The 55,764-nt window shown below is 42.1% G+C and carries 72 protein-coding genes and 2 other annotated features (1 of these 74 only partly in view); of the genes, 1 reads left to right on the top strand and 71 read right to left on the bottom strand.

All coding sequences use genetic code 11. The features are described 5' to 3' along the window. Positions 1 to 195, top strand: the 3' end of a protein-coding gene (locus tag BA79_RS16305) for a DUF4825 domain-containing protein (RefSeq protein ID WP_035703913.1). 378 nt of this gene lie to the left of the window's left edge; the window shows 195 of its 573 coding nt (coding positions 379-573); its start codon lies off the left edge, out of view; the stop codon is at positions 193 to 195. Positions 196 to 223: 28 nt separating this feature from the next. On the opposite strand, the gene BA79_RS16300 is transcribed toward BA79_RS16305, so the two are convergent. The 71 genes from BA79_RS16300 to BA79_RS15955 form a co-directional block, all read right to left on the bottom strand. Further along, a complete protein-coding gene (locus BA79_RS16300) occupies positions 224 to 697 on the bottom strand; it encodes a GNAT family N-acetyltransferase (RefSeq protein WP_081827010.1) in 474 nt (157 codons plus the stop codon). Positions 698 to 733: 36 nt separating this feature from the next. After that, entirely contained in the window at positions 734 to 1,480 is a 747-nt protein-coding gene (locus BA79_RS16295) for an amidohydrolase family protein (RefSeq protein WP_035703910.1), read from the bottom strand. Between the two features lie 97 nt (positions 1,481 to 1,577). Then, positions 1,578 to 2,093 carry a GNAT family N-acetyltransferase gene (locus BA79_RS16290; RefSeq protein ID WP_035703908.1) on the bottom strand — a complete coding sequence of 172 codons (516 nt, stop codon included), beginning with the start codon at positions 2,091 to 2,093 and terminating at the stop codon, positions 1,578 to 1,580. Between the two features lie 176 nt (positions 2,094 to 2,269). After that, positions 2,270 to 2,662 carry a 30S ribosomal protein S9 gene (gene rpsI / locus BA79_RS16285; protein ID WP_007496354.1) on the bottom strand — a complete coding sequence of 131 codons (393 nt, stop codon included), beginning with the start codon at positions 2,660 to 2,662 and terminating at the stop codon, positions 2,270 to 2,272. A 20-nt stretch (positions 2,663 to 2,682) separates the two neighbouring features. Then, the gene (gene rplM / locus BA79_RS16280) at positions 2,683 to 3,120 is read right to left on the bottom strand and encodes a 50S ribosomal protein L13 (protein WP_003217042.1); all 438 of its coding nucleotides are present in this window, start codon (positions 3,118 to 3,120) and stop codon (positions 2,683 to 2,685) included. A gap of 164 nt (positions 3,121 to 3,284) precedes the next feature. Next, positions 3,285 to 4,028 carry a tRNA pseudouridine(38-40) synthase TruA gene (gene truA, locus BA79_RS16275; RefSeq protein ID WP_035389137.1) on the bottom strand — a complete coding sequence of 248 codons (744 nt, stop codon included), beginning with the start codon at positions 4,026 to 4,028 and terminating at the stop codon, positions 3,285 to 3,287. Positions 4,029 to 4,039: 11 nt separating this feature from the next. After that, positions 4,040 to 4,837 (bottom strand): energy-coupling factor transporter transmembrane component T family protein, encoded by a 798-nt coding sequence (locus BA79_RS16270; protein ID WP_008345215.1) that lies wholly within the window; start codon positions 4,835 to 4,837, stop codon positions 4,040 to 4,042. Continuing rightward, positions 4,834 to 5,703, bottom strand: a complete 870-nt coding sequence (locus BA79_RS16265; protein WP_035703905.1) for an energy-coupling factor ABC transporter ATP-binding protein — start codon at positions 5,701 to 5,703, stop codon at positions 4,834 to 4,836. Before BA79_RS16265 ends, BA79_RS16270 begins: the two co-directional genes overlap by 4 nt. Continuing rightward, entirely contained in the window at positions 5,679 to 6,521 is an 843-nt protein-coding gene (locus tag BA79_RS16260; protein ID WP_008345218.1) for an energy-coupling factor ABC transporter ATP-binding protein, read from the bottom strand. The genes BA79_RS16265 and BA79_RS16260 overlap by 25 nt, the downstream gene beginning before the upstream one ends. A 124-nt stretch (positions 6,522 to 6,645) precedes the next feature. Next, a complete protein-coding gene (gene rplQ / locus BA79_RS16255) occupies positions 6,646 to 7,008 on the bottom strand; it encodes a 50S ribosomal protein L17 (protein ID WP_003216944.1) in 363 nt (120 codons plus the stop codon). A gap of 75 nt (positions 7,009 to 7,083) precedes the next feature. Then, on the bottom strand, positions 7,084 to 8,028 hold the full coding sequence (locus tag BA79_RS16250) for a DNA-directed RNA polymerase subunit alpha (RefSeq protein WP_003217009.1): 945 nt from the start codon (positions 8,026 to 8,028) through the stop codon (positions 7,084 to 7,086). A gap of 175 nt (positions 8,029 to 8,203) precedes the next feature. Next, positions 8,204 to 8,599 (bottom strand): 30S ribosomal protein S11, encoded by a 396-nt coding sequence (rpsK, locus tag BA79_RS16245; protein ID WP_003217231.1) that lies wholly within the window; start codon positions 8,597 to 8,599, stop codon positions 8,204 to 8,206. A 20-nt stretch (positions 8,600 to 8,619) separates the two neighbouring features. Beyond that, positions 8,620 to 8,985 carry a 30S ribosomal protein S13 gene (gene rpsM, locus BA79_RS16240; RefSeq protein WP_003217023.1) on the bottom strand — a complete coding sequence of 122 codons (366 nt, stop codon included), beginning with the start codon at positions 8,983 to 8,985 and terminating at the stop codon, positions 8,620 to 8,622. A gap of 21 nt (positions 8,986 to 9,006) precedes the next feature. Next, positions 9,007 to 9,120: a 50S ribosomal protein L36 gene (gene rpmJ / locus BA79_RS16235; RefSeq protein WP_003156543.1), complete on the bottom strand. Its 114-nt coding sequence runs from the start codon at positions 9,118 to 9,120 to the stop codon at positions 9,007 to 9,009. Positions 9,121 to 9,151: 31 nt separating this feature from the next. After that, a complete protein-coding gene (gene infA, locus BA79_RS16230) occupies positions 9,152 to 9,370 on the bottom strand; it encodes a translation initiation factor IF-1 (RefSeq protein ID WP_003217190.1) in 219 nt (72 codons plus the stop codon). A gap of 310 nt (positions 9,371 to 9,680) precedes the next feature. Next, the gene (map, locus tag BA79_RS16225; RefSeq protein WP_007496338.1) at positions 9,681 to 10,427 is read right to left on the bottom strand and encodes a type I methionyl aminopeptidase; all 747 of its coding nucleotides are present in this window, start codon (positions 10,425 to 10,427) and stop codon (positions 9,681 to 9,683) included. Next, complete coding sequence (locus BA79_RS16220; RefSeq protein ID WP_007496336.1) at positions 10,424 to 11,077, bottom strand: adenylate kinase; 654 nt, start codon at positions 11,075 to 11,077, stop codon at positions 10,424 to 10,426. The genes map and BA79_RS16220 overlap by 4 nt, the downstream gene beginning before the upstream one ends. A 55-nt stretch (positions 11,078 to 11,132) precedes the next feature. Next, entirely contained in the window at positions 11,133 to 12,425 is a 1,293-nt protein-coding gene (secY, locus tag BA79_RS16215) for a preprotein translocase subunit SecY (protein ID WP_007496334.1), read from the bottom strand. A 1-nt stretch (position 12,426) separates the two neighbouring features. Then, on the bottom strand, positions 12,427 to 12,867 hold the full coding sequence (rplO, locus tag BA79_RS16210) for a 50S ribosomal protein L15 (protein WP_003216888.1): 441 nt from the start codon (positions 12,865 to 12,867) through the stop codon (positions 12,427 to 12,429). 30 nt (positions 12,868 to 12,897) lie between these two features. Beyond that, positions 12,898 to 13,080, bottom strand: a complete 183-nt coding sequence (rpmD, locus tag BA79_RS16205; RefSeq protein WP_003217067.1) for a 50S ribosomal protein L30 — start codon at positions 13,078 to 13,080, stop codon at positions 12,898 to 12,900. A 13-nt stretch (positions 13,081 to 13,093) separates the two neighbouring features. Next, complete coding sequence (rpsE, locus tag BA79_RS16200) at positions 13,094 to 13,594, bottom strand: 30S ribosomal protein S5 (RefSeq protein WP_007496332.1); 501 nt, start codon at positions 13,592 to 13,594, stop codon at positions 13,094 to 13,096. 24 nt (positions 13,595 to 13,618) lie between these two features. Next, entirely contained in the window at positions 13,619 to 13,981 is a 363-nt protein-coding gene (gene rplR / locus BA79_RS16195) for a 50S ribosomal protein L18 (RefSeq protein WP_003216951.1), read from the bottom strand. Positions 13,982 to 14,013: 32 nt separating this feature from the next. Next, positions 14,014 to 14,550, bottom strand: coding sequence for a 50S ribosomal protein L6 (gene rplF / locus BA79_RS16190; RefSeq protein ID WP_008345395.1), 537 nt, complete (start codon positions 14,548 to 14,550; stop codon positions 14,014 to 14,016). 31 nt (positions 14,551 to 14,581) lie between these two features. After that, a complete protein-coding gene (rpsH, locus tag BA79_RS16185; RefSeq protein WP_007496327.1) occupies positions 14,582 to 14,980 on the bottom strand; it encodes a 30S ribosomal protein S8 in 399 nt (132 codons plus the stop codon). Between the two features lie 31 nt (positions 14,981 to 15,011). Further along, a complete protein-coding gene (rpsN, locus tag BA79_RS16180; protein WP_008356542.1) occupies positions 15,012 to 15,197 on the bottom strand; it encodes a 30S ribosomal protein S14 in 186 nt (61 codons plus the stop codon). Positions 15,198 to 15,219: 22 nt separating this feature from the next. Next, positions 15,220 to 15,759: a 50S ribosomal protein L5 gene (gene rplE, locus BA79_RS16175; protein WP_003217159.1), complete on the bottom strand. Its 540-nt coding sequence runs from the start codon at positions 15,757 to 15,759 to the stop codon at positions 15,220 to 15,222. A gap of 25 nt (positions 15,760 to 15,784) precedes the next feature. Then, a complete protein-coding gene (rplX, locus tag BA79_RS16170; protein WP_007496325.1) occupies positions 15,785 to 16,096 on the bottom strand; it encodes a 50S ribosomal protein L24 in 312 nt (103 codons plus the stop codon). A 35-nt stretch (positions 16,097 to 16,131) separates the two neighbouring features. Further along, positions 16,132 to 16,500, bottom strand: a complete 369-nt coding sequence (gene rplN, locus BA79_RS16165; protein WP_003216882.1) for a 50S ribosomal protein L14 — start codon at positions 16,498 to 16,500, stop codon at positions 16,132 to 16,134. Between the two features lie 39 nt (positions 16,501 to 16,539). Then, a complete protein-coding gene (gene rpsQ, locus BA79_RS16160) occupies positions 16,540 to 16,803 on the bottom strand; it encodes a 30S ribosomal protein S17 (protein ID WP_003216906.1) in 264 nt (87 codons plus the stop codon). Between the two features lie 25 nt (positions 16,804 to 16,828). Continuing rightward, on the bottom strand, positions 16,829 to 17,029 hold the full coding sequence (gene rpmC / locus BA79_RS16155; protein ID WP_003217155.1) for a 50S ribosomal protein L29: 201 nt from the start codon (positions 17,027 to 17,029) through the stop codon (positions 16,829 to 16,831). After that, complete coding sequence (gene rplP / locus BA79_RS16150) at positions 17,019 to 17,453, bottom strand: 50S ribosomal protein L16 (protein WP_003225801.1); 435 nt, start codon at positions 17,451 to 17,453, stop codon at positions 17,019 to 17,021. The genes rpmC and rplP overlap by 11 nt, the downstream gene beginning before the upstream one ends. A gap of 1 nt (position 17,454) precedes the next feature. Then, complete coding sequence (gene rpsC / locus BA79_RS16145; RefSeq protein ID WP_003217241.1) at positions 17,455 to 18,111, bottom strand: 30S ribosomal protein S3; 657 nt, start codon at positions 18,109 to 18,111, stop codon at positions 17,455 to 17,457. A gap of 3 nt (positions 18,112 to 18,114) precedes the next feature. After that, entirely contained in the window at positions 18,115 to 18,456 is a 342-nt protein-coding gene (gene rplV, locus BA79_RS16140) for a 50S ribosomal protein L22 (RefSeq protein ID WP_007496316.1), read from the bottom strand. A gap of 17 nt (positions 18,457 to 18,473) precedes the next feature. Next, positions 18,474 to 18,752 carry a 30S ribosomal protein S19 gene (gene rpsS / locus BA79_RS16135; protein WP_003216920.1) on the bottom strand — a complete coding sequence of 93 codons (279 nt, stop codon included), beginning with the start codon at positions 18,750 to 18,752 and terminating at the stop codon, positions 18,474 to 18,476. A 57-nt stretch (positions 18,753 to 18,809) separates the two neighbouring features. Beyond that, on the bottom strand, positions 18,810 to 19,643 hold the full coding sequence (rplB, locus tag BA79_RS16130; protein WP_007496314.1) for a 50S ribosomal protein L2: 834 nt from the start codon (positions 19,641 to 19,643) through the stop codon (positions 18,810 to 18,812). A gap of 28 nt (positions 19,644 to 19,671) precedes the next feature. Then, positions 19,672 to 19,959 carry a 50S ribosomal protein L23 gene (rplW, locus tag BA79_RS16125; RefSeq protein WP_003217016.1) on the bottom strand — a complete coding sequence of 96 codons (288 nt, stop codon included), beginning with the start codon at positions 19,957 to 19,959 and terminating at the stop codon, positions 19,672 to 19,674. Continuing rightward, the gene (gene rplD / locus BA79_RS16120; RefSeq protein ID WP_007496312.1) at positions 19,959 to 20,582 is read right to left on the bottom strand and encodes a 50S ribosomal protein L4; all 624 of its coding nucleotides are present in this window, start codon (positions 20,580 to 20,582) and stop codon (positions 19,959 to 19,961) included. Before rplD ends, rplW begins: the two co-directional genes overlap by 1 nt. Positions 20,583 to 20,609: 27 nt before the next feature. Further along, entirely contained in the window at positions 20,610 to 21,239 is a 630-nt protein-coding gene (gene rplC, locus BA79_RS16115) for a 50S ribosomal protein L3 (protein WP_007496311.1), read from the bottom strand. Between the two features lie 37 nt (positions 21,240 to 21,276). Further along, positions 21,277 to 21,585 (bottom strand): 30S ribosomal protein S10, encoded by a 309-nt coding sequence (rpsJ, locus tag BA79_RS16110; protein ID WP_003156464.1) that lies wholly within the window; start codon positions 21,583 to 21,585, stop codon positions 21,277 to 21,279. A 218-nt stretch (positions 21,586 to 21,803) separates the two neighbouring features. Next, on the bottom strand, positions 21,804 to 22,763 hold the full coding sequence (locus tag BA79_RS16105; RefSeq protein ID WP_035703899.1) for an alpha/beta fold hydrolase: 960 nt from the start codon (positions 22,761 to 22,763) through the stop codon (positions 21,804 to 21,806). Between the two features lie 108 nt (positions 22,764 to 22,871). Beyond that, a complete protein-coding gene (gene tuf / locus BA79_RS16100; protein ID WP_007496302.1) occupies positions 22,872 to 24,062 on the bottom strand; it encodes an elongation factor Tu in 1,191 nt (396 codons plus the stop codon). Positions 24,063 to 24,179: 117 nt separating this feature from the next. After that, complete coding sequence (fusA, locus tag BA79_RS16095) at positions 24,180 to 26,258, bottom strand: elongation factor G (protein WP_007496301.1); 2,079 nt, start codon at positions 26,256 to 26,258, stop codon at positions 24,180 to 24,182. Positions 26,259 to 26,312: 54 nt separating this feature from the next. After that, positions 26,313 to 26,783: a 30S ribosomal protein S7 gene (gene rpsG, locus BA79_RS16090; RefSeq protein ID WP_003216884.1), complete on the bottom strand. Its 471-nt coding sequence runs from the start codon at positions 26,781 to 26,783 to the stop codon at positions 26,313 to 26,315. Between the two features lie 121 nt (positions 26,784 to 26,904). Next, entirely contained in the window at positions 26,905 to 27,324 is a 420-nt protein-coding gene (gene rpsL / locus BA79_RS16085; protein WP_003216962.1) for a 30S ribosomal protein S12, read from the bottom strand. Between the two features lie 113 nt (positions 27,325 to 27,437). Continuing rightward, positions 27,438 to 27,686, bottom strand: coding sequence for a 50S ribosomal protein L7ae-like protein (locus BA79_RS16080; RefSeq protein ID WP_008345416.1), 249 nt, complete (start codon positions 27,684 to 27,686; stop codon positions 27,438 to 27,440). A gap of 146 nt (positions 27,687 to 27,832) precedes the next feature. Further along, a complete protein-coding gene (gene rpoC / locus BA79_RS16075; RefSeq protein ID WP_035703898.1) occupies positions 27,833 to 31,432 on the bottom strand; it encodes a DNA-directed RNA polymerase subunit beta' in 3,600 nt (1,199 codons plus the stop codon). A gap of 61 nt (positions 31,433 to 31,493) precedes the next feature. Further along, the gene (gene rpoB / locus BA79_RS16070) at positions 31,494 to 35,075 is read right to left on the bottom strand and encodes a DNA-directed RNA polymerase subunit beta (protein ID WP_007496297.1); all 3,582 of its coding nucleotides are present in this window, start codon (positions 35,073 to 35,075) and stop codon (positions 31,494 to 31,496) included. A gap of 255 nt (positions 35,076 to 35,330) precedes the next feature. Then, positions 35,331 to 35,936 carry a class I SAM-dependent methyltransferase gene (locus BA79_RS16065; protein ID WP_007496296.1) on the bottom strand — a complete coding sequence of 202 codons (606 nt, stop codon included), beginning with the start codon at positions 35,934 to 35,936 and terminating at the stop codon, positions 35,331 to 35,333. 96 nt (positions 35,937 to 36,032) lie between these two features. Next, the gene (gene rplL, locus BA79_RS16060) at positions 36,033 to 36,398 is read right to left on the bottom strand and encodes a 50S ribosomal protein L7/L12 (RefSeq protein WP_008345418.1); all 366 of its coding nucleotides are present in this window, start codon (positions 36,396 to 36,398) and stop codon (positions 36,033 to 36,035) included. Between the two features lie 42 nt (positions 36,399 to 36,440). Continuing rightward, positions 36,441 to 36,941 carry a 50S ribosomal protein L10 gene (gene rplJ / locus BA79_RS16055; RefSeq protein WP_007496293.1) on the bottom strand — a complete coding sequence of 167 codons (501 nt, stop codon included), beginning with the start codon at positions 36,939 to 36,941 and terminating at the stop codon, positions 36,441 to 36,443. Between the two features lie 69 nt (positions 36,942 to 37,010). After that, positions 37,011 to 37,151, bottom strand: a sequence feature (ribosomal protein L10 leader region). A 46-nt stretch (positions 37,152 to 37,197) separates the two neighbouring features. Next, entirely contained in the window at positions 37,198 to 37,896 is a 699-nt protein-coding gene (rplA, locus tag BA79_RS16050; protein ID WP_007496292.1) for a 50S ribosomal protein L1, read from the bottom strand. 99 nt (positions 37,897 to 37,995) lie between these two features. After that, positions 37,996 to 38,421, bottom strand: coding sequence for a 50S ribosomal protein L11 (rplK, locus tag BA79_RS16045; RefSeq protein ID WP_003216956.1), 426 nt, complete (start codon positions 38,419 to 38,421; stop codon positions 37,996 to 37,998). A gap of 171 nt (positions 38,422 to 38,592) precedes the next feature. Beyond that, positions 38,593 to 39,126: a transcription termination/antitermination protein NusG gene (nusG, locus tag BA79_RS16040; protein ID WP_003217197.1), complete on the bottom strand. Its 534-nt coding sequence runs from the start codon at positions 39,124 to 39,126 to the stop codon at positions 38,593 to 38,595. A gap of 171 nt (positions 39,127 to 39,297) precedes the next feature. Then, a complete protein-coding gene (gene secE / locus BA79_RS16035) occupies positions 39,298 to 39,474 on the bottom strand; it encodes a preprotein translocase subunit SecE (protein ID WP_008345422.1) in 177 nt (58 codons plus the stop codon). A 34-nt stretch (positions 39,475 to 39,508) separates the two neighbouring features. Further along, the gene (gene rpmG / locus BA79_RS19265; protein WP_008356502.1) at positions 39,509 to 39,658 is read right to left on the bottom strand and encodes a 50S ribosomal protein L33; all 150 of its coding nucleotides are present in this window, start codon (positions 39,656 to 39,658) and stop codon (positions 39,509 to 39,511) included. Positions 39,659 to 39,734: 76 nt separating this feature from the next. Continuing rightward, a complete protein-coding gene (sigH, locus tag BA79_RS16030; RefSeq protein ID WP_008345424.1) occupies positions 39,735 to 40,391 on the bottom strand; it encodes an RNA polymerase sporulation sigma factor SigH in 657 nt (218 codons plus the stop codon). A gap of 63 nt (positions 40,392 to 40,454) precedes the next feature. Continuing rightward, positions 40,455 to 40,967 (bottom strand): ribosome-dependent mRNA decay endonuclease Rae1/YacP, encoded by a 513-nt coding sequence (gene rae1, locus BA79_RS16025; RefSeq protein ID WP_007496285.1) that lies wholly within the window; start codon positions 40,965 to 40,967, stop codon positions 40,455 to 40,457. Positions 40,968 to 40,969: 2 nt separating this feature from the next. Next, positions 40,970 to 41,719, bottom strand: a complete 750-nt coding sequence (gene rlmB, locus BA79_RS16020; protein ID WP_008345427.1) for a 23S rRNA (guanosine(2251)-2'-O)-methyltransferase RlmB — start codon at positions 41,717 to 41,719, stop codon at positions 40,970 to 40,972. Beyond that, positions 41,703 to 42,134, bottom strand: coding sequence for a Mini-ribonuclease 3 (locus BA79_RS16015; RefSeq protein WP_008345428.1), 432 nt, complete (start codon positions 42,132 to 42,134; stop codon positions 41,703 to 41,705). Before BA79_RS16015 ends, rlmB begins: the two co-directional genes overlap by 17 nt. 3 nt (positions 42,135 to 42,137) lie before the next feature. Further along, on the bottom strand, positions 42,138 to 43,538 hold the full coding sequence (gene cysS / locus BA79_RS16010) for a cysteine--tRNA ligase (RefSeq protein WP_008345429.1): 1,401 nt from the start codon (positions 43,536 to 43,538) through the stop codon (positions 42,138 to 42,140). Continuing rightward, a complete protein-coding gene (cysE, locus tag BA79_RS16005; protein WP_017366453.1) occupies positions 43,535 to 44,188 on the bottom strand; it encodes a serine O-acetyltransferase in 654 nt (217 codons plus the stop codon). The genes cysS and cysE overlap by 4 nt, the downstream gene beginning before the upstream one ends. Positions 44,189 to 44,269: 81 nt before the next feature. Continuing rightward, positions 44,270 to 44,499, bottom strand: a binding site (T-box leader). Then, complete coding sequence (gene gltX, locus BA79_RS16000) at positions 44,500 to 45,951, bottom strand: glutamate--tRNA ligase (RefSeq protein ID WP_035391581.1); 1,452 nt, start codon at positions 45,949 to 45,951, stop codon at positions 44,500 to 44,502. A gap of 94 nt (positions 45,952 to 46,045) precedes the next feature. Next, complete coding sequence (gene ispF, locus BA79_RS15995) at positions 46,046 to 46,522, bottom strand: 2-C-methyl-D-erythritol 2,4-cyclodiphosphate synthase (protein ID WP_007496273.1); 477 nt, start codon at positions 46,520 to 46,522, stop codon at positions 46,046 to 46,048. Positions 46,523 to 46,525: 3 nt separating this feature from the next. Next, a complete protein-coding gene (ispD, locus tag BA79_RS15990; protein WP_008345432.1) occupies positions 46,526 to 47,215 on the bottom strand; it encodes a 2-C-methyl-D-erythritol 4-phosphate cytidylyltransferase in 690 nt (229 codons plus the stop codon). Positions 47,216 to 47,228: 13 nt separating this feature from the next. Beyond that, complete coding sequence (locus BA79_RS15985) at positions 47,229 to 48,329, bottom strand: PIN/TRAM domain-containing protein (protein ID WP_003217214.1); 1,101 nt, start codon at positions 48,327 to 48,329, stop codon at positions 47,229 to 47,231. Positions 48,330 to 48,482: 153 nt separating this feature from the next. Then, entirely contained in the window at positions 48,483 to 49,562 is a 1,080-nt protein-coding gene (disA, locus tag BA79_RS15980) for a DNA integrity scanning diadenylate cyclase DisA (protein ID WP_007496267.1), read from the bottom strand. A gap of 2 nt (positions 49,563 to 49,564) precedes the next feature. After that, positions 49,565 to 50,944, bottom strand: coding sequence for a DNA repair protein RadA (gene radA, locus BA79_RS15975; protein WP_017359160.1), 1,380 nt, complete (start codon positions 50,942 to 50,944; stop codon positions 49,565 to 49,567). Positions 50,945 to 51,037: 93 nt separating this feature from the next. Beyond that, the gene (clpC, locus tag BA79_RS15970) at positions 51,038 to 53,473 is read right to left on the bottom strand and encodes an ATP-dependent protease ATP-binding subunit ClpC (protein WP_007496263.1); all 2,436 of its coding nucleotides are present in this window, start codon (positions 53,471 to 53,473) and stop codon (positions 51,038 to 51,040) included. Next, positions 53,470 to 54,561, bottom strand: coding sequence for a protein-arginine kinase McsB (mcsB, locus tag BA79_RS15965; RefSeq protein ID WP_035703894.1), 1,092 nt, complete (start codon positions 54,559 to 54,561; stop codon positions 53,470 to 53,472). Before mcsB ends, clpC begins: the two co-directional genes overlap by 4 nt. Positions 54,562 to 54,565: 4 nt before the next feature. Beyond that, positions 54,566 to 55,123: a protein-arginine kinase activator protein McsA gene (mcsA, locus tag BA79_RS15960; RefSeq protein WP_007496258.1), complete on the bottom strand. Its 558-nt coding sequence runs from the start codon at positions 55,121 to 55,123 to the stop codon at positions 54,566 to 54,568. A 14-nt stretch (positions 55,124 to 55,137) separates the two neighbouring features. Beyond that, entirely contained in the window at positions 55,138 to 55,602 is a 465-nt protein-coding gene (locus tag BA79_RS15955; RefSeq protein WP_003217184.1) for a CtsR family transcriptional regulator, read from the bottom strand. Positions 55,603 to 55,764 lie beyond the last annotated feature (162 nt).

Here is a 55,764-nt window from a genome sequence, read left to right as displayed (position 1 = left end):
ACACTCAAGATGAACGCTAAAGACGAGCCATCCGTCACGTTTAAAAGAAAACAGCTAGAAAAAAAGCTGCCTCACTCTTTTAAAGTGTACAAAGACGATACAGCGCTTTGGCAAAAGGAACTGGTTGATGGAGTTGTGAAGTCAAAAGATAAACGTCAAGATGTATACAAAGCGTTTCCGGTGAAACAATCATAAAAAGCAGAGGGATGCCACCTTCTGCTTTTTATTTGAAATCAAGCTGCAGCTTCATCCCATCATGCGTGGCTTCAAACCCTAATTTTTCATAAAAACAGCGTGCTTCTGGCCTCTGTTTGTCAGTTGTCAACTGAATCATATGACACCCACGGTCATTTGCGCGTTGAATAGCCCATTTTATCAACAATGTGCCAATTCCTCTTCCTCTATGAGTCGAGGCTGTACGAACTCCTTCTATTGAAGCTCTCCATCCTCCTTGATACGTTAGAAATGGAGTCATTGTTAATTGGAGAACACCGACTACCTCTTCCCGATCACAAGCGACGATTAGTTCAATATTGGGATCCGCTTCGATCGAATGAAAGGCATTGAGGTAGCTTTCTCTTAATGGACGAGAGTAGCGTTCTCTCTTTTGGCCTAATTTGTCATCTGAAAGCATCAAAACGATGTTGTCGAGGTCTCCTTGGACGGCTTCTCTAAATGTCAATTGATTCATATTCAATGAACACACCTCCTATCACGGAATGGAAGCCTTTATTCATTTGCCAAAATACCAATTGATAGCGTTCTCATATAAAATTTTATCCGCCGCTTCCTCATCAAACATCTGTTGAATCAATTCAATATCACCGTATTCAAATGGCCGTTTCGCCCTTGTAGAGGGAAGATCTGTACCAAACATCAGTGCATCAGGATTCGTTTGATAAATAGACGTCAATGCCTGTTCGACCTTTAAATCAACACGCCCAAAGCCCGTTGCTTTCACACGAACCCCTTTATCAACCAGCTTGAGCAAATGCGGCAAGCCTTCTTCCGATAAGCCTAAATGATCAATCGAAACGGCCGGCAGCTGTTCAAGCGTAGAGGAGATGTCAGGGAGATGCTTGGCGTCTATGTAGAGCTCACTATGCCAGCCCACCAGCTCATACACCCTTCTCGCAAAATAGTCGAGCTTTGAAATATCCTCCGAACCGCCCCGCTTCACATTAAAACGTAAAGCCTTGACCCCATGTTGATTCAAATGAACAATCTCATCGTCAGTTGCTGTAAAAGGTAATTGTGTCACACCGCAAAAAGCCGGTCCCATTTCATCTAGTGCTTTCAACAAATAGCCTTGATCAAAACCCTGAAATGAGCCTGACACAATCGCTCCACCTACAATCCCTAAATCAGCCGTCTCTCTCCTATAATCATTCACCACATAACTCGGCGGTGTATACCCTTGGTTTTCTTGAATGGGAAAATCAAAATCAATGATATGAAAATGTGCATCAAAGATCCTCATGCCCGCGCCCCTCTTCTGCTTATTTGACCTGATTATATCAATAGAGAAAGCCAAGGGATATTTGGAATGACGAATTACTTCATATCATGAAAACTTATCAAGTTTTCCATTCCTCTCGTAAGATGGCATAATAAAACTCATCCCACCACTCATTTCCTTGTGGTATACATTTTTTAAAATATCCCTCTCTTCTCATCCCCATTTTCTCCATCACTCTCCATGACGGCACATTTTCAGGCTGACAAGTGGCAATGATTCGATGTAAATTCATTGTGTGAAAACCATGATGTAGGACAGCAAATGCAGCTTCTGATGCAAAGCCTTTGTTTTGATATGCAGAATTGAAGACCCAGCCAATTTCATATGTGTGCTCACCAAAGTAAGGATGAAACACGATATGCCCGATGCATGTATGATCTTCTTTTAATAGAACAGCAAAATTCTTGGCCGTCTTAAGACGATTATTTTTGACAAATTCCTGCGCCTCTTCTTTAGAAAAAACACCTTCTGGCATATACTTCATCACCGCTAGATCAGATGTATATGCATAGACATCCTGCCAATCATCCTCATTAAACGGTCGAATGAGACATCTTTCTGTTGTTAGATTCATAAATGCCATCCTCCTTTAACATCATTTTTTAAACAAAAACCTGACTATGATCATATTTTATATGTTTCCAGACAGAAAATAACACAAATAAAAAAGCACCAGCAGGATGCTGATGCTTTTCATATAGGGTTTGTCTGTACAAACCTTTGTAAAACGTCCATACAATATAAAATTGATTAACGTTTTGAGAACTGAGGTGCGCGACGTGCGCCTTTAAGACCGTATTTCTTACGCTCTTTCATACGAGAGTCACGAGTAAGAAGTCCAGCACGTTTAAGTGGTGTACGGTACTCAGGATCTACTTCTAGAAGAGCACGAGAGATACCGTGACGAATTGCTCCAGCTTGACCAGAGAATCCACCACCGTGAACATTTACAAGAACATCGTAGCTGTTAGCTGTTTCTGTGATGTTCAAAGGCTGTTTCACGTCTTCGATTAAAGCAGCGAATGGAATGTATTCAGTAATTTCACGATTATTAACGACGATACGGCCTTCACCTGGAACTAAGCGAACGCGCGCTACAGAACTTTTACGACGACCTGTACCGTAATATTGAACCTGTGCCAAATTGTTAACCTCCCTTATAATTAACCGCGAAGTTCGTAAACTTCAGGTTGTTGTGCTTGATGTGGATGCTCAGAACCACGGTACACATTTAATTTTTTGAACATTTGACGACCTAGTGGACCCTTTGGAAGCATACCTTTGATAGCAAGCTCCAACATTTTTTCAGGGTAGTTTGTACGCATCTCAAGAGCAGTTCTTTGTTTCAAACCACCTGGGTGCATCGTATGACGGTAGTAAATTTTGTCCGTCAATTTCTTACCAGTTAATTCGATTTTCTCAGCATTGATGATGATCACGTGATCACCTGTGTCAACGTGTGGTGTATAAGTTGGTTTGTGCTTACCGCGCAAAAGTGATGCTACTTCAGTAGAAAGACGACCTAGAGTCTTGCCTGCCGCATCAACCACTAGCCATTTGCGCTCAATTGTGCTTGCGTTCGCCATTGGTGTTGTACGCATGAGTTTCCCTCCTAAATAAATCAATGAATTTTCCTGAATCAAATGCTACGTTCTATTTCAAAACACAGATAAGTCTTCCGGGGCTTATTTGTGGGGTTGAAATACATACCATATGATATCTTATAACTTTCTGCTTCCTGTGTCAAGAACATGTTACACCTGGTTTAGTTGTCATAGAAAACTTCCCATAAATACAGTCCGTGACTGGGCGCAGTCTTGCCTGCCGCTTCGCGATTTCGGGCGGCAAGCATGGCTTTTATCTCCTCAGGGTGAAATTTACCAGAACCAATTTCAAGTAACGTGCCGGCTATAATTCGCACCATGTTGTATAAAAAGCCATTCCCTCTCACACGCATTTCAAGCCCGTCTGAGACGTTTTTCCACTCGAGGGCGTAAATCTCCCTCACCTTGTCCTGAACCTCTGTATTGGCCGCACAAAAGCTTGTGAAATCATGTGTGCCAATCAGGTGCCCAGCAGCTTCTCTCATTTTATCGACATCCAGCGGATAAGGATAGTGACAGGCATACTGTCTCGTAAACACATTTTGGTGCGTTTCCGTTGAGACCCTATAACGGTACTCCTTTGAAACGACACCAAATCTAGCATGAAATGACTCATCCACTTCCTCAGCCTTTAGAACACGAATGTCATCTGGCAGCAAACTGTTGAGGGCAAAAGGCCATCTTTCCATCGGGATGGCAAGCGGGGTGTCAAAATGGATGACCTGCCCCTTTGCGTGAACGCCACTGTCTGTCCGGCCGGAAGCCACAATCGGAATCAGTTCGTCTTGTTTATGCATTCTAGCAAGGGCAGATTCAATCTCCGTCTGAATGGTTCGCTGTCCTGGTTGCACTTGATACCCTTTAAAATGTGTCCCATCGTATGATACGGTACATTTTACTTTCATCTAGGCATCACCTAATTTCTAAGCAGCACAAGGAGTGCTGTTAACAGGATGAATAGAAGCAGCGTGAACGTGTCTTTCATTCCCCAGACAAGCTGACGGTATTTCGTACGACCTTCTCCCCCACGGTAGCCTCTCGCTTCCATAGCGGTCGCCAATTCCTCCGCACGCTTAAACGCACTGACGAAAAGCGGGACAAGCAATGGGACAATCGCTTTTAAACGATCTTTCACGGGTCCGCTTGTAAAATCAACACCTCTTGCCATTTGGGCTTTCATGATTTTGTCTGTTTCTTCGAGTAAAGTCGGAATAAATCGAAGAGAGATAGACATCATAAGAGCAAGCTCATGAACAGGCAGCTTGATTTTACGGAAAGGATGCAACAGCTTCTCCATACCGTCTGTCACTTCAATAGGTGTTGTGGTCAACGTCAGAAGTGTTGTCATCATGATGAGATAGACAAAACGGAGTGAAATGAAAATCCCCTGTTTTAGACCTTCTTCATAAATATTCAGAAAACCAAAGTGAAAGAGCAAAGCGCCATCCTTTGTCATGAAGATATGCAGAATAAAGGTAAACAGAACAATCCAAAGGATGGGTTTCATTCCTTTGAGAATAAAGTACAGCGGCACCTGAGACACCATCACCACAAGGATCGTAAAGACCCCTAAAAGCCCGTAAGTGATGTAGTTATTCGCAAAAAAGACAATAAAGACAAAAAAGAAAATTGATAACAGCTTTGTCCTTGGATCAAGACGATGGACAAAGGATGTACCTGGCACATATTTGCCGATAATCATACTATCCATCATGATGTCGTGTCCTCCTGATATAAAGCTGTTAAGGCTTCTGCCATTTCATCCATGGTCAGAAGCGGTCTTGGAAACGTCAGCCCCAGCTTTTCTTCGACAGCCTGCTGGAATTTGATCGTTTCCGGGAGGTCCAGTCCGAAAGAAGACATGTCGGTACGATTGGCAAATAGCTCCCTCGGCGTACCTGTCGCTTTTACTGTTCCTTTGTGCATCACAATCATTTGATCCGCATAATGAGCGGCATCTTCCATACTGTGTGTCACAAGGATCGTCGTCAGGTTGGCTTTTTGATGAAGCTCATAGAACATGTCCATGATTTCTTTACGTCCGCGTGGATCTAATCCCGCAGTCGGCTCATCAAGCACAAGCACTTCTGGCTCCATCGCTAGAACACCTGCAATCGCCACACGTCTCATTTGACCACCACTTAATTCAAAGGGGGATCGAGATAACAAGGATTCAGGAAGGCCTACAAGCTTCAGCATCTCTTTAGCCTTGGCTTCCGCCTTTTCCTTTGGAACACCGAAATTCATCGGACCAAAACAGATATCCTTTAGAATCGTCTCCTCAAAGAGCTGATGTTCAGGAAACTGAAACACGATGCCGACCTTTTTTCGAAGGGGTTTCAGTTCCTTCTGCTTCTTATTGGCTTGTAAGACCGTATCTCCAAGCGCAATGCTCCCTTTTGTTGGCTTGAGCAGTCCATTTAAGTGCTGCAGCAACGTCGACTTGCCGGAACCCGTATGACCAATGACAGCAACATAGCTGCCTTCTTTGATGGAAGCATTGACATCATACAAAGCGAGACGCTCAAACGGCGTTTTCATTTGATAACGATGCTCTAATTCTTTGATCGTAATGTCCATAGCTCTTTCACCAATCCTTCTTGTGTCAAATGGGCATTTGCAAGCGGCACACCTTGCTGCTTCAATTGCTTACTCAACCGGTAGGAAAATGGCAGATCAAGTCCAATCTGAACCAGCTGTTCATCTAGTTCAAATACTTCCTCTGGTGTTCCCTCGGCAAATTTCTTCCCGCCATTCATCACAATAACGCGGTCTGCCTTCGCAGCCTCGTCTAAATCATGTGTGATGGAAATGACCGTGACCGTTCCTTGTTCCTTCAGCAGTCTGACGGTTTCTAACACTTCTTCACGGCCAATCGGATCAAGCATTGATGTTGCTTCATCCAAGATCATGATGTCAGGGCTTGCGGCAAGTACACCAGCGATCGCTACTCTCTGCTTTTGCCCGCCTGATAGATGGTGCGGCTCTTGATCAAGAAACTCCTGCATATTGACCTGTTTGACAGCCCAATCTACACGCTCTATCATCAATTCCCGCTCAACCCCGTTATTTTCTAAACCAAAAGCCACATCATCACGAACCGTTGAGCCAACGAATTGGTTGTCTGGGTTTTGAAAGACCATGCCGACCTTTTTGCGAATATCCCAAACACTTTCTTCTTTCAGCTCAATCTCACCAACCTTGACCGTTCCTGCATCCGGTAAAATGAGCCCATTCAGTACACGGGCAAGTGTGGATTTACCTGAACCGTTGTGGCCAACAATGGCAAGCCATTCATTTTGATTCACATGCAATGACACTTGGTCTAAAGCGGGCTTGTCCGCATCTTTGTGATAACGAAATACAATGTCTTTTACGTCAATTAATGTCTTCTCCATCTCTACCGGACCTCCTCTCAGCTCAACCTCTACTTTGCCTATTGCTAAAAAGCCGTAGTATCTAAAAAAGGGCATAGATCCAGTTATGAACTGTCCCGCCCTTTCTTAGATACACGATATGTGATTAAACTAATTCAATGACAGCCATTGGTGCGCCATCGCCGCGACGAGGTCCAAGCTTCATGATACGAGTGTATCCACCTTGGCGATCTTCGTAGCGAGTTGCAACGTCAGCGAATAATTTTTGAAGTGCATCTTGGTTTGTTTCAGCGTTAGCTACTTCGTTACGAATGTAAGCTGCAGCTTGACGGCGAGCATGAAGATCTCCGCGTTTGCCAAGAGTGATCATTTTTTCAACTACAGAGCGAAGTTCTTTCGCACGTGTTTCAGTTGTTTCGATGCGTTCGTTGATGATCAAATCAGTCGTTAGGTCACGAAGCATTGCTTTACGTTGTGCACTAGTGCGTCCTAGCTTTCTGTATGCCATGTGATGTCCCCTCCTTAATTAGAGATGCTGTATGAATAAAAAACACACGAAAATCCTAGTTCACAATGAAACTAGTCAATCGTCTTTACGAAGACCCAGTCCAAGTTCTTCTAGTTTCGCTTTCACTTCTTCAAGAGATTTACGTCCAAGGTTACGAACTTTCATCATATCCTCTTCTGTCTTGTTAGCAAGCTCTTGAACAGTGTTAATACCCGCACGCTTCAAACAGTTGTAAGAACGAACAGAAAGATCAAGCTCTTCAATTGTCATTTCAAGCACTTTTTCTTTTTGGTCTTCTTCTTTTTCAACCATGATTTCTGCATGCTGAGCTTCGTCAGTTAACCCAACGAAAATATTTAGGTGTTCAGTTAAAATCTTAGAACCTAGAGCGATCGCTTCTTTCGGTCCTGTGCTTCCATCAGTCCATACATCTAGTGTTAATTTATCATAGTTTGTGATTTGCCCAACACGGGTGTTCTCCACTTGATAAGTTACACGAGATACAGGTGTATAGATTGAGTCGATCGGAATCACGCCGATAGGCTGATCGTCTCTTTTGTTTGCATCAGCAGGATTATACCCGCGACCTCTTTGTGCAGTCAAACGAACACGGAAGCTCGCATTTTTGCCAAGAGTTGCGATGTGAAGATCTGGATTTAAGATTTCAATATCGCTGTCGTGTGTAATATCAGCAGCTGTTACAGTTCCTTCATCTTGTACATCAATTTCAAGCGTCTTCTCTTCTTCAGAGTAGATTTTGAGTGCAAGCTTTTTAATGTTTAAGATAATCGTTGTAACATCTTCAACCACGCCTTCGATCGTTGAGAATTCGTGTAAGACACCATCTATCTGGATCGATGTTACAGCTGCACCAGGAAGTGAGGATAAAAGGATACGACGAAGGGAGTTCCCTAAAGTGGTACCATATCCACGCTCAAGTGGCTCTACGACAAACTTGCCATACTTGGCATCGTCGCTGATTTCAACCGTTTCGATTTTTGGTTTTTCAATTTCGATCATCTAATAAAACCCTCCTTCAAAACGTCGAAACCTCGAATAGAATCATATGAGATTCCATCCGAAATTCCTCATTGTTTAGTCCCGTATGTGCTCAGGCAACGAGTCGTGTATTCGTCTCATAAATAACTGTATCATAACCCATTATTGACAGGGACACAAAATCTATACAAACAAATTACACGCGGCGACGTTTTGGTGGACGGCATCCGTTATGAGGAACTGGAGTTACGTCTCTGATTGCAGTAACTTCAAGACCTGCAGCTTGAAGCGCACGAATTGCAGCTTCACGACCAGAACCAGGACCTTTAACAGTTACTTCAAGTGTTTTAAGACCATGTTCGATAGAACCTTTAGCAGCAGTTTCAGCAGCCATTTGTGCAGCGAAAGGAGTAGATTTACGAGAACCTCTGAATCCTAATGCACCAGCACTTGACCAAGAAATTGCGTTTCCATGAACATCAGTAATCGTTACAATCGTGTTGTTGAAAGTGGAACGGATATGAGCGATTCCAGCTTCAATATTCTTTTTCACGCGACGTTTACGCGTATTTTGTTTACGAGCAGCAGCCATTCTTTAACTACCTCCTTTACTTATTTTTTCTTGTTAGCTACAGTACGACGCGGACCTTTACGAGTGCGCGCGTTGTTTTTTGTGTTTTGTCCACGAACAGGAAGTCCTCTACGATGACGGATTCCGCGGTAGCTTCCGATTTCAATTAGACGCTTAATGTTAAGTGAAACTTCACGACGAAGGTCACCTTCTACTTTAAGTTTGTCAATGATATCACGGATTTTACCTAGTTCGTCTTCAGTTAGATCGCGAACGCGAGTGTCTTCAGAAACACCTGCTTCTTTAAGGACTTGTTGAGCCGTCGTACGACCAATTCCAAAAACATATGTTAAAGAAATGACAACACGCTTATCACGTGGAATATCTACACCAGCAATACGAGCCATGATTTGGGCACCTCCTTGTTATTAGCCTTGTTTTTGTTTATGTTTTGGGTTTTCACAGATCACCATTACTTTTCCTTTTCTGCGAATCACTTTACATTTTTCACAGATAGGTTTAACAGATGGTCTCACTTTCATGTGTTTCCAACCTCCTTCTTCCGGAGTTGCTTTATTTGTAACGGTACGTAATTCTACCACGAGTTAAGTCATATGGAGATAATTCTACCGTAACTTTGTCTCCAGGTAAAATGCGAATGAAGTGCATACGGATTTTTCCTGATACATGAGCCAAAACTGTATGACCATTCTCTAGTTCAACTTTGAACATTGCATTTGGCAAAGTTTCTGCTACAGTACCTTCCACTTCAATTACATCGTCTTTCGCCATTCAAGTGTTCTCCCTTCTTCAAATCAGTAACTTGCTCTCTGATAAATGTCCAAATGAGATGTTCTCAATTGTCCATCTATCACCCGACCTGTTTTGAATATACTGTTCTGAACTTCCGGAGATACGCAATCATAAAAGGTTAAATGATTGATATTTTTTCTTAGGAGAATGAATTTACGCTTTTCTCCGTCTGCGATTAGTACATGGCAGCCATCGAACACGCCGATGACAACTGTATACTGATCTTGTTCTTTCCTTGGACTATACAGACAACCTGCCCGATTTGGGCCTGAAAGGCTTCAGTGAAGACCTAAATCTTAGTCAGTATATCAAAACCTGTATCTGTAATCGCAATCGTATGCTCAAAGTGAGCACACTTTTTCCCATCAACCGTTACAACCGTCCAGTTATCAGCCAGTGTTTTCACATATCGGCTGCCTGCGTTCACCATCGGTTCGATGGCCAACACCATTCCAGGTTTGAGCCGTGGGCCTTTGTTCGGCGGACCATAATGAGGAATTTGAGGGTCCTCATGAAGATCCTGTCCGACCCCATGTCCAACATATTCTCTAACAACTGAGAAATTCTCACCTTCAACATACGTTTGTATGGCATGGGAAATGTTTGACAGACGTTCACCTGGCTTTGCTTCCTGTAAGCCCTTATATAGAGATTCCTCTGTGACTTCCAGTAGTTTGCGGTCCTCATCACTGATTACCCCAACTGGATAAGTCCAAGCAGAGTCACCATGATAGCCATTTAACTTTGCGCCGATATCGATACTAATGATGTCTCCATCACGTAAAACCCGTTTACCAGGAATACCGTGAACGAGTTCTTCATTCACCGAAACGCAAATGCTCCCGCGAAAACCATTATACCCTTTAAAAGATGGGATTGCACCCTGCTTTGTAATAAAACGTTCGGCAATTTGATCCAATTCTTTTGTCGAAATACCTGGTTTTATGTGTTTCTTCAGCTCTTCATGAGTCAGTGCGACAATGCGTCCAGCTTCTCTCATAATCTCAAGCTCGCGAGGAGTTTTACAGATAATCATTTATTTAATCCCCCAAGCAGGTCCTTGATATCAGCGTAAACATCGTTAATGTGCTTCGCACCATCAATGTTTGCAAGATATCCTTTTTCTGAATAGAAATTCAGTAAAGGTTCAGTCTGCTTTAAGTTCACTTCAAGTCTTGTAGAAACGGTTTCTGCATTATCATCTGCACGTTGATAAAGCTCGCCTCCACACTTGTCACAAACATTTTCTTTCGCAGGTGGATTAAATACTAAATGATATGTTGCTCCGCAATCTTTGCAAATTCTTCGGCCAGTCAGACGCTCCATCAAAGCATCTTTATCGACTTTAATATTAATGACATAATCAATCGTTCTGCCAAGGTCCTTTAGAATGTCTTCTAAAGCTTCAGCCTGAGCGACAGTTCGCGGAAATCCGTCCAGAAGAAAACCTTGTTCACAATCATTCTTGCCAAGTCTTTCTCTAACAATACCGATTGTGACCTCATCAGGAACAAGCTCTCCTTTATCGATAAAGGATTTTGCTTCGAGTCCAAGTTGTGTCTCCTCTTTCATAGCAGCACGGAACATATCTCCTGTTGAGATATGAGGGATCCCATAATCATCAACAATTCGTTCTGCCTGAGTGCCTTTACCAGCACCCGGAAGCCCCATTAAGACTAAGTTCATTTCGGATTTCCCCTTCCTTACTTAGAGAGGTTGGGCAGGAGCCCAGCCCTCTGTTTTATTTCATAAATCCACGGTAGTTTCGTTTCACTAATTGGCTTTCAAGCTGTTTCATTGTTTCAAGTGCAACACCTACAACAATGAGAAGACTTGTGCCGCCAATTTGTGCAGCGGAAGGTAATCCAGCGAATTGAATGAAAAAGATAGGAAGTATTGAAATCACGGCTAAGAAAATGGCGCCCACAAACGTGAGTCGGTACAAAATGCTCGTAATTCTATCTTGAGTCATTTTCCCTGGACGAACTCCCGGGATATAGCCACCCTGCTTTTGCAGATTTTCAGCCATTTGTTCAGGGTTTACTTGGACAAAGGCATAAAAATATGTGAAAGCAACAATCAGTGCTACATAAATCGTCATACCGATTGGCTTAGTATAGTCAAAGTTGTTAGTTATCCAGGTTGTCACATTATTTGTTCCGAAGAACGATGCGATCGTCTGCGGAGTAATAATGAACGAAACGGCAAAGATGACTGGAATCACCCCTGCTGGATTCACTTTCAATGGAAGGTGCGTTGCTTGACTAGCAGACATTTGTGCACGGCCAGTTCCTTTTGAATATTGAATCGCAATCTTTCTCACTGCCATTTGAATGTAAATAACACCGATAACAATGACAAGAATAGCAATCACAATAAGGGCAATTTTCAGGATTTGCATGAACAGCTGTCCATCTCCACCTACAAATTGCTGAGCGTACACTTGCTTTAATGTTTGAGGGATACCTGCGATGATACCGGCAAAGATAATAATCGAAATACCGTTACCAACACCGTGAGCAGTAATCTGCTCTCCCAGCCACATTAAAAATGCTGTTCCCGCAGTGAGTACGACCGCAATTAAGAGATACGTTGAAACACCTGGGTTTTCAATCAGCATGCCTCCTGCCATATTGTTAAATCCATATGACATTCCTAACGCCTGGATAAATCCTAGAACAATTGTAAAATACCTTGTGAATTGTGCTAATTTTCGGCGGCCAACCTCTCCTTGCTTTGACCACTCAGTAAACTTCGGTACAACATCCATCTGCAAGAGCTGGATGATGATCGAAGCAGTGATATACGGCATAATCCCCATTGCAAGAATGGAGAATTGGAAAAGTGCCCCGCCCCCAAACGTGTTGAGGATTCCGAAAACACTCATTTGATCCTGTGCCTGGAGAACTTCGGCGTTCACATTAGGCACAGGGATGAAAGCACCTATACGAAAGACGACTAACATTAAAAGTGTAAATATAATCTTATTCCGTATATCTTTCACACGCATAAAATTGGAGATTGTCTTAAACAAGTTAGATCACCTCGGCTGTACCGCCAGCAGCTTCAATCGCTTCTTTAGCAGAAGCAGAGAATTTATTGGCTTTTACAGTTAATTTTTTTTCTAATTTACCGTTGCCAAGAATTTTTACTCCTGCTTTTAACTTGCTTATTGCACCAGTCTCTAGAAGAAGTTCAGGAGTGACTTCCGTTCCTTCGTCAAAACTGTTTAATCTGTCTAAGTTGATTACCGCGTAATCTTTACGGTTGATGTTTGTAAAACCACGTTTTGGAAGGCGTTGGAATAAAGGCATTTGACCACCTTCGAATCCAGGGCGTACACCGCCGCCAGAACGAGCGTTTTGACCTTTATGACCTTTACCAGAAGTTTTACCGTTACCTGATCCAATACCACGACCAACACGGTTGCGTACTTTACGTGAACCTTCTGAAGGCTTCAATTCATGAAGTTTCATTTGGGCACCTCCTTATCGATTAAAAATGTTTTATTGTTCTTTAACAGAAACTAAATGAGACACCTTGTTAATCATGCCGCGGATCGCTGCATTGTCTTCATGTACGACTGTTTGGTTTGTTTTCTTTAGACCAAGAGTACGAACAGTGACACGCTGATCTTCCGGGCGACCGATTACACTGCGTTTGAGGGTAATTTCTAATTTATTTGCCATTATTGTTCCCTCCTTATCCTAACAGGTCTTCTACAGATTTTCCACGAAGCTTCGCTACATCTTCAGCACGTTTAAGTTCACTTAAACCTTGAAGTGTTGCGCGGATCATGTTGATCGGTGTATTAGAACCTAGAGATTTAGAAAGGATATCAGCTAGACCAGCAAGCTCAAGTACCGCACGCACTGGGCCTCCAGCGATAACTCCTGTACCTTCTGAAGCAGGCTTCAATAGAACGTTTCCTGCACCGAATCGACCGATGATTTCATGTGGAATTGTAGTTCCAACCATTGGTACTTCAATTAAATTCTTTTTCGCGTCTTCAACAGCTTTGCGGATCGCTTCTGGTACTTCTTGTGCTTTACCAGTACCGAATCCTACATGACCGTTTTTGTCACCGACAACAACTAAAGCTGCAAAACGGAAACGACGTCCACCTTTAACAACTTTCGCTACCCGGTTAACCGTAACTAAGCGTTCTTCTAACTCTAATTTGCTTGGGTCAATACGACTCATTCGGATGTGTCCCTCCTTCTTTTATTAAAATTTAAGTCCAGCCTCACGAGCAGCTTCAGCTAGAGCTTTTACACGTCCATGATATAAGTATCCTCCGCGGTCAAATACCACGTTAGAGATGCCTTTTTCAACAGCACGTTTTGCAACAAGTTCGCCAACTTTAGTAGCAGCTGCAGCGTCAGAACTATTCTCGATCTTTAACTCTTTATCAAGAGTAGAAGCACTTACAAGTGTTACACCGTTAACATCATCAATTACTTGAGCGTAGATGTTCTTGTTAGAACGGAAAACGTTAAGGCGAGGTCTTTCAGCAGTACCTGAAAGTTTCGCACGAACACGAGCGTGTCTTTTAAGACGAGTAGCGTTTTTGCTAGTTTTCGTAATCATCCGAGTCACTCCTTTCTTCACATTAAGCGATCTTACTTACCAGTTTTTCCTTCTTTACGGCGAACGAATTCACCTTCGTAACGAATTCCTTTACCTTTGTAAGGCTCTGGAGCACGGACAGCGCGGATGTTAGAAGCTAGAGCTCCTACACGCTCTTTATCGATACCTTTAACGATTACTTTCGTTTGAGATGGAACTTCTACTTCAACTCCAGCCTCAGGAACGATTTCAACTGGGTGAGAGTATCCAACGTTAAGAACAAGTTTGTTTCCAGATTTAGCTGCACGGTAACCGACACCGATTAGTTCTAAACCTCTTTCGAAACCTTTAGATACACCTTCAACCATGTTTGCAATTAAGCTACGTGTTGTACCATGTAATGCACGGTGTTCTTTATTTTCAGACGGACGGCTTACAGTTAAGACGTTGTCCTCAATTTTAATTTCCATATCAGGGTGAAATGCACGAGTTAGTTCACCTTTTGGTCCCTTTACTGTCACTGTGTTATCGTTGTTTGTCACAGTTACTCCTGAAGGGATCTCGATTAGCTTTTTACCTATACGAGACATACCAAGCACCTCCATTCATCTTAAACTTTTTTTACCATACGTAAGCAAGTACTTCTCCACCAGCTTGTTTAGCACGGGCTTCTTTGTCCGATAAAACACCTTGTGATGTAGAAATAATTGCGATTCCAAGTCCGTTAAGTACACGTGGTACTTCATTTGATTTCGCATATACGCGTAAACCAGGTTTACTGATTCTTTTAAGACCAGTGATAACACGTTCGTTGTTTTGGCCGTATTTAAGGAACAAACGGATAATTCCTTGTTTGCTGTCTTCGACGTACTCAACGTCACGGATAAAACCTTCACGCTTTAAGATTTCAGCAATTTCTCTTTTGATTTTTGAAGCCGGTACTTCTAGCTTCTCATGACGTACCATGTTCGCATTGCGAATACGAGTCAGCAAATCTGCAATCGGATCTGTCATAACCATTATTTAATAACCTCCTTCCCATTTATGGGGATTACCAGCTGGCTTTTTTAACGCCAGGAATTTGTCCTTTATATGCAAGTTCGCGGAAACAAATACGGCAAAGTTTAAACTTGCGAATTACTGAATGTGGACGTCCACAACGTTCGCAGCGCGTATACTCTTGAACTTTAAACTTTTGTTTGCGTTGTTGTTTCGCAATCATAGACTTTTTAGCCACGATTTCGCCTCCCTTTCATTGATTATTTCTGGAACGGCATACCTACTTGAGTTAATAACTCACGTGCTTCTTCGTCCGTGTTGGCAGTCGTAACGATAACGATATCCATACCGCGGACTTTTGTTACTTTATCGTAATCAATTTCTGGGAAGATTAACTGTTCTTTAATACCAAGCGTGTAGTTTCCACGACCGTCGAAAGATTTCTTAGAAATCCCGCGGAAGTCACGTACACGTGGTAAAGATACAGAAATAAGTTTATCAAGGAAATCGTACATGCGCTCTCCGCGAAGTGTTACTTTCGCACCGATTGGCATTCCTTCACGTAGACGGAATCCAGCAATAGACTTCTTCGCACGAGTAACGACAGGTTTTTGACCAGCGATAAACGTTAATTCTTCAACAGCAGTATCGATTGCTTTAGCGTTTTGAACGGCGTCACCAACACCCATGTTGATCACGATTTTTTCGATTTTTGGCACTTGCATTACTGATTTGTATTCAAACTTAGAAACTAATGCAGGTGTAATTTCTTTTACATACTTTTCTTTAAGGCGGTTCATGAGAAAGACCTCCCTTCCTTATTTACTATTTATCTAGAACTTGCCCAGATTTTTTCGCTACACGGACTTTCTTTCCGTCCTCAACTTTATATCCAATACGTGTCACTTCACCCGTTTTAGGATCAAGCGGCATTACGTTTGATACGTGGATCGGCGCTTCTTGTTCAGAAATTCCGCCTTGAGGGTTAGCTTGGGTTGGTTTAGAGTGTTTTTTCACAAGGTTAATACCTTCTACTAAAACACGGTCCTTTTTAGGGAAAGCAGCAAGGATGACACCTTGTTTACCTTTATCTTTACCAGAGATAACCACTACTTTATCGCCCTTTTTAACATGCATTTAATCGCACCTCCTTGAGTCGCGGATTGTATTCATTAAAGTACTTCTGGTGCTAAAGAAACAATTTTCATATAGTTGTTTTCACGAAGTTCACGTGCTACTGGTCCGAAGATACGAGTTCCACGTGGGCTCTTGTCGTCACGAATGATGACACATGCATTTTCATCAAAACTGATGTAAGATCCATCGTTTCTACGAGCTCCGCTCTTAGTACGAACGATAACTGCTTTCACAACTTCACCTTTTTTGACAACGCCTCCTGGTGTTGCTTGTTTAACCGTACAAACAATGACATCACCGATGTTAGCCGTTTTACGTCCAGAGCCACCAAGAACTTTAATCGTTAGTACTTCGCGTGCGCCAGAGTTGTCAGCTACTTTTAAACGAGTCTCCTGTTGAATCATTAATGTTACCTCCCTTCGGAAAAAGAAATCCGAACTTTATTAGATAATAACAGCTTCTTCGACAACTTCAACTAGACGAAAGCGTTTAGTCGCAGATAATGGACGAGTTTCCATGACCTTTACGATGTCTCCGATTTTTGCTTGGTTGTTTTCATCATGTGCTTTGAACTTTTTAGAGTATCTTACACGTTTGCCATAAAGTGAATGCTTTTTGTATGTTTCAACTACAACAGTGATGGTTTTATCCATTTTGTCAGAAACAACACGACCTTGATACACTTTACGTTGGTTACGTTCGCTCATGTTTGCGGGGCCTCCCCTCTAATTATTATTTATTAGCAGCGATTTCTCTTTGACGAATCACAGTTTTCATGCGTGCGATTGATTTACGCACTTCACGAATGCGAGCAGTGTTTTCAAGCTGCCCAGTCGCTAATTGGAAACGAAGATTGAAAAGTTCTTCTTTAAGAGACTTTACTTTTTGTTCAATTTCAGCAGTGGTAAGGTCACGAATTTCATTAGCTTTCATTTGATTCACCACCAATTTCTTCACGTTTTACGAACTTCGTTTTAATTGGCAATTTGTGAGATGCAAGACGAAGAGCTTCACGAGCAACTTCTTCAGACACACCAGAAATTTCAAATAAAACTTTGCCCGGTTTTACTACAGCTACCCAGCCTTCTGGAGCACCTTTACCGGAACCCATGCGGACCTCTAGAGGTTTAGCTGTGTATGGCTTAGAAGGGAAAATTTTGATCCAAACTTTACCGCCACGTTTCATGTAACGAGTCATAGCAATACGAGCAGCTTCGATTTGACGGTTAGTGATCCAAGAAGCTTCAAGAGCTTGGATACCGAACTCACCGAAATGTACTTCCGTGCCGCCTTTTGCACGACCACGCATTTTTCCACGATGTTCTCTGCGATACTTCACGCGTTTTGGCAATAACATATTATTTTCCTCCTTCCGCAGTATTCTTCTTAGTTGGAAGGACTTCTCCACGATAGATCCATACTTTTACGCCAAGCTTACCATAAGTAGTATCAGCTTCAGCAGTAGCATAGTCGATGTCAGCACGAAGTGTGTGCAATGGAACAGTACCTTCACTGTAATATTCAGAACGAGCAATATCTGCACCGCCAAGACGACCAGAAACCATTGTTTTGATTCCTTGTGCTCCAGCACGCATTGTGCGTTGGATTGTTTGTTTTTGTGCACGACGGAATGAAATACGATTTTCAAGTTGACGAGCGATGTTTTCAGCAACTAGCTGAGCATCAAGATCTGCTCTCTTGATTTCAAGAATGTTGATGTGTACACGTTTGCCAGTTAGGCTGTTAAGAGCTTTACGAAGTGCTTCAACTTCAGATCCGCCTTTACCAATTACCATACCTGGTTTAGCCGTGTGGATTGTGATATTTACGCGGTTTGCAGCACGTTCGATTTCTACTTTAGAAACAGACGCGTCAGACAAACGCTTGCTGATGAATTCACGGATTTTCAAGTCTTCATGTAAGAAGTCAGCGTAATCTTTTCCTGCGAACCATTTAGATTCCCAATCACGAATGACGCCAATACGAAGACCTACTGGATTTACCTTTTGACCCACGGATTATCCCTCCTTCTTTTCTGATACAACGATTGTAATGTGGCTAGTACGTTTGTTAATTGCGCTCGCACGACCCATAGCACGTGGACGGAATCTCTTAAGTGTTGGACCTTCGTCAACGAATGCTTGAGTAATCACTAGGCTGTTAGCGTCCAACTCGTAGTTGTGCTCAGCATTTGCGATAGCAGATTTTAATACTTTTTCAATAATTGGTGAAGCAGCCTTAGGTGTAAGGTTTAAGATAGAAACTGCTTCTCCTACTTGCTTACCTCGGATCAGGTCCATTACTAGACGTGCTTTACGAGGAGCAATACGGACTGTTCTTGCGACAGCTTTAGCTTGCATTTAAAAGCCTCCTCTCATTAGCGTCTTGTTTTTTTATCGTCACTAGCATGACCTTTGTAAGTACGGCTTGGTGCGAATTCGCCCAATTTGTGACCTACCATATCTTCAGAAATGAAAACAGGTACATGTTTGCGTCCGTCATAGACAGCGATTGTGTGACCGATGAATTGTGGGAAAATTGTAGAACGACGAGACCAAGTTTTTACGACTTGCTTTTTGTCAGTTTCATTCAATTTCTCGACTTTAGCCATCAAATGATCATCAACAAATGGTCCTTTTTTTAAGCTGCGAGCCATTGTGGAACCTCCCTTCGTGATTGAACTACGGTCCTAAATGAACCGTAGACAACCCCGTTACTTGTTTTTACGACGACGTACAATGAATTTATCAGACTTGTTGGTTTTCTTACGAGTCTTGAATCCAAGAGTCGGTTTACCCCATGGAGACATTGGTGATTTACGTCCGATTGGAGCGCGTCCTTCACCACCGCCGTGTGGGTGATCGTTAGGGTTCATTACAGAACCACGAACTGTTGGGCGTACGCCTTTCCAGCGAGAACGTCCAGCTTTACCGATGTTGATTAGTTCGTGTTGTTCGTTTCCAACTTGACCGATAGTCGCACGGCAAGCAGAAAGGATCATGCGTACTTCACCAGAGTTCAAACGTACAAGAACGTATTTACCTTCTTTACCTAGAACTTGAGCAGAAGTACCAGCAGAACGAACTAATTGTCCACCTTTACCTGGTTTTAATTCAATGTTATGCACAACTGTACCAACTGGGATGTTGATAAGTGGAAGAGCATTACCTGGTTTGATGTCAGCTTCTGGTCCAGAAGTAACTTCAGTACCAACTTGGATTCCTTTCGGAGCAAGAATGTAACGTTTCTCACCATCTGCATAGTTTACAAGAGCGATGTTCGCTGAACGGTTTGGATCATACTCGATTGTAGCAACGCGTCCAGGTATACCGTCTTTATCACGCTTAAAGTCGATGATACGGTATTGACGTTTGTGACCGCCACCTTGATGACGAACAGTCAATCTACCTTGGTTGTTACGTCCGCCTTTTCTGTGAAGCGGTGCAAGCAACGATTTTTCTGGTTTGTCAGTCGTGATTTCAGCAAAATCTGAAGTAGTCATGCCACGACGACCATTACTGGTTGGTTTATACTTTTTAATCGCCATTTTGAATTTCCCTCCTTCTTTTTAAGATTTACGCTTCAAAAATTTCGATTTCTTTGCTGTCAGCAGTTAATTTCACGATCGCTTTTCTGCGACGGCTAGTCATACCAGTGTAGCGTCCAACGCGTTTTGATTTACCTTTGTAGTTTTGAACGTTGACTTTCTCAACTTTCACTCCAAAGATTTCTTCAACAGCGTCTTTCACTTCTGTCTTGTTAGCTCTGACATCAACTTCGAACGTATACTTCTTCTCTGTCATTAGATCAGCAGAACGTTCAGTAATGATAGGGCGCTTTAGAACATCACGAGGATCTTTCATTATGCAAGTCCCTCCTCTACTTTTTCAACCGCTGCTTTAGTGATCAGAAGTTTGTCGTGGTTGACAACGTCAAGAACGTTGATACCGTTAGCTTCAACAACTGTTACTCCAGGGATGTTACGAGCAGATAAAGCAACTGTTTCGTTTGCATCCGCAGTGACGATCAACGCTTTCTTCTCAACAGATAACCCTTTAAGGATGCCTGCGAATTCTTTCGTTTTCACTGCATCAAGAGTAAGATCTTCAAGAACGATGATGTTGTTGTCGATTACTTTAGAAGACAATACTGACTTGATAGCCAAGCGGCGAACTTTTTTAGGTAATTTATAAGAATAGCTGCGTGGTGTTGGACCGAATACGATACCGCCTCCGCGCCATTGTGGTGAACGGATAGAACCTTGACGAGCACGACCTGTACCCTTCTGTCTCCAAGGTTTACGACCTCCGCCACGTACTTCAGAACGAGTTTTTACTTTGTGAGTTCCTTGACGTAAGGAAGCTCTTTGCATAAGAATAGCATCGAATACTACGCTTTCGTTTGGCTCAATTCCAAACACAGAAGCGTTTAATTCGATTTCACCGTTAGTAGAACCGTTTTGGTTAAATAATGCTACTTTTGGCATGACTTGTTTCCTCCTTTCCTAAGAGAGTTATTTAGTTTTAACTGCACTCTTTACAGTTACTAGAGATTTTTTAGCTCCTGGTACGTTACCTTTGATCAAAAGAAGATTGCGTTCTGCATCAACTTTAACGATCTCAAGATTTTGGACAGTGATTTGCTCTCCGCCCATACGTCCTGGAAGAAGTTTACCTTTGAATACTCGGTTTGGATCAACAGGTCCCATTGAACCAGGACGACGGTGGTAACGTGAACCGTGAGTCATTGGTCCGCGTGATTGTCCGTGGCGTTTGATAGCCCCTTGGAATCCTTTACCTTTTGATGTTCCTGTTACATCTACGATATCTCCATTTGCGAAAATATCAACTTTGACTTCCTGACCAACTTCATACGCATCTAACTCCACACCGCGTAATTCTTTTACGAAGCGCTTAGGAGCAGTTTCCGCTTTAGCAACGTGGCCTTTCTCTGGTTTGTTAGAAAGCTTCTCACGTTTGTCGTCAAAACCGATTTGGATTGCTTCATAGCCATCCGTGTCAGTAGTCTTCTTCTGAAGAACAACGTTAGCAGCAGCCTCAACAACAGTTACAGGGATAAGATCACCGTTTTCTGCGAATACTTGCGTCATACCAATTTTTCTACCTAAGATTCCTTTGGTCATTCGTCACACCTCCTATAATATGTGTTTTCTATTTGAATTAAAGTTTGATTTCGATATCTACACCGGATGGTAAATCTAAACGCATAAGTGCATCAACTGTTTGCGGAGTTGGATTCACGATGTCGATTAGACGTTTGTGAGTACGCATCTCGAATTGCTCACGAGAATCTTTGTACTTATGCACCGCACGAAGGATTGTGTAAACTGATTTTTCAGTTGGAAGCGGGATTGGACCAGATACACTAGCACCAGAACGCTTAGCCGTTTCAACAATCTTCTCAGCAGATTGATCAAGAATTCTATGATCATATGCTTTTAAACGAATACGAATTTTTTGTTTTGCCATTATTTTCCCTCCTTTTCGCCTACTTACGTTAGACAGTTCTCCGTGAGAAAAACCTGATCACCTTGCCATGGCAAAGCGGCCGGGTGTGTCAGCAACCTCTCACTTCATCGCAGTCAAAGACCAACATGCACTATTGTACCAAATTGGCCTGCGTGTTGCAATAATAAATCGGATAAATTTATGATTTGCACACTTTTCATATTATACAGGGGTTCAGCCTATAAATCAAGCTTTCCCTGAAGATGATGTGTAGCTGTCTTCCTGACGATACGAATAAATTCTTCTGGCTCTTCAATATGCGGAGAATGCGCAGATTCTTTAAAAGTAAACCACTCTTTTATTGGTGCTGTAAGTTGATCAACATATGGTTTTGATACAGCAGCTGGTGTAATCATGTCATGTTCACCGATGATAAAGTAGCAGGGTATTAATATAGAAGAAACTCGGTATTGAATGCTTTCGTTCATCAGCTCGTCCCACAGCATATCCTGGCTATACTTCTGTCCCATAAGGAATTTCCACTTATCTTTTAGCTGATAATGCTTACTAACGAGAAATGCGTACAGCATTTGAAAAAGTGGCTTCCACCTATGCGTGAGCCCTACTTTTGCGAACTCTTTGTATAGAGAGAACAAAGCATGAGCAGAGGTGCGTTTCCAAGGAGGTGGTGTCAGCAATCTTAGACATCTACTGAAGAAATGCTTGTCTTGATATTTTTTTAGAAGAAGTTCGTACGATACAATATCCTCTTTTAATACATCAACCACCTGACTAATTCCATAATAGGCATGATACAAATCTGGTCGTTTATGTACAGCTTGTATCGCAATTAATGATCCCCATGAATAACCCGCAATGTATATTTTCGTTTGATCATTATAAGAAAGCAGTTTTTCTGTAAGCTCAATCGTATCCTCTACGAATTGCCCAATGGTCATAGAAGACTCAGGAATGTTTTTTTGATAAGACAGTCCTGCACCGCGCTGGTCCCAATGAACAACAGTGAAGTCTTGATCAAGTTCCTTATGAAAGGAATCGATATAACTCATCTGAGCTGACCCTGGGCCACCGTGTAAAAATAATAAAACAGGTTTTGTTTTTTTCGCTTGATCTTCTTTTATCATAATCCATTGATCAAGCCCGCCAATCAGCCACTTTTTCAACATTATCTTCGCCATTCCAGTGATCCTCTCGGTTCCATTTAGATTCTATAGCTTATAGTAGCCGTTATGCACTGGAAAAGCAAAAAAAGAGACCCTTTTGCAAGGAGTCTCTTTTAACTGTTATTACTTAATGATAGTAGAAACGACGCCAGAACCTACAGTACGTCCACCCTCACGGATAGAGAAACGAGTTCCTTCTTCGATAGCGATAGTAGAGATAAGTTCAACTTCCATCTCAGTGTTATCGCCAGGCATAACCATTTCAGTACCCTCTGGAAGATGTACGATACCAGTTACGTCAGTTGTACGGAAGTAGAACTGCGGACGGTAGTTAGTGAAGAATGGAGTATGACGTCCACCCTCTTCTTTAGAAAGTACATAAACTTCAGCTTTGAAACGGCTATGTGGAGTGATTGTACCTGGTTTAGCAAGTACTTGACCACGTTGGATATCTTCACGAGATACACCACGAAGTAGTGCACCGATGTTGTCACCAGCTTCAGCATAGTCAAGAAGTTTACGGAACATTTCAACACCTGTAACAGTTGTTTTACCGTTTTCTTCTTGAAGACCGATGATTTCAACTTCGTCACCGACTTTAACTTGTCCACGCTCAACACGACCAGTAGCAACTGTTCCACGACCAGTGATTGAGAATACGTCCTCAACTGGCATCATGAATGGCTTCTCAGTGTCACGCTCTGGAGTTGGGATGTACTCATCAACCGCATCCATAAGTTCGAAGATTTTTGCTTCGTAATCAGCATCACCTTCAAGAGCTTTAAGAGCAGAACCTTTGATAACTGGTACATCGTCACCAGGGAAGTCATAGTCAGAAAGAAGGTCACGAACTTCCATTTCAACAAGTTCAAGTAACTCTTCATCGTCAACCATGTCACATTTGTTAAGGAATACTACGATGTAAGGAACACCTACGTTACGAGAAAGTAGGATGTGCTCACGTGTTTGTGGCATTGGACCATCAGCAGCAGATACTACTAAGATCGCGCCGTCCATTTGAGCAGCACCAGTGATCATGTTTTTAACATAGTCAGCGTGTCCTGGGCAGTCTACGTGTGCATAGTGACGAGTTTCAGTTTCATACTCAACGTGTGCAGTTGAGATTGTGATTCCACGCTCGCGCTCTTCTGGAGCACCATCGATTTGGTCATAAGCCATAGCTGTACCTTTACCAGATTTCTTATGAAGAACTGTTGAGATAGCAGCAGTTAGAGTTGTTTTACCATGGTCAACGTGTCCAATTGTACCAATGTTAGCATGCGATTTGGAACGGTCGAATTTTTCTTTAGCCATTCTAAAAATCCTCCTTAAAGGTTCATTGTATTTGGTATGAGTGATAGAAAGTGAAGAGTTACCTCCCACTTTCTGATCTTCAATAGTAGTTATACTTTAGTTTAAAGGCAAAATCAATTATTCACCTTTATTTTTTTTGATGATTTCTTCACTGATGCTCTTAGGCACTTCTTCGTAGTGATCCATGTGCATAGTGAAAGTACCGCGTCCTTGTGTGTTAGAACGGAGTGCAGTTGCATATCCGAACATTTCAGAAAGTGGAACCATAGCGCGAACAACTTGAGCGTTACCGCGAGCTTCCATACCTTCTACACGTCCACGACGAGATGTGATATCACCCATGATGTCTCCCATGTATTCTTCTGGGATAACGACTTCTACTTTCATCATTGGCTCAAGTAGAACTGGGTTACATTTGCTGACAGCATTTTTCAATGCCATAGATGCAGCAATTTTAAACGCCATTTCGTTAGAGTCAACATCGTGGTAAGATCCATCGAATAATTTTGCTTTGATGTCGATTAATGGGAATCCAGCTAATACACCATTTTCTAGTGAATCTTCAAGACCTGCTTGAATTGCTGGAATGTATTCACGTGGAACAACCCCACCGACGATTGCATTTGTGAATTCGAAGCCTGCGCCTTCTTCGTTTGGTTCGAATTCGATCCAAACGTGTCCGAACTGACCGCGTCCACCAGACTGACGTACGAATTTACCTTCAACTTTTGCACTAGAACGGAATGTTTCACGGTACGCAACTTGAGGGGCTCCTACGTTAGCTTCAACCTTGAACTCACGCTTCATACGGTCAACAATGATATCAAGGTGAAGCTCACCCATACCAGAGATGATCGTTTGACCAGTTTCAGTGTTTGTTTGTGTACGGAATGTTGGATCCTCTTCAGCTAGTTTAGCTAAAGCGATACCCATTTTATCTTGGTCAGCCTTAGATTTAGGCTCGATAGCTACATCGATAACTGGCTCTGGGAATTCCATAGACTCAAGGATAACAAGATTTTTCTCGTCACAAAGAGTATCACCAGTAGATGTATCTTTAAGACCAACAGCTGCTGCGATATCCCCTGCATATACAGTAGAGATTTCTTCACGGCTGTTTGCGTGCATTTGAAGGATACGTCCAACACGCTCACGCTTGTTCTTAGAAGAGTTCTTCACGTAAGAACCAGAATCAAGTGTTCCAGAGTATACGCGGAAGAAAGTTAGTTTCCCAACATAAGGGTCAGTCATAACTTTAAATGCAAGAGCTGCGAATGGTGCGTCATCAGTAGACTCACGTACAACTTCTTCATTTGTATCTGGCAATGTACCTTTGATTGCAGCAACATCAGTTGGTGCAGGAAGGTAGTCAAGCACAGCGTCAAGTACAAGCTGAACACCTTTGTTTTTGAAAGCAGATCCAACAAGAACTGGGTAGAATTCAACATTCAACGTTCCTTTACGGATTGCAGCTTTCAATTCAGGAATTGTGATTTCTTCACCCTCAAGGTATTTTTCCATAAGCTCTTCATCAAGCTCAGCGACAGCTTCAATCAAGCTGCTGCGAAGCTCTTCAGCTTTGTCTTTATACTCAGCAGGGATTTCTTGTGCATCAGAGCGAGTTCCAAGGTCATCTTCGTAGAAGTATGCTACGTTTTCTACAAGGTCGATGATTCCTTCGAATTGATCTTCAGCGCCGATCGGCAATTGAATTGCATGAGCGTTCGCTTGAAGACGATCTCTTAATGTGCTTACAGAGTAAAGGAAGTCCGCACCGGTTTTATCCATTTTGTTAACGAATACGATACGAGGTACTCCGTAAGTTGTTGCTTGGCGCCAAACTGTTTCAGTTTGAGGCTCTACACCTGATTGTGCATCAAGAACAGCAACCGCACCATCAAGTACACGCAAAGAACGTTCAACTTCAACAGTGAAGTCTACGTGTCCTGGTGTATCAATGATGTTTACACGGTAACCTTTCCATTGTGCTGTAGTAGCAGCAGAAGTGATTGTAATACCACGTTCTTGCTCCTGCTCCATCCAGTCCATTTGTGAAGCTCCTTCGTGAGTTTCACCAATTTTATGGATACGACCAGTGTAGTACAAGATACGCTCAGTCGTTGTCGTTTTACCGGCATCGATGTGAGCCATGATACCAATATTACGAGTTTTGTCTAAGGAGAACTCTCTTGCCATTGGGTAATTTCTCCTTCCTTATTAGGGAATAGTTTTTTTAGTTTGGTATAAATCCTACCAGCGGTAGTGAGCGAATGCTTTGTTCGCTTCTGCCATTTTGTGTGTATCTTCACGTTTCTTAACAGCAGCACCAGTGTTGTTAGCTGCGTCAAGGATTTCGTTAGCAAGACGCTCTTCCATCGTTTTTTCTCCACGAAGACGAGCGTAGTTTACTAACCAACGAAGACCTAAAGTCGTACGACGATCTGGGCGAACTTCTACAGGAACTTGGTAGTTAGCTCCACCTACACGACGTGCTTTAACTTCAAGAACTGGCATGATGTTTTTCAAGGCTTGTTCGAAAACCTCCATCGCTTCATTACCAGTACGTTCTTTGATGATATCAAATGACTTGTAGAGAATAGTTTGTGACTTTCCTCTTTTACCGTCGATCATCATTTTGTTGATCAAACGAGATACAAGTTTAGAATTGTAAATTGGATCTGGCAAAACGTCTCTTTTTGCTACAGGACCTTTACGTGGCATCTGAATAGCCTCCCTTCTCTTTTAAAAGGATTTCTATCTGTCTTTCATCTCAATTTCATTGTCAGCTGCCTGACTCCACTGATCTGAACTCAACTTCTAAAAACCCTTATGTTTGTTTATATTATTTGCTTTGTTTAGGGCGTTTTGTTCCGTATTTAGAACGTCCTTGCATACGACCGTCAACTCCGGCAGTATCAAGCGCACCACGAACGATGTGGTAACGTACACCCGGTAAGTCTTTTACACGTCCGCCACGGATAAGTACTACACTGTGCTCTTGTAGGTTATGTCCGATACCAGGAATGTAAGCTGTTACCTCAATCAGGTTAGACAAACGTACACGAGCATATTTACGTAGTGCTGAGTTTGGTTTTTTCGGTGTCATTGTACCGACACGAGTACAAACCCCGCGCTTCTGTGGAGATGTTACGTTAGTGTGCTCTTTTTTGAAACTGTTGTATCCTTTGTTAAGTGCAGGAGACTTTGAGTTTTCAACTTTACTCACGCGTCCTTTGCGTATTAGCTGATTAATTGTAGGCATGTTGTTATTCCTCCCTTCATTACTTTTTTTATAACCCACATACCCAGGTGGTTCATCAAAAGGCAAAAAACAATGCTTTTGCATTTTAAGCATGCAAAAACAAAACAAGTACGCTATAACATAATGGCAACAGCTGCTGCCCCAACTTCAATTCCGCAGGCCTTGCCGAGCTTTTTCATGGAATCTACCACTAAAATGTCTACACCCTTCTCTTGCGCTAGTTTCATTACACTAGCGGTTAAAGCAGGATCAGCATCTTTCGCTACGACGATTTCCTTCACTGAATCTCGTTTCAGAGCTTTTACTGTTTGCTTCGTACCAATAATAATGGATTGAGCCTGTGATACTTTATCATAAGACATCGAATATCCTCCAAAGTAACAGGTTTTATTTTGAGCACCTTGGTTATATTATCATCATGGCAGAAGGATGTCAATATCGTTTGACAGAATATCTTGACATCCTTCACCATTTTTTGATGATTTTTATAGAAATCTTAAGAGAAAGATTACTCTACAGGAACCATATCGTCAGACGGCTGCACTTGTGAAACCGGCTTAACTTTACGGTAGTTTGGCATTCCAGTTCCAGCAGGAACAAGTTTACCGATGATGACATTCTCTTTCAAGCCAAGCAGTTCATCACGTTTTCCTTTGATCGCCGCATCTGTTAGGACACGAGTCGTTTCTTGGAAGGATGCTGCAGACAAGAATGAGTCTGTTTCAAGCGATGCTTTTGTAATACCAAGAAGAACTGGACGGCCTGTTGCAGGACGTTTGCCTTCGAATAGTACTTTTTTGTTCGCTTCTGTGAATTGGTGTACATCAAGAAGTGTGCCTGGTAATACATCTGTATCCCCTGCATCAGCGACACGCACTTTACGAAGCATTTGGCGAACCATTACTTCTACGTGCTTATCTCCGATTTCTACCCCTTGCATACGGTATACTTTTTGTACTTCATGAAGCAGATATTCTTGAACAGCTGTCATGTCAGTCACTTTAAGAAGTTCTTTCGGATCGATTGAACCTTCTGTCAGTACTTGACCACGAGTGACTTTGTCACCTTCAACAACTTTCAGACGTGCATTGTAAGGAGCTGTGTAAGAGCGAGTTTCAACTTCGCCTTGAACCACAATTTCCTGCTGCTTGTCACGAACATCGTTAATTTCAGCAACGACACCATCAATTTCAGAAATGGTTGCCTGCCCTTTCGGATTACGCGCTTCAAATAACTCTTGGATACGAGGTAAACCTTGAGTGATATCGTCTCCTGCTACCCCACCGGTGTGGAACGTACGCATTGTAAGCTGTGTTCCTGGCTCACCGATCGATTGTGCAGCGATGATTCCAACTGCTTCACCGACTTCAACGTCAGTACCAGTTGCAAGGTTACGGCCGTAGCATCGTTTACATACACCATGAGGCGTGTTACATGTAAATGCAGAACGGATCCATACTTCCTCGATTCCTGCTTCAACCACTTCAAGTGCTTTATCTTCATCAATTAGTTCGTTTTCGCCAACAATGACTTCGCCCGTTTCAGGATGAATAATTGGTTTTCTTGCAAAACGTCCGATAAGACGTTCTTCAAGTTTCTCAATAATTTCATTTCCTTCTTTAATGGACTTCGCCAAGATTCCACGGTCTGTACCGCAATCTGTTTCACGGATAATAACATCCTGTGCAACGTCAACGAGACGACGCGTGAGGTAACCTGAGTCAGCTGTTTTAAGAGCTGTATCGGCAAGACCTTTACGCGCTCCGTGAGTGGAAATAAAGTATTCCAATACTGTTAAACCTTCACGGAAACTAGATTTAATCGGAAGTTCAATGATACGTCCAGCCGGGTTGGCCATCAGACCACGCATACCAGCCAGCTGAGTGAAGTTAGATGCGTTACCACGCGCTCCAGAGTCACTCATCATGTAGATTGGGTTGACTTCATCAAGGGACTTCATCAGTTTACCTTGGATGACATCTTTAGAAGAACTCCAGATCGAAATGACTCTCTCATAACGCTCTTCTTCTGTAATCAAACCACGTCTGAATTGCTTCATGACGTTATCTACTTTTGCTTGCGCTTCTTCGAGGATCTTCTGTTTATCATCTAATACGACGATATCAGACACCCCAACCGTAATACCCGCTTTAGTAGAGTATTTGAAACCAAGATTTTTCATGCGGTCAAGCATTTTAGATGTCTCAGTGATATGGAATCTCTTAAAGATTTCCGCAATGATTTTACCTAAAATACCTTTTTTGAACGGCGCATTGATTTCTTGTTTCTCAATCGCAGCTTTGACATCTTCACCTTTTTCAAGGAAGAAGCGGTCAGGCGTTTTTTCTTCAATATTGCTCTTAGTCGGTTCATTCATGTATGGGAATGATTCCGGTAAGATTTCGTTAAAGATTAGTTTTCCAACTGTTGTAATCAACAATTTAGAACGCTGTTCATCAGTGAATGTCACATTCTTCAACGAGTTAGCTGCAACAGCTACACGTGTATGAAGATGCACATACCCATTTTGATAAGCTAGAAGGGCTTCGTTCGTATCTTTGAAGACCATACCTTCTCCGATAGCACCTTTACGCTCAAGTGTAAGGTAGTAGTTACCTAGCACCATATCCTGAGATGGCGTAACAACAGGTTTTCCATCTTTCGGGTTCAAAATGTTTTGAGCAGCAAGCATTAAGATACGAGCTTCAGCTTGAGCTTCAGCAGATAATGGTACGTGAACCGCCATTTGGTCACCATCAAAGTCAGCGTTGTAGGCAGTACATACAAGTGGATGCAGACGAATTGCGCGTCCTTCCACAAGTGTAGGTTCAAACGCTTGAATACCAAGTCTGTGAAGAGTTGGTGCACGGTTTAGTAAAACTGGATGCTCACGAATTACTGATTCTAAAACATCCCAAACTTCCGGCTGCACGCGCTCAATCTTACGTTTCGCGCTCTTAATGTTGTGAGCTAATCCTTTTTCAACAAGCTCCTTCATCACGAATGGTTTGAATAGTTCAAGAGCCATTTCTTTCGGAAGTCCACACTGATACATTTTCAAATGTGGTCCAACGACGATAACGGAACGTCCAGAATAGTCAACACGTTTACCAAGCAAGTTTTGACGGAAACGTCCTTGTTTCCCTTTCAGCATGTGAGAAAGAGATTTCAATGGTCTATTTCCTGGTCCTGTTACTGGTCGGCCTCTACGTCCATTATCAATCAAGGCATCGACAGCTTCTTGAAGCATACGCTTCTCGTTCTGAACGATGATGCTTGGCGCGCCAAGATCTAATAAACGTTTCAGACGGTTGTTACGGTTGATGACACGACGATAAAGGTCGTTCAAGTCAGAAGTAGCAAAACGTCCGCCATCAAGCTGAACCATTGGACGTAATTCTGGTGGAATAACCGGAAGTACATCAAGGATCATCCAAGACGGTTTGTTTCCTGAGTTACGGAAAGCTTCCAACACTTCAAGGCGTTTGATCGCACGTGTACGACGCTGTCCTTGAGCTGTTTTTAGCTCTTCTTTGAGTGTATCTACTTCTTTCACAAGATCGATATCTTGAAGAAGTTTGTTAATTGCTTCTGCACCCATAGCTGCTTGGAAGGTGTTACCGTATTTATCTAAATAAGCACGGAATTCTTTCTCAGAAAGAAGTTGTTTCTTCTCAAGCGGTGTGTTGCCCGGATCAGTCACGACGTAAGAAGCGAAGTAAATCACTTCTTCTAACGCACGTGGTGACATATCTAGAACAAGACCCATACGGCTTGGGATACCTTTGAAATACCAAATGTGGGAAACTGGGGCAGCCAGTTCGATATGCCCCATTCTCTCACGACGGACTTTTGCCCGTGTTACTTCTACACCACAACGGTCACATACAACACCCTTATAACGAACGCGTTTATACTTTCCACAATGACATTCCCAGTCTTTTTGCGGTCCGAAGATACGTTCACAAAAGAGACCATCTTTTTCCGGTTTCAGTGTACGATAGTTAATCGTTTCAGGCTTTTTCACTTCACCAAAAGACCAAGAACGGATTTTATCAGGTGATGCGAGACCGATGTTCATATACTCAAAATTGTTCACATCTAGCAAGGGGCCTACCTCCCTTTTAATCTTCGGGTTATACCCTAGTCACTTGCTCTAATCGTTTCTGCTATTCTTTTGTGACTGCGTCACGTTCAAGATCGACAGGTGCGAGGTCTGCAGCATCTTCGTCATTAGATAACGCTAATCCGTCTGCTTTCTTCGTTTCCTCATCGTCTTCTAAATCTCTCATTTCTATCTCTTCTTCATCGCCAGATAGAATTTTCACATCCATACCTAAACTTTGAAGTTCTTTAATTAATACTTTGAATGATTCAGGGACACCTGGTTCAGGTACGTTATCCCCTTTGACGATCGCTTCGTATGTTTTCACACGACCCACAACGTCATCCGATTTTACAGTTAAGATTTCTTGAAGTGTATATGCTGCACCGTAAGCTTCAAGTGCCCATACTTCCATCTCTCCGAAACGCTGTCCACCAAACTGTGCTTTACCGCCCAGTGGCTGCTGCGTAACAAGTGAGTATGGTCCAGTTGAACGTGCGTGAAGTTTATCGTCAACCATGTGAGCCAGTTTGATCATATACATGATTCCAACAGATACACGGTTGTCGAATGGTTCACCAGTTCGACCATCATAAAGGACTGTTTTCGCATCACGGGACATACCTGCTTCTTCAAGTGTTTCCCAAACATCTTCCTCACGAGCACCATCAAATACTGGTGACGCAATGTGGATGCCTAGGTAACGTGCAGCCATACCCATATGAAGCTCAAGTACCTGACCGATATTCATACGAGATGGTACCCCTAGAGGGTTTAACATGATATCAATCGGTGTTCCGTCTGGAAGATACGGCATATCTTCTTCTGGAAGGATTTTAGAGATAACCCCTTTGTTACCATGTCGTCCGGCCATTTTGTCACCTTCAGAAATTTTACGCTTCTGAACGATGTATACGCGAACTAACTGGTTAACACCTGGTGGTAATTCATCTCCATCTTCACGGTTAAAGACTTTGACATCGTGGATGATTCCGCCGCCGCCGTGTGGTACACGTAGAGACGTATCACGCACTTCACGAGCCTTTTCACCGAAGATTGCATGTAATAGACGTTCTTCAGCTGTTAGTTCTGTTACACCTTTAGGCGTTACTTTCCCGACAAGAAGGTCTCCGTCTTTTACTTCTGCACCAATACGGATGATTCCGCGCTCGTCAAGGTTGCGTAAAGCATCCTCTCCAACGTTTGGAATATCACGCGTAATTTCTTCTGGTCCAAGCTTTGTATCACGAGCTTCTGATTCATATTCTTCAATATGAATAGAAGTGTAGACGTCATCTTTTACAAGGCGCTCACTCATAATGATCGCATCCTCATAGTTGTAACCGTCCCAAGTCATGAAGCCGACCATGACGTTACGTCCTAGAGCCAATTCACCTTTTTCCATAGAAGGACCGTCTGCAAGGATTTCTCCTTTGACGACTTCATCTCCAACACTTACAATTGGGCGCTGGTTGTAGCAAGTCCCTTGGTTAGAGCGGACAAATTTCAGCAAGCTGTATTTGTCTAGGTTTCCTTTGACTTGTTGTCCGTCAACGTCTTCATAACGGCGAACCCAAATATTCTTCGCTTCAACACGTTCTACAACACCTGGGTAACGGCAGATCACAGCAGCACCAGAGTCTTTACCTGATACATACTCCATACCTGTACCAACAATCGGTGATTCCGGCTGCATCAAAGGCACAGCCTGACGTTGCATGTTCGCTCCCATTAGAGCACGGTTAGAGTCATCGTTTTCTAAGAATGGGATACATGCTGTCGCTGCAGAAACAACCTGCTTCGGCGAAACGTCCATGTAGTCAACGCGGTTTCGAGGAACAACGGTGTTTTCCCCTCTAAAACGAGCAATGATATTATCATCGATAAACGAACCATCTTCACCTAATATAGCGTTCGCTTGTGCTACTACGTAGTTATCCTCTTCATCAGCTGTTAGGTAATCGATTCTCGGCGTCACTTTACCTGTTTCAGGATCAACCCGACGGTAAGGTGTTTCGATAAATCCGAAGCGATTCACTTTCGCAAATGAAGATAGAGAGTTGATCAAACCAATGTTTGGACCCTCTGGTGTTTCAATCGGACACATACGACCATAGTGAGAATAGTGAACGTCACGAACTTCCATTCCTGCACGCTCACGTGTCAAACCACCCGGTCCAAGCGCTGATAGACGACGTTTGTGTGTCAATTCAGCAAGCGGGTTTGTTTGATCCATGAACTGAGAAAGCTGAGAGCTACCAAAGAACTCTTTGATAGAAGCGATCACAGGACGGATGTTGATCAGCTGCTGAGGTGTGATCGTGTTCGTGTCTTGAATAGACATTCTTTCACGAACAACACGCTCCATTCTGCTTAAACCAATACGGAATTGGTTTTGCAGAAGTTCACCTACAGAACGCAGACGACGGTTACCAAGGTGATCGATATCATCTGTGTCACCTACTCCATGAAGCAGATTAAAGAAGTAACTGATTGAAGCAATGATGTCAGAAGGCGTGATGTTCTTCACAGCTTCCTCTACATATGCATTACCAATCACGTTGATCACTTGCTCGCCTTCTTGATCAGTTGGTGCATAAATCTTGATAGATTGAAGTTCTACTTCATCCTCTACTACGCCACCGTTTGGATAAAGCTTTCTAAATCCGATGCCGTTTTCTAAGTATGGAAGAACTTTATCAAGCACTCTTCTATCTAAAATTTGACCTTTTTCTGCTAGGATTTCACCTGTTTCAGGATCAACTAGCGTTTCAGCCAATTTTTGATTGAATAGTCTATTTTTAATATGAAGCTTCTTATTAATCTTGTAGCGTCCAACATTTGCTAAGTCATATCTCTTCGGATCAAAGAAGCGAGAGTCTAGCAAGCTTTTCGCATTTTCAACAGTTGGCGGCTCTCCGGGACGAAGACGCTCGTAGATTTCGAGAAGTGCTTTATCGGCATTCTCTGTATTGTCCTTTTCCAACGTGTTGCGTAAGTATTCATTCTCGCCAATGAGGTCAAGTATCTCTTGATCAGAGCTGAAGCCGAGAGCACGCAAAAGAACCGTAACCGGCAACTTACGTGTGCGATCGATGCGTACATAGACTACATCCTTCGCATCAGTTTCGTATTCTAACCATGCGCCACGGTTTGGAATGACAGTCGCAGTAAAACCTTTTTTACCGTTTTTGTCTACTTTACCACTGAAATATACACTTGGAGAACGTACTAACTGAGAAACGATTACACGTTCCGCACCATTAATGATAAAAGTACCTGTGTCTGTCATGATTGGGAAATCACCCATAAACACATCCTGGTCTTTTACTTCTCCAGTTTCTTTGTTAATTAAACGAACTTTTACTCTTAGTGGAGCAGAGTAAGTTACATCACGTTCTTTTGATTCTGCTACAGGATACTTAGGATCCCCTAGGCTGTAATCAATGAATTCAAGAGAAAGGTTACCAGTAAAATCCTCAATTGGGGATATATCTTGAAACATCTCTCTAAGACCCTCATCAAGAAACCACTGATAAGAAGAGGTTTGAATTTCAATGAGATTTGGTAATTCTAACACTTCGCTTATGCGTGCGTAGCTTCTGCGCTGGCGGTGTCGTCCATACTGAACTAGTTGACCTGTCAACTGATTCACCCCTCAAATCATGCGTATTATATGTGTAAAAAGTATTTCTGTCTTTCAAATGTCAGTAAAGAAATACTTTTACAAGACAAAAGAAAAAAGGGTTTCTAAAATAAGAAAACCACATCCAAAAACAAATACCGATTTTATTAGTTTTCCCAAGTATGCATAATTTATACAAAATAGTTGTTTTTTAAGCCTATCAAGCAAAATATACACATTGGCATTTTATAATGTTAACACAGCTAGGAAACTGCGTCAAACTTTTTTAGCTTTGATAATATAGTAGCCCTTTTTTTTCATAACGACCGTCACTTCTCCAAAAAGTTGCTCTAATTTCTCAATCGCAGATGGTCCACCTTGTTTTTTCTGAATAACCACCCACAACTCACCTTCCGGCAATAAATGATCAGCACTTTTTTCAAAGATCGCATGTACTACTTTCTTCCCTGCCCGTATTGGGGGATTGGTCAGTATAGAGGCAAAAGCAGCTGATGAATGAACATTCGAGAACAAATCACTTTGATAGATGCGGACATTATCAATGCGATTATGCTTAGCGTTTTCCTTTGAAAGTTCGACTGCTCTTTCGTTCACATCAATCATATGAATGGTGCGGCCTGTCATTTCGTTTGCTAACGATAAGCCGATCGGTCCATAACCGCAACCGACATCTAAGACGTCGCCATCCAAGTCAGGTTCTTCAAAAGCTTCAATTAAAAGCCTTGAACCATAGTCGACTTCTTTCTTAGAAAACACTCCACTGTCACTTGTAAAAGTAAAGCTACGGTTTCTCAAGGTGAAGTCCCATGTCTGTTTATTGCTTTTCACTGATGGCTTTTCCGTATAATAGTGGTCACTCATGGTGAATGGACCTCCTCTGGATTCAATCGTTTCAGGAGATTAGAAAAGAAAAAGCCCGCCAGTAAAAGCGAGCTTTCCCAAAAGATTAGGCGAAGATTACTTAACTTCTACAGAAGCGCCAACTTCTTCAAGCTTAGCTTTAAGTTCTTCAGCTTCTTCTTTAGCAATACCTTCTTTAAGTGGTTTTGGAGTGTTGTCAACAAGTTCTTTAGCTTCTTTCAAGCCAAGACCAGTGATTTCACGAACCACTTTAATAACTTTGATTTTTTGGTCTCCAGCACCAGCAAGTACTAGATCAAAATCAGTTTTTTCTTCAGCAGCAGCACCGCCACCAGCAGCTACAGCTACAGGAGCAGCAGCAGTTACGCCAAATTCTTCTTCGATTGCTTTTACTAAGTCGTTTAACTCAAGTACAGTTGCTTCTTTAACTGAAGCAATGATTTCTTCGATATTTAAAGCCATTTGTAATTCCTCCATTTTTAAGTTTTTTACGTCAAGTACGCATTAAGCGCCTTGTTCTTCTTTTTGATCTGCAACTGCTTTAGTAGCAAGAGCAAGGTTACGAACTGGAGCTTGAAGAACGCTAAGCAACATAGATAGTAAGCCTTCGCGAGACGGAAGTTCCGCAAGAGCCTTCACTTCTTCTACAGTCGCTACGTTTCCTTCGATAACACCAGCTTTGATTTCTAAAGCTTCGTGGCTTTTCGCAAATTCGTTGATGATTTTCGCAGGTGCGATAACATCTTCGTTACTGAATGCGATAGCGTTTGGACCTGTTAAGAAATCGTTTAAACCCGTTAGTTCAACTTGTTCAACTGCACGGCGAGTCAAAGTATTTTTGTAAACTTTGAATTCTACACCAGCATCACGAAGCTGTTTACGAAGTTCAGTCACTTCAGAAACTGAAAGACCGCGGTAATCTACGATTACAGTAGACAAACTGTCTTTAAATTTAGAAGTAATTTCATCAACGACAACTTTTTTAGTATCGATTGCATTGCTCATGGTTACACCTCCTGTACATTCTTTGTGTAACACTTATACCGATCAGGCCATCACGTTCCTAACGAACGGTTCTCCATATAAAAAGCCTCCATTAAGACATGGAGGCTGTATATACAAGCATACGTTAACGTAAGACTGTGACATATACACCTCGGCGGGTTAATTAAGCCATAAGGCCCCTGCTGTCTACGGTATAAATGATTATTCTATTTTACAACATTTTGATATTATCAAAACGGTTGTGACAAGTCAAGAATTATTTTGCAGAGAAAGAAGATGGGTCCACTTTCACGCCAGGGCCCATAGTAGATGTAACAGAAACGTTTTTCACGTATACACCTTTAGCCGCTGCAGGTTTCGCTTTAAGGATTGTGTCATAGATTGTTGCAAAGTTCTCAACAAGCTTTTCGTCCTCGAAAGAAACCTTTCCGATTGGCGCGTGGATGTTACCAGCTTTATCAACGCGGTATTCTACTTTACCAGCTTTGATTTCATTGATTGCTTTTTCAACTTCGAAAGTTACAGTTCCTGTTTTAGGGTTTGGCATAAGACCTTTTGGTCCAAGTACACGACCGATCTTACCAACTTCACCCATCATGTCAGGTGTCGCAACGATTACATCGAATTCGAACCAGCCTTGTTGGATTTTAGTGATGTAATCAGAATCTCCAACGTAGTCTGCTCCAGCAGCTTCTGCTTCTTTTGCTTTTTCGCCTTTAGCGAACACAAGAACGCGTTGAGTTTTACCAGTTCCGTTAGGAAGTACAACTGCACCGCGGATTTGTTGATCGTTTTTACGAGGGTCTACGCCCAAACGAAAAGCAACTTCTACAGTCGCATCAAATTTCGCTGTATTTGCTTTTTTTGTAAGAGAAACAGCTTCAGCTACATCATACGCTTTAGTACGTTCGATTAGCTTAGCAGCTTCTACATACTTTTTACCTTTTTTAGCCATTATAAAAATCCTCCTTATGTGGTTTTAGCGGAATAACCTCCCACGAATAAGGGTTGCGAACTTGTCAAAACCAAACTCGCAACCCAACAAGACAAAAAATTAATCTTCGATGACAATACCCATACTGCGTGCAGTACCTTCAACCATGCGCATAGCTGATTCAACGCTAGCAGCGTTTAAGTCAGGCATTTTTGTTTCCGCGATTTCGCGTACTTTATCACGCTTAACAGTTGCCACTTTATTACGGTTAGGTTCACCAGAACCAGACTCAATACCAGCTGCTTTTTTAAGTAAAACTGCAGCAGGTGGAGTTTTAGTAATAAATGTAAATGAACGGTCTTCAAAAACCGAAATTTCAACAGGAATGATAAGACCAGCTTGGTCAGCTGTACGAGCGTTAAACTCCTTACAGAATCCCATGATATTAACACCGGCTTGACCTAGTGCAGGTCCAACTGGTGGAGCTGGGTTAGCTTTTCCAGCAGGAATTTGCAATTTAACAACTTTAACTACTTTTTTAGCCACGAGACACACCTCCTTAAAGTCCGTGATGTGGTAATAGGGGAATCCCCCTCCCACTCAACAACTTCATTCTTTATATGAATGACGAAATAACTAGCTAGCGATCTTGAGCGAACTCAAGACGTACCTTTGCTATATTACCACTTCTATACACTCATTTCAAGCTCTTTTAAATTACAATTTATCGATCTGTGTGAACTCAAGTTCCACAGGAGTTTCTCTACCAAACATATTAACGAATACTTTGACTTTGCTTTTATCATAATCAATCTCTTCGATAGAGCCTGTGAAGTTAGCAAATGGTCCATCGATGACCTTGACTGTTTCTTTTAGTTCAAAGTCAATTTCTGTCTTGCGCTCTTCAAGTCCCATTCTCTTCAGAATGGTTTCTGCTTCGCCAGGTAATAACGCTGTCGGCTTAGAACCTGATCCAGCTGATCCAACGAATCCTGTCACACCTGGTGTATTACGAACGACATACCAAGAATCGTCAGTCATGACGATTTCTACTAGCACATATCCAGGGAATACTTTCTTTTTCACTACTTTTTTCTTACCGTTTTTAATGTCCGTTTCTTCTTCTTCTGGTACAACAACGCGGAAAATTTTATCCTGCATGCCCATTGATTCAACACGCTTTTCCAAGTTCGCTTTCACTTTGTTCTCATAGCCAGAGTACGTATGCACAACATACCAATTCTTTTCCATTTTCGTTCAGGACTATTTAGTCCTTCCCTCCCCACATTTCATAATGTCTATTTGACGAATCTCGAGTACCGGTAAATATTTTCAAGCAATTGAAAAAACCCGTAAAACGGGTTTTTTGGCAAGTCATATTATGATCTATTATAGCACGTTCAGCAGACCATTATTCAAGTATTAATGAATTAATTCGATTAATTGTGAGATTCCTATATCAAGAAAAGAGAAAAAGATGGCAAAAAATACGACTGTTAAAATAACAGTGATCGTGTAGCGGACCATTTCGTTTTTCTTTGGCCAGCTGACCTTTTTCATTTCTTTCCCGACACTTTTTAAGAAACTGATAATACGCATGTAAAAGACCTCCACAGATTAAAGAACGCAAATCCTACTTCGTTTCTAAATGTGTTTTATGTGAATTACAAGTCTTGCAATATTTCTTAACTTCTAATCTTTCAGCTGCTGAAGCAACACTTTTCATTGTCGTATAATTGCGGCTTCCGCAGTCTTTACAGGCTAGAGTAATCTTTTTCCTCATATTTACACCTATTTTCTCGACATCATTTCCTTAGTACCTTATCACAGTGTCGAAAAAGCTGTCAATATAGGTTTGATTAGAGACTGATCTCGCGCAGCTCTAAATATTTCTCTAATTTTCTCTTTACTCTTTGGAGTGCGTTATCAATTGATTTCACATGACGGTTTAAATCTTCAGAAATCTCCTGATAGGACCTACCATCAAGATAAAGCACAAGTACCTTTCTTTCCAGCTCGCTTAGTAATTCACCCATTTTCATTTCAATATCATCAAATTCTTCTTTGCTAATGATTAAATCTTCTGGGTTAAGCGCTTTAGCACCGGAAATGACGTCCAATAATGTTCTGTCCGATTCTTCATCGTATATCGGCTTGTCTAATGATACATAGGAATTTAACGGGATATGTTTTTGGCGAGTAGCTGTTTTAATTGCGGTGATAATTTGGCGGGTAATACATAATTCTGCAAAAGCCTTAAATGAAGTAAGCTTGTCCTCTCTGAAATCGCGGATAGACTTATAAAGTCCGATCATCCCCTCTTGGACAATGTCCTCTCGATCCGCTCCAATCAAGAAATAAGATCTTGCTTTCGCACGTACAAAATTGCGGTATTTCGTTATTAAATAATCTAGCGCATCACTATCTCCGACATGAACCCTTTCAATGACTTGTTCATCTTCCAACTGGCAAAATTGCTCTCTGATGGACTTACCCTTGCTGTTGTTTAGATTCACTTCGATCCCCCCGACCGCACCTAGATAGAAATATTATACAATAATGGTTGAAATATCGTCAAGCTATTCCAAGTTTCCCCGCCGCCATTTTTCAAACGTTTTCAATACATCTTCTGACAATTCAATTTTGGATGCTGGTTTATCAGAAGTAATCTTTTTGACACGTGTTTCAATCTTTCGTTCAATCACTTCTATCTCTCTTAAGAGCTCTCGTGCTGACTTACGAAGTGCACCCTGTCCAAAAATCGCCCATTGTTCTGTATAATCAGAGGTCGCCACATGAATTTGCGTCCGAATGTTATTCAAGTCTTGTGCCAGTTTTTCAATCCGCTCATCAGCCGTTTCATTTTCTCTTGTAAAGATGACCTCTACTCGGTGGTTTGTCCGCTTCTTTTCGATTCCTTTGACCATATGGGCATCGAATACGACAATGACTCGATACCCTGTATATGCTTGATATTCTGCTAAATGTTGAATCAGCACGTCTCTGGCTTCTTCAAAGCTGTTTTCTTTTAAGTGCTGCAAACGAGGCCATGCACCTATCATGTTGTATCCATCGACTAAGAGGATGTCCATCTCTATTCTCCTAACGGATAACGTTTTCGATACACTTCATACATCAATAGACTAGCGGCAACTGATGCATTTAATGAAGTGACCTGCCCGGCCATTGGCAATTTAATCAAGAAATCACATTTTTCCTTAATCAATCGGCCAATTCCTTTTCCTTCACTGCCGATGACAAGAGCGAGAGGCATCGTGCCGTCAAATTGTCTGTAGTCCTGCTTCGCAGATGCATCTGTCCCTGCCACCCAGATTCCTCTTTCCTTCATTTCATCAAGAGCTCTGGAAAGATTGGTTACTTTTGCGACCGGGATATGTTCAATGGCTCCAGTAGATGCTTTCGCAACAGTTGTCGTCAAGCCTACCGCTCGTCGTTTTGGAATGACGATTCCATGTGCACCAACAGCATCGGCCGTACGCATGATCGACCCTAAATTGTGCGGATCTTCAATTTCATCTAAGATGATGAAAAATGGTTGTTCATTCCGCTTTTCAGCAATTTGATACAGATCGTCCAATTCTGCATATTCATATGCTGCTACTTGTGCAACGATTCCCTGGTGCTGACCTGTTACCATCTGATCAAGCTTTTTCCTCGGAACATACTGAATGGTGATATTTTGCTTTTTCGCGAGTTCAATGACCTGTTGGGCTTGTCCTTTTACAGTGTTTTCTGCCATCCAGAGCTTGTATAACTCCCGATCTGACTTCAGTGTTTCAATCACTGCATTTTTCCCAATCACATAATCATGTTGCTGACTCATTTGTCTTCCTCCCTGACGTTCCGATTTCAATCGCCTGACTAATCAACTCTTCTAAGCGTTCGTCCTGCTTCTCAATAAATAAATAACCCATGAGCGCTTCAAACGCTGTACTATAACGATACGTTTGAACGTCTGTGTTTTTAGGCACTGTGCCTGATTTTGCATTTCTTCCTCTTTTCAGCACCGCTTCTTCCGCTTCTGTGAAAAAGCCCTTCTGCTGAAGCTCAAATAAAATAGCGGCCTGAGATTTAGCTGAAACGATCTTACTTGCACGTTTATGAAGCTCATTTGGTTTGGTCGCCCCCGTTTGGAGGAGGTGATGCCTCACGTATACTTCAAAAATGGCATCACCCATATAAGCAAGCGCAAGTCCGTTCAACTGTTTTCCGTCTTTCAGCTTTTCAAAATTCAACATGACCTATTCTCCTCTTTTCCAGCGCGTACCTTGAGGAGTATCCTCCAATACAATATTCATGCTCTTTAACTGGTCACGAATTTGATCAGACAATGCGAAGTCACGATTCCTTCTAGCTTCATTCCGCTTCTCAATTAATGCTTCTACCTCTTCGTCAAGCGTGTGCTTTTCTTCTAGTGAGAAGCCGAGGACGGATGTGATTTCTTGGAACAAGCCAATAAATGCCTTGATCACTTCCTCGGAAGTATGATCATTTTCCATATAGTAATTCGCTTGTTTCGCTAGTTCAAATAAAACAGAGATGGCATTTGCCGTATTGAAGTCATCATTCATTTCAGAAATAAATGTCGCTCGCTGCTCTTCAATCTTTGTCAACCATTCAGTGTTATCCTCTGTTAAATTGGTACTGCTCTCAAGGCGATGATGTAGATTTGAATAAGATGTTTTGAGTCTGTTAAATGCACTCTTTGTACTTTCCAATAAGTCAATGGAGTAATTGATTGGATGACGATAGTGAACCGACAGCATAAAGAAACGAAGCACATCTGGATCTTGTTCTTTAATAATGTCATGTACGAGCACAAAGTTCCCAAGTGATTTTGACATTTTTTCATTCTCAATATTAATATACCCGTTATGCATCCAATACTTCGCAAAAGGTTTTCCTGTCAAAGCCTCAGATTGAGCAATCTCATTCTCGTGATGAGGGAACGTTAAATCCTGTCCGCCAGCATGAATGTCAATCGTATCGCCTAAATATTTTTTGACCATCGCAGAGCACTCGATGTGCCAGCCTGGCCGCCCTTCGCCCCACGGGCTATCCCAAGAAATCTCCTGATCCTTTGCGGCCTTCCATAATGCAAAGTCGAGTGCATCCCTTTTCTTTTCACCTACACGAATACGGGCACCTGTCTTTAATTCATCAATCGATTGGTGAGACAGTTTTCCGTAGCCTTCAAATGAGCGTGTGCTGTAATACACGTCACCATCTGCTTCATAGGCGTAGCCTTTTTCAATCAATGTGGCGATAAACGCAATGATATCATCCATATTTTCTGTCACTCGTGGGTGAAGGTCTGCTTTTTTGCAGCCTAATGCACTGACGTCCTCAAAGTATGCTTGGATAAATCGATCAGCAATCGTTGGGACATCTTCGCCTAATTCATTTGCTGCTTTGATGAGTTTATCATCCACATCAGTAAAGTTGGATACGAAATTCACATCATAGCCGCTATATTCTAAATACTTACGTACCGTGTCATATACAATGGCCGGTCTTGCATTCCCGATATGAATGTAGTTATACACGGTTGGTCCGCATACATACATTTTCACCTTTCCTGGTTCAAGTGGGACAAACTCTTCTTTCTTACGTGTCAATGTATTATAAATATTGATTGTCATGATTGTTCTTCCTTTCTGCTCAATGAAGCCAGCTCACGTTTTAGCTTTTCCATTTCTCGCTCCAATTCTTTGAAACGATCAGAAACGGGATCTGGCAAATCTTGATGATTGAGATCACGATTGATTTTCTTTCCATTTTGAACGACCACTCGCCCAGGTATACCTACAACAGTAGAATGGTCTGGTACGTCTTTTAACACAACAGACCCCGCACCAATCTTGGACCCTTTTCCTACGGTAATGGAACCGAGCACCTTAGCACCAGTCGCAATCAGCGCATCGTCCAAAATAGTTGGATGCCGCTTTCCCTTTTCTTTCCCTGTTCCCCCTAATGTCACGCCTTGGAAAACAGTGACGTTATCGCCAATTTCACATGTTTCCCCAATCACGACGCCCATGCCGTGATCAATAAAGAACCGCCGGCCGATGGTTGCTGCTGGGTGAATCTCAACCCCTGTGAAAAACCGGCTGACCTGAGAAATGATCCGCGCAAGAAAATACAGCTTACGCTTGTAAAATGCATGCGCAACACGATGAGCCCAAATCGCATGAAGCCCTGAATAGGTTAGCACTACTTCAAGATAGCTTCTAGCAGCAGGATCTTGATCAAACACAGTATCAATATCTTCTTTCAGCATTTTGAAAAACACATGCTCCCCCCGTTCTTCCCCATCAATCTCTCTTAGGACTTGCTCTCTTTTTTGGACAAATAAAAAACGCCTCTGCCATATGACAGAGACGTTTTGAAAACGCGGTTCCACTCTGTTTAGAAAGCCCTCATTTCGCAGCCTTCTCAACTTCATCCCATAACGGAGGGTACCGCCCTTGCATACTAACATACGTGTTCCTCAAGGGTCTTGAGGGTGCATTTCCAACGTCTGCCCATAAGTCTCTTTCAGCCGGTGAAGACTCTTTCTGTGATAGGCGAAAACATTGTACTTCTCCCTCGCAACGATTTTCCTTATATTTGTTTAATGCGGTTTAATACCGTCTCTTTACCTAGTAGTTCAATACTTTGCGGAAGCTCTGGGCCATGCGTTTGTCCAGTGACAGCCACACGAATTGGCATGAATAGTTTCTTACCTTTATGCCCTGTTTCTTTTTGCACAGCTTTAATGGCAGCCTTGATTTCATCAGGTGTGAAAGACTCAAGACGTTCAAGCTGACCTGCAAACGAAGCCATCACTTCTGGTACTTGCTCTTCTGCAAGAACTTCCTTTGCCTCTTGATTATACTCAATTTGTTCCTTAAAGAACAACTCTGTTAACTCAACAATTTCTGCTCCGTAGCTCAATTGCTCGTGGTATAGAGAAATGAGTTTGCGCACCCACGTGTTTTCTTCTTCTGACAGCTGCTCGCTTACCTTGCCTGCCTTTTGAAGATGTGGAAGTGTAAGTGCCACAACTTGATCAAGATCAAGTGCTTTTACGTATTGGTTATTCACCCATTTTAGTTTATGCATATCGAAGAGAGCTGGTGACTTAGAAAGTCGATTGACATCGAAAATATCGATGAACTGCTCTTTTGTAAATAGTTCCTCTTCACCAACTGGAGACCACCCAAGTAGTGCAATGAAGTTAAACAAAGCTTCTGGTAAATAGCCCAAGTTCTTATACTGTTCGATGAACTGGATAATTGATTCATCACGCTTGCTTAATTTCTTGCGGTTCTCGTTTACAATCAGCGTCATATGTCCGAACAGCGGAACATCCCAGCCAAATGCATTGAAGACCATAATTTGTTTAGGTGTATTCGAAATGTGATCCTCACCACGAAGAATGTGAGTCATTTTCATCAAATGATCATCCACCGCTACAGCGAAGTTATACGTTGGTGTACCATCTTTCTTCACAATAACAAAGTCACCGATGCCGTCTGTTTCAAATGAAATCTCGCCTTTGACCATATCGTCAAATTTGATGATTTCTCCTTTAGGCACTCGGAAGCGGATGCTTGGCTCTCTTCCTTCAGCAATCAGCTTGTCCTCTTCTTCTTTTGATAAATGACTGCATTTACCAGAGTATCGAGGCATTTCACTGCGGGCAATTTGTGCTTCACGCTCTTCTTCTAGTTCTTCAGCCGTACAATAGCACTTATACGCCAAATCTTTCTCTAGCAGCTCGTCATAATATTTTTTGTAAATATCATTACGCTCTGATTGTCTGTAAGGACCGTAGCCCCCATCTTTATCAATGCTCTCATCCCAATCAATTCCGAGCCACTGCAGGTGGCGAAGCTGGCTTTCTTCTCCGCCTTCTACATTACGCTTTTGATCCGTATCCTCGATTCGAATAATAAATTTGCCGCCTTGGCTGCGTGCGAACAAATAGTTGAAAAGAGCCGTTCTAGCATTCCCAATATGTAAATGACCAGTTGGACTCGGTGCATAACGAACACGCACTTCATTTCCCATGAGTTTAACTTCCTTTCATCTGCATCATGTTGTCTGACACCAATTTTTTATAAACGTATTTTATCATCAAAACCCATTCTCATCAAAATGGATTTTACTTTTTCTGAAGAAGTACGGTTGCTTGAGAGGCAATTCCTTCGCCTCTTCCTGTAAATCCAAGTTTCTCTGTCGTTGTTGCTTTGACATTCACCTGTGTGACATCTGCCTCAAGGGCTTCTGCGATTTTCTCACACATTGGCTGAATGTATGGTGCCATCTTTGGTTTTTGCGCCATGATCGTGCAATCGATATTCACCAGTGTATAGCCTTTTTCTTTTACAAGTGCCCACACGTGCTGAAGTAATTTAAAAGAGTCTGCATCTTTAAACTCAGGATCCGTGTCTGGGAAATGTCTGCCGATATCTCCTTCTGCAATCGCACCTAGGCAGGCATCCGCCACAGTATGAAGCAGTACATCCGCATCTGAATGCCCAAGTAGACCCTTTTCATAAGGGATCGTCACACCGCCAATAATAAGAGGTCTTCCCTCTGTTAATTGATGTACATCAAAACCTTGTCCTATTCTAAACATGTTCTAGTACCCTCTTTCCGCATCCATAATTGCCTTAGCAACCAATAAATCATCCGGTGTTGTCAGTTTAATATTGGTATAGTCTCCTTGGACAATATACACACTCTCACCGTGTAATTGTTCCACAAGACTGGCGTCATCTGTTCCAAGAAAGCCTGTCCGCTCCGCATGTTCATGCGCTTCTTTTAAAATAGAATGACGAAAAGCTTGTGGGGTCTGGACTGCCCACAAGCTCTGACGTTCAATGGTTTGTTCCACTTTGCCTTCTTGAACGCGTTTGATTGTGTCTTTCACTGGTACCGCTACGACTGCGGAGCCTTTTTCAATCGCTGCTTTAACGAGCAAGTCAATCTGTGTATGCTTAATAAAAGGCCTTGCGCCATCATGAACAAGCACGATGTCCGCATCTTGCACAGCCTTCAATCCTTCGTATACACTTTGCTGCCGTTCTTCACCGCCAGTGACAAGTGAAACAGGCGTTTGAAAAGCGTGTACCTTCAGTAGCCTTTCAAAGTCACGACGCTCTTCCTCATTGATCGCTAAGATCATGCGTCTGCATTGTGAATGAGCGTCAAACACCTTCAGTGTGTGGATGATGACCGGCATTCTTTTCAATTCAATAAAAAGTTTATTGCGGCCGGCCTTCATTCGCTTCCCCTGCCCCGCAGCCGGAATAACTACTTCATAATACATGTTCGTTCTCCCTTTAGAGCGCCTTCTCCAGAAGTTTTGGCTTCGCAAAAATCATTCTTCCAGCAGCAGTTTGCAGCACACTCGTGACGAGCACATCAATGTCTTTTCCAATATAATTGCGTCCTTCTTCGACCACAATCATTGTACCGTCATCTAAGTAAGCAACACCTTGGTTATGCTCTTTCCCATCTTTGATGACCTGTACCTTCATTTCTTCCCCAGGCAGTACAACCGGTTTGACTGCATTGGCTAGATCATTGATGTTTAACACTGCTACTTTTTGAAGTTCGCATACTTTATTTAAATTAAAATCATTTGTCACAACAACACCTGAAGTTAACTTAGCGAGTTTCACAAGCTTGCTGTCAACCTCTTGAATATCCTCAAAGTCACCTTCGTAAATTTCAACTTTAATATCCAGTTCTTTTTGGATACGATTTAAAATATCAAGACCTCTTCGGCCTCTATTTCTCTTTAATACATCAGAAGAGTCTGCAATATGCTGTAATTCCTCGAGTACAAATTGAGGAATGACCATCACACCTTCTAGGAATCCAGTTTGACAAATATCTGCGATTCTTCCATCAATGATAACACTTGTGTCTAAAATTTTCAGCTTTTTATCTTCTATTTCAGGTTCATCATCAGCTGCTCCTTTTTTCTTTGTGACCTTTGCAGATCGGGAGAACAGCCCCATCATTTCATCCTTCTTCTTAAACCCTACCTGAAATCCAAGGTATCCTAAAAAGAAAGCCAGGAAAATCGGAATAATGGTACCAAAAATATGATATGGGATATTGTTTAGCGGGATCACGTTTACAATAAGATATGCTAGAATAAGTCCAAATACTAAACCGAAACTTCCAGATATAAGATCAGGAAGAGGCGCCTTCAATAGAGAATCCTCGATCCATTTCACCCAATTAACCACATAGCCTGTGCACCATTTACCAATGATAAAGAACACAGCGGCTCCTATTAGTGCTGAAGAGTAAGCATTTGTTATGAAAGGTATGTCCTTCACATTTAACAGCAGAAATAACTCTGGAATGATAAAAATCCCTACAACTGCACCGAAAATGATAAAAAACGCCTGAACGATTCTTTTTAACATACCTTCACCTCCTTTATTTTTCATCTGTCAATCCACCTTCATCTGACATTGATATATGCTTAAGTTTCCTATCATCATGAACAGAAAACAAAACCATCATTAATATACCCATATTCATCCATTTTTAACCGTATTTAAGAAAAATTTCTCTTTTTATAGCTGACGGTCGATATAATGTTTTTCTTGCAGTCTTTTTAATCCTTTTTTTATCTTTTTCGCTCTTACTTCTCCAATTCCTTCTACTTCATCCAAATCTTGTACATCCGCTTCCATAATTCGATCTAGCACACCAAATGCTTCGACCACGTTTTCAACGATTGGCATAGGCAGTCTAGGGATTTTATGAAGTAATCTGTATCCTCTAGTGTACACATATTCGTCAATATTTGTAGATGCTGGATAGCCGAGTAACTTGTACAAAATTGAATCATCTAAAAGTTCAAAGCTCGACATATCTTGGAGCTGTTTCAGCAGCACATATGGATCTTTGATCTTTTCTTTCACGTAATCTTTAATAAATAACGCCGCTTCCTGCTCCATATCTGTAATCAGCTCATTGACTTGCAGACGGATCAAGTGTCCTTCTGTCCCAAGCTCTTTGATATACATATTGATTTCATTTTTGATTCTAAGTACCATTTCATAACGATGCAGCACGGATAATACATCACCAAAGGTCACAAGCTCTTCAAATTCTAAGGCGCTTAACGCAGAAATGGCATGATCTAAAATGGTTTTATATTTCTCAAGTGTTTGTATCGCTTGGTTGGCCTTCGTCAAAATAAAACCAATATCTTTCAGCGTATATCGTCGATTCCCTTGGTATAAGGTAATGACGTTCCGACGTTCAGAAATGGCAATGATTAAGCAGCCTGTCTGCTTTGCTACACGTTCAGCCGTTCGGTGTCTCATGCCTGTTTCTGATGAATGAATGGTTGCATCCGGCATGAGCTGTGTATTCGCATACAAGATTTTTTGACCAGAGTCACTTAAAATAATCGCCCCATCCATCTTCGCCAATTCATATAAATGTGCTGGGGAGAATGCAGAATTAATATGAAATCCTCCATCTACCACACTTTTCACTTTATCGTTATAACCAACAACAATGAGCCCTCCAGTATTGGCTCTTAGGACGTTTTCAATCCCTGCCCGCAGGGGTGTCCCCGGTGCCACAAACTGGACAATATCTAAGAGATCGACTTCTCTCGCTCCTTTTTTCTCTTTTTCCATTTCTATGATCCCCCTAGTGAAATACGAAGTGCCTCTGCTACATTTTCTACACCGACTAACTCAATCCCTCTCGGTTTTTTCCATCCATCTATATTCGCCTGAGGAATAAACATTCGCTTAAATCCTAGTTTAGCAGCTTCCTGCACACGCTGTTCAATTCTTGATACTCTTCTGACTTCTCCCGTCAGACCCACTTCTCCTATAAAGCAATCTGCTTGATGCGGCGCTGCATCTTTAAAGCTTGATGCAATACTAACGGCAATAGCCAAGTCAATCGCTGGTTCATCAAGTTTCACACCACCTGCGACCTTTAAATAGGCATCTTGGTTTTGCAGCAGCAGCCCTACCCGTTTTTCTAAAACGGCCATAAGCAATGACACTCGGTTATGATCAAGGCCAGTAGCCATTCTCCGTGGATTCCCAAAGCTCGTCGGTGAAATAAGTGCTTGTATCTCCACTAGAACAGGTCTTGTTCCTTCCATTGAGGCAACAACACACGATCCAGATACACCTGCTGACCGCTCTTCTAAGAAGATTTCTGATGGGTTTAATACCTCTGTGAGCCCTTCCTCTCTCATTTCAAAAATTCCTAATTCATTCGTTGAACCAAAACGGTTTTTCACTGCCCTTAAAATACGAAACGTATGATGACGCTCCCCTTCAAAATAAAGAACTGTATCTACCATATGCTCTAAAAGGCGCGGCCCAGCAATCGAGCCTTCCTTCGTCACGTGACCAACGATAAAAATAGGAATACCATTCGTCTTGGCAATTTTCATCAGCTGGGCAGTGCATTCCCTCACCTGAGAAACAGATCCAGGAGCTGACGTGATATCGCTTTGATAAACGGTTTGAATTGAATCGACCACAACAAAAGCGGGTTTCATCTCTTGTATAGCAGACGTTATATACTCCATATCGGTTTCAGCCAAAACATGTAAAGAGGCACTTTCAATACCGAGACGGTCCGCCCTAAGCTTCGTTTGTTTGATTGATTCCTCACCAGATATGTATAACACATTCTGATTTTGATCTGATAGCTGTGCTGAAACTTGTAATAATAGTGTGGACTTCCCAATCCCAGGATCACCGCCAATAAGAACGAGTGAACCTTTGACAATTCCACTTCCTAATACTCGGTTAAATTCTTCTAAATTCGTTTTAATTCGGGGTTCTTCGGATGTTTCAATTGCAGATATAGGTGAAGGTTTTTGAATGGTTTGAACAGAATGATTAAACGCACTTCGACGATTTGCCGGCTCTTTACGAACGACCTCTTCTGTCATACTGTTCCAAGTGCCGCAGCCGGGACATTTCCCCATCCATTTGGCTGACTCATAACCGCACGATTGGCATATAAATTTTGATTTTGACTTAGCCATAGATTGAAGAATACAACTCCTTATACTGGTCAGAAAATAAGTAAAGGGAGGCATCCAACTTACTGGTATGCCTCACACTTTTTTCTTACTATATTAGTTCGTAGCAGCCGTTGCTTTTACGACAATTTCTCCATCTTCTACATCTAATACGATATGTTGGCCCTTTTCAATATTGCCTTTCAGCAATTCCTCAGAAAGTCGATCCTCGACGTGCTTTTGAATCGCTCTTCTTAACGGACGAGCACCATACTCAAGATCTACGCCTTCGTCGGCAATCTTGGCTTTTGCTGCTTCCGTCAATTCAATTGAAAGGTCCTGCTCTTTTAGTCGTTTTGTCAATTGATCAGACATGAGAGACACAATCTCTTTTAGATGTTTCTTTTCGAGTGAGTGGAAGACAATGATTTCATCAATACGGTTGATGAACTCCGGTCTAAACGCACGTTTCAACTCACCCATTACTTTGCCTTTCATATCTTTGTAATTTTGACTTTCATCCTGCACGTTAAAGCCAACATATTTATTGCGCTTCAGCTCACTAGCTCCAACGTTTGAAGTCATAATCAAAATCGTATTTCTAAAGTCAACAGTACGACCTTTAGAATCAGTGAGACGACCATCTTCTAACACTTGAAGTAAGATATTAAACACATCAGGGTGCGCCTTTTCAATCTCATCTAGAAGCACGACAGAATATGGCTTTCTTCTCACTTTTTCAGTCAGCTGACCGCCCTCATCATAACCCACATAGCCTGGAGGTGATCCAACAAGTCTTGAAGTCGAGTGTTTTTCCATGTACTCAGACATATCAATACGAATCATCGCTTCTTCATCACCGAAGATAGACTCAGCGAGTGCTCTTGCAAGCTCAGTCTTACCAACACCTGTTGGCCCTAAGAAAATAAAGGAGCCAATCGGACGTTTCGGATCTTTTAGTCCAGCACGGGCACGTCTTACAGCTTTTGCAACAGCAACAACTGCTTCATCCTGTCCAATGACGCGAGAGTGGAGCAATTGTTCCATGTTTAGAAGCTTATCTGTTTCTGTTTGAGCAATTTTTGAAACAGGTACTCCCGTCCAGCTAGAAACAACCATTGCAATATCATCAACAGAAACCTCTGAATTCTCTTGCCCCTGCTTTTCTTTCCAAGATTTCTTCGTCACTTCTACCTTTTCACGCAAACGTTGCTCCGTATCACGAAGAGAAGCGGCTTTTTCAAATTCCTGACTTTGAACAGCTGCATCCTTTTCCTTGCGTACTTCATCCAGCTTTTGCTCAAGTTCCTTTAGATTAGGCGGTGTTGTGAAAGAACGTAAGCGAACTTTTGAACCCGCCTCATCAATTAAGTCGATCGCCTTATCTGGAAGGAAACGATCGGAGATATAACGATCAGAAAGCTTTACCGCCGCCTCAATGGCTTCATCTGTAATAGACACACGGTGATGTGCTTCATAACGGTCTCTAAGCCCTCTTAAAATTTGAATACTTTCATCAACAGACGGCTGATCCACTTGAATTGGCTGGAATCGACGTTCAAGTGCAGCATCTTTTTCAATATATTTACGGTACTCATCTAACGTTGTTGCCCCGATACATTGAAGCTCACCACGTGCTAAAGATGGTTTTAGAATATTAGAGGCATCAATCGCACCCTCTGCTCCTCCTGCACCAATCAGTGTATGAAGCTCATCAATGAAGAGAATGATATTTCCAGCCTGACGGATTTCGTCCATGACTTTTTTCAAACGATCCTCGAATTCACCACGATATTTCGTTCCCGCTACAACGGTTCCCATATCAAGTGTCATGACTCGTTTATCACGCAGAATTTCAGGCACTTCGTTGTGAATAATTTGCTGTGCGAGGCCTTCTGCGATCGCTGTTTTACCAACACCAGGCTCTCCAATCAGCACAGGGTTATTCTTTGTTCTTCTACTTAATACCTCAATGACACGCTGGATTTCTTTGCTACGGCCAATCACAGGGTCCAAGCTGTCCTCTTTCGCAATAGCTGTTAAGTCTCTTGCCAGGCTATCTAAAGTTGGTGTATTGGCATTGCTATTAGATCCTGCCGCAGATGCACCCGTTTCATTGCTGCCTAGAAGCTGCAATACTTGCTGGCGTGCTTTATTTAAGCTTACTCCGAGGTTATTTAAAACACGGGCAGCTACACCCTCTCCCTCACGAATAAGACCTAAAAGAATATGTTCTGTTCCTACATAGGAATGACCCAGCTTTCTCGCTTCATCCATAGAAAGCTCCGTAACCTTCTTCGCTCTAGGTGTGTAATGAGGAATAGCTTGAGACACCTCTTGCCCTCTTCCAATCAAGCTCTCGACTTCTTTTTGGATTTTATCTGAAACAAGGCCCAGTGCTTCTAATGCTTTTGCGGCAATGCCCTCACCTTCACGTACAAGACCAAGTAAAATATGCTCTGTTCCGATGTTCTTATGGCCTAGGCGAATGGCTTCTTCTTGTGCAAGTGCTAATACCTTTTGAGCTCTTTCAGTGAATCTTCCAAACATCATATCGTTTCATCCTCCTGTCCATTCCTATGCATTTCTAAGCGCAGCCTTTCTCTAATAATTGCTGCTCGTTTTATATCTCTTTCATTTGGTTCCAAGGCTCCTCCTGAATATTGCTGAAGGAAGCCAGGCTGTGTCAAAATCATGAGTTCATTCAGTATATTACTTGAAAGCCCCTTAATGATACCTAAATCAATTCCAAGTCGCACATCTGACAAACACTTAGCCGTTTCCTTAGATTCAATCATGCGACAATTAGCCAAAATCCCCAAGGAACGGTACACTCTGTCTTCAAGTTCAATTTTAGACGTCTGATATAATGCCTTACGTGCAGATCGCTCTTGTTCAATGAGCTGCGCCGTCACACTATTCAAGTCATCTACAATATCTTCTTCTGATTGACCCAGTGTCATTTGATTTGAAATTTGAAAGATGTTTCCTATTGCTTCGCTACCCTCACCATAAATTCCTCTGACCACAAGACCTAATTGATTAATTGCAGGAATAATGCGATTCATTTGTCTTGTCAGGGCTAATGCTGGTAAGTGCATCATGACTGAAGCCCTAATACCTGTACCTACATTGGTCGGACAGCTCGTTAAGTATCCTCGCTTTTCTGAAAACGCATAATCCACTTGCTCTTCAATCCAGTCATCTATTTGGTTAGCTGCTTTTAGTGCATTAGCCAGCTGAAATCCTGGGAACAAGCATTGAATACGAATATGGTCTTCCTCATTCAGCATGACACTGATTTCTTCATTTTCTGAAAGCAAACAGCCGCCAAATCTTGATTCTGCTAAATTGGGGCTAATCAAATGCTTTTCAACAAGTACCCTTTTAGCCAAAGGCTGCGTGTCATTCATTCGAATCAGAACAAAGTTTCCAATTTCCTTCACTTCCTGGCTCGCAAACTTTTGCTCGAATTGCTGAAGAACAGCTTCAGCCTCCTCTTGAGAAAACTGAGTTGGGAAACGAACATGCTCTAGATTGCGTGCCAGTCGAATACGACTGCTTAGAACAATGTCACTTTCTGGTCCTTTCTGTTTCATCCATTGACTTAATGCGTCTTGAATAAAATGCTGGAGCGACATGTCGTTAATCTCCCTCCCTCTGCTGAGATTGCTCATGCTCTAATGCACGAATTTGATCTCGAACTTCCGCTGCTTTTTCAAACTCTTCCTGTTCAATCAGCTGCTTCAGTTCTTGCTGCATTAACTCAAGTTTCCGGCGAACATGCAGACTGCCAGCAATCCGTTTAGGGACTTTTCCATTATGGACTGTATTTCCACTATGGACTTTCCTTAAAACAGGATTTAAATACTGATCAAAGGTTCGATAACATTCTGCACAGCCAAAACGGCCTGTTTTCCTGAATTGCTGAAAAGTTAAGCCACACTTAGGACATTGATCCACTTCTCTTGCCTCTTGAAAAATAGATGATCCTTTATTCGCACTTGTGGTAAAGCTAGGATCAATATTCAATAAGCCTGATAATAAGTTGTGAATCGAGAAACCTTGGTTTCCACTCATAGCATATGAATCACTGTTTTCTTTTGCACATTGTTCACATATGTGCATTTCTTGTTTTTCTCCATTTATTACTTTCGTAAAGTGAAAAGTGGCTGGTCTCTCATTGCATTCTTGACAAATCAATCTTTTCACCCGCTTTACTTTAATTTCAAAGCATTTAACATCGCTTTCATCATCCGAGCTCTCAGTTCATCTCGTTCAGGTAAATCAATGTGTAAAACAGAACGGTCCATGACACTAATCATCATCTTTGCTTCTCTTTCGGATAAAATGTTGTTCTCAACAAGACGCATGATGATATGATCAGATGCAGCCTGTGATAAACGATGATATATTTGGGAAATAATGTTGTTCAATAAATCGACTTCATCATTCATTTTGACTTTAATGATACGGATATAGCCACCGCCGCCACGCTTACTTTCGACGATATAACCTCTTTCGCTCGTAAAGCGTGTATTGATAACATAGTTAATTTGTGAAGGTACGCATTGAAACTTATCTGCAATTTCATTGCGTTTAATTTCTAATATTTCTCGACCATTCTGATCCAAGACTTCCTTCAAATACTGCTCGATGATATCAGAAATATTTTGTGCCACTCCGCCTCCTCCTCCATTGACTTTGACTATATTTGACTTTAATCTTACTATAAATTTTTTCGATCGATTTTTCAAGATAATCGCTCAACTAACAATATTATTTCCACATTTATCTGGTGCCAAACGTCCCAAAAACACAAAAAAGACCAGTTCCGATTGGAA

Source organism: Bacillus altitudinis 41KF2b, assembly GCF_000691145.1.
GTDB classification, from domain to species: Bacteria; Bacillota; Bacilli; order Bacillales; family Bacillaceae; genus Bacillus; species Bacillus altitudinis.
This window is presented reverse-complemented; position numbering and strand designations above follow the sequence as displayed.

Coding starts and splice junctions, on each gene's coding strand:
- BA79_RS16295 (WP_035703910.1), bottom strand. CDS start 1,480: ATGAGGATCTTTGATGCACATTTTCATATCATTGATTTTGATTTTCCC.
- BA79_RS16290 (WP_035703908.1), bottom strand. CDS start 2,093: ATGAATCTAACAACAGAAAGATGTCTCATTCGACCGTTTAATGAGGAT.
- rplM (WP_003217042.1), bottom strand. CDS start 3,120: ATGCGTACAACACCAATGGCGAACGCAAGCACAATTGAGCGCAAATGG.
- truA (WP_035389137.1), bottom strand. CDS start 4,028: ATGAAAGTAAAATGTACCGTATCATACGATGGGACACATTTTAAAGGG.
- BA79_RS16270 (WP_008345215.1), bottom strand. CDS start 4,837: ATGATGGATAGTATGATTATCGGCAAATATGTGCCAGGTACATCCTTT.
- BA79_RS16265 (WP_035703905.1), bottom strand. CDS start 5,703: ATGGACATTACGATCAAAGAATTAGAGCATCGTTATCAAATGAAAACG.
- BA79_RS16260 (WP_008345218.1), bottom strand. CDS start 6,521: ATGGAGAAGACATTAATTGACGTAAAAGACATTGTATTTCGTTATCAC.
- rplQ (WP_003216944.1), bottom strand. CDS start 7,008: ATGGCATACAGAAAGCTAGGACGCACTAGTGCACAACGTAAAGCAATG.
- BA79_RS16250 (WP_003217009.1), bottom strand. CDS start 8,028: ATGATCGAAATTGAAAAACCAAAAATCGAAACGGTTGAAATCAGCGAC.
- rpsK (WP_003217231.1), bottom strand. CDS start 8,599: ATGGCTGCTGCTCGTAAACAAAATACGCGTAAACGTCGCGTGAAAAAG.
- rpsM (WP_003217023.1), bottom strand. CDS start 8,985: ATGGCTCGTATTGCTGGTGTAGATATTCCACGTGATAAGCGTGTTGTC.
- rpmJ (WP_003156543.1), bottom strand. CDS start 9,120: ATGAAAGTGAGACCATCTGTTAAACCTATCTGTGAAAAATGTAAAGTG.
- infA (WP_003217190.1), bottom strand. CDS start 9,370: ATGGCGAAAGACGATGTAATTGAAGTGGAAGGTACTGTAGCAGAAACT.
- map (WP_007496338.1), bottom strand. CDS start 10,427: ATGATTATCTGTAAAACTCCTCGCGAGCTTGAGATTATGAGAGAAGCT.
- BA79_RS16220 (WP_007496336.1), bottom strand. CDS start 11,077: ATGAACTTAGTCTTAATGGGGCTTCCGGGTGCTGGTAAAGGCACTCAG.
- rplO (WP_003216888.1), bottom strand. CDS start 12,867: ATGAAACTTCATGAATTGAAGCCTTCAGAAGGTTCACGTAAAGTACGC.
- rpmD (WP_003217067.1), bottom strand. CDS start 13,080: ATGGCAAATAAATTAGAAATTACCCTCAAACGCAGTGTAATCGGTCGC.
- rpsE (WP_007496332.1), bottom strand. CDS start 13,594: ATGAGTCGTATTGACCCAAGCAAATTAGAGTTAGAAGAACGCTTAGTT.
- rplR (WP_003216951.1), bottom strand. CDS start 13,981: ATGATTACGAAAACTAGCAAAAACGCTACTCGTCTTAAAAGACACGCT.
- rplF (WP_008345395.1), bottom strand. CDS start 14,550: ATGTCTCGTATAGGTAAAAAGCTAATCGAGATCCCTTCAGGAGTAACT.
- rpsH (WP_007496327.1), bottom strand. CDS start 14,980: ATGGTTATGACAGATCCGATTGCAGATTTGCTGACTCGTATTCGCAAT.
- rplE (WP_003217159.1), bottom strand. CDS start 15,759: ATGAACCGCCTTAAAGAAAAGTATGTAAAAGAAATTACACCTGCATTA.
- rplX (WP_007496325.1), bottom strand. CDS start 16,096: ATGCATGTTAAAAAGGGCGATAAAGTAGTGGTTATCTCTGGTAAAGAT.
- rplN (WP_003216882.1), bottom strand. CDS start 16,500: ATGATTCAACAGGAGACTCGTTTAAAAGTAGCTGACAACTCTGGCGCA.
- rpsQ (WP_003216906.1), bottom strand. CDS start 16,803: ATGAGCGAACGTAACCAACGTAAAGTGTATCAAGGTCGTGTTGTTTCT.
- rpmC (WP_003217155.1), bottom strand. CDS start 17,029: ATGAAAGCTAATGAAATTCGTGACCTTACCACTGCTGAAATTGAACAA.
- rplP (WP_003225801.1), bottom strand. CDS start 17,453: ATGTTATTGCCAAAACGCGTGAAGTATCGCAGAGAACATCGTGGAAAA.
- rplV (WP_007496316.1), bottom strand. CDS start 18,456: ATGCAAGCTAAAGCTGTCGCAAGAACAGTCCGTATTGCTCCTCGTAAA.
- rpsS (WP_003216920.1), bottom strand. CDS start 18,752: ATGGCTCGCAGCTTAAAAAAAGGACCATTTGTTGATGATCATTTGATG.
- rplB (WP_007496314.1), bottom strand. CDS start 19,643: ATGGCGATTAAAAAGTATAAACCAACCAGTAATGGTCGTCGTGGCATG.
- rplW (WP_003217016.1), bottom strand. CDS start 19,959: ATGAAAGATCCTCGTGATGTTCTAAAGCGCCCTATCATTACTGAACGT.
- rplD (WP_007496312.1), bottom strand. CDS start 20,582: ATGCCAAAAGTAGCATTATTTAACCAAAACGGTTCTACTAACGGTGAA.
- rplC (WP_007496311.1), bottom strand. CDS start 21,239: ATGACCAAAGGAATCTTAGGTAGAAAAATTGGTATGACGCAAGTATTC.
- rpsJ (WP_003156464.1), bottom strand. CDS start 21,585: ATGGCAAAACAAAAAATTCGTATTCGTTTAAAAGCATATGATCATAGA.
- BA79_RS16105 (WP_035703899.1), bottom strand. CDS start 22,763: ATGGCGAAGATAATGTTGAAAAAGTGGCTGATTGGCGGGCTTGATCAA.
- tuf (WP_007496302.1), bottom strand. CDS start 24,062: ATGGCTAAAGAAAAATTCGACCGTTCCAAATCGCATGCTAACATTGGT.
- fusA (WP_007496301.1), bottom strand. CDS start 26,258: ATGGCAAGAGAGTTCTCCTTAGACAAAACTCGTAATATTGGTATCATG.
- rpsG (WP_003216884.1), bottom strand. CDS start 26,783: ATGCCACGTAAAGGTCCTGTAGCAAAAAGAGACGTTTTGCCAGATCCA.
- rpsL (WP_003216962.1), bottom strand. CDS start 27,324: ATGCCTACAATTAATCAGCTAATACGCAAAGGACGCGTGAGTAAAGTT.
- BA79_RS16080 (WP_008345416.1), bottom strand. CDS start 27,686: ATGTCTTATGATAAAGTATCACAGGCTCAATCCATTATTATTGGTACG.
- BA79_RS16065 (WP_007496296.1), bottom strand. CDS start 35,936: ATGAGTGACCACTATTATACGGAAAAGCCATCAGTGAAAAGCAATAAA.
- rplL (WP_008345418.1), bottom strand. CDS start 36,398: ATGGCTTTAAATATCGAAGAAATCATTGCTTCAGTTAAAGAAGCAACT.
- rplJ (WP_007496293.1), bottom strand. CDS start 36,941: ATGAGCAATGCAATCGATACTAAAAAAGTTGTCGTTGATGAAATTACT.
- rplA (WP_007496292.1), bottom strand. CDS start 37,896: ATGGCTAAAAAAGGTAAAAAGTATGTAGAAGCTGCTAAGCTAATCGAA.
- nusG (WP_003217197.1), bottom strand. CDS start 39,126: ATGGAAAAGAATTGGTATGTTGTGCATACGTACTCTGGCTATGAGAAC.
- secE (WP_008345422.1), bottom strand. CDS start 39,474: ATGCGTATTATCAGTTTCTTAAAAAGTGTCGGGAAAGAAATGAAAAAG.
- rpmG (WP_008356502.1), bottom strand. CDS start 39,658: ATGAGGAAAAAGATTACTCTAGCCTGTAAAGACTGCGGAAGCCGCAAT.
- rae1 (WP_007496285.1), bottom strand. CDS start 40,967: ATGGACATCCTCTTAGTCGATGGATACAACATGATAGGTGCATGGCCT.
- rlmB (WP_008345427.1), bottom strand. CDS start 41,719: ATGAGTCAGCAACATGATTATGTGATTGGGAAAAATGCAGTGATTGAA.
- BA79_RS16015 (WP_008345428.1), bottom strand. CDS start 42,134: ATGTTGAATTTTGAAAAGCTGAAAGACGGAAAACAGTTGAACGGACTT.
- cysS (WP_008345429.1), bottom strand. CDS start 43,538: ATGACAATCAATATTTATAATACATTGACACGTAAGAAAGAAGAGTTT.
- gltX (WP_035391581.1), bottom strand. CDS start 45,951: ATGGGAAATGAAGTGCGTGTTCGTTATGCACCGAGTCCAACTGGTCAT.
- ispF (WP_007496273.1), bottom strand. CDS start 46,522: ATGTTTAGAATAGGACAAGGTTTTGATGTACATCAATTAACAGAGGGA.
- ispD (WP_008345432.1), bottom strand. CDS start 47,215: ATGTATTATGAAGTAGTTATTCCGGCTGCGGGGCAGGGGAAGCGAATG.
- BA79_RS15985 (WP_003217214.1), bottom strand. CDS start 48,329: ATGTTAAAAAGAATCGTTCAGGCGTTTTTTATCATTTTCGGTGCAGTT.
- disA (WP_007496267.1), bottom strand. CDS start 49,562: ATGGAAAAAGAGAAAAAAGGAGCGAGAGAAGTCGATCTCTTAGATATT.
- radA (WP_017359160.1), bottom strand. CDS start 50,944: ATGGCTAAGTCAAAATCAAAATTTATATGCCAATCGTGCGGTTATGAG.
- clpC (WP_007496263.1), bottom strand. CDS start 53,473: ATGATGTTTGGAAGATTCACTGAAAGAGCTCAAAAGGTATTAGCACTT.
- mcsB (WP_035703894.1), bottom strand. CDS start 54,561: ATGTCGCTCCAGCATTTTATTCAAGACGCATTAAGTCAATGGATGAAA.